Raw genomic sequence first — 57,671 nt, forward strand, 5'->3', positions numbered from 1 at the left:
CACCACCGTCAACCCGATCCTGACCGGACTCGGCATCGACCAGCGCTATGCACGCAACGACACGGGCGGCAGGACGTACTTCCTGACCGACCAGCTGGGCAGCACGCGCTTGCTGACCAATGCAGCGGGTAGCGCGGTGCAGCGATATGACTATGATCCGTATGGCACGACCACTCAGAGCACCACGGCTTACACAAACCCTTATCAGTACACTGGGCGGGAAAAGGACTCAAGCGGCCTGTATTATTACCGGGCGAGATACTATCGGCCGCAATGGGGGCGGTTTATTAGTGAGGATCCAATAAGGCTTGCTGGTGGAATAAATTCATATGGGTATGTTGATGGTAATCCTGTCAATAGTATTGACCCGCTCGGATTGATGGGAAGTAAAGGCGTTAAGCCAGGGCGAAGGCTCACTCCCTGCGAGATCGATACACTGTCACAGTATCTACCAAAAGACGCTCTTGTCGACGCTCGTGTTCACGAAGGTCTTCCTTGGTTTGTGGTTGATGGTTTTAATGGAATTACGATTGGGTCTAATATTTATCTTCAGAATGATCGTCCCAACACGGCTAGTGGTATTGCAACACTTGGACATGAGGTGACGCATTCGGTTCAGCAAGGGGTATATGGAACCACTTTTATCTCTGTTTACGTCTTGCAGAGTCTTAGTGGGTTAATCCAAACCGGTAATCGTGGAGATGCTCATGACTCAATTGGTTTCGAGAAGCAGGGGATTAATGCAGAGCAGGAGATATTGGCTGATATTGCTGGACAAGGAGGGCCTTCATGCGGCTGCCCATGATAACTTTTAGGTTGTTATTCTCTTTAATTATGTTATCAAGTATTTCTTGCGTTGAAAATAATGGAGATAGGGCTATATATAGAAGTGTTTCGAACTTGCCCACTAATGAAATAATGAAAAGAATTTGTTCGTATCCTTCTGTGAAACGTGTGGATCTCTATTTGTATGGAGTTGAGAACTTCAGGCCCAGCGATTATGCATTGCTGCCCACTGAGTGTTTCGATGATCAAGTGGGGCGAGAACTAGAGGAGCGCCTGAGTAATTCTTCAAGCGGCACTAGGACGTTTGCGATTATTTACGCCCTCTATGAGGGGAGGAGGAGAGGTTTTTCCATTGATCGTAAGACAAGCTACGTCAAGGAATGTTTAAAATTTTTTCAAGAAAAATCGCCATGTGATCGCTTGGCAGATCAAATAGATAAAAATACGGTTGAGTCACATGGGAATCTCTGAGTTGCACATAAGGATAATTATCAAGACTTTATCTGCCACTGGGCGGCGTAAGTATTTGTAATTGTTAATTCGGTTATGGTCTGTATGAATATTGGGATAACTCCGATTGATTGAAAGGCATCACCCAGTTGATGAGCTAGCGTTCGCCTATGACAATGCCACACAGCTCACCATGCAAACCCCGCCTAACCAAATGCAAACGTCTACATCTACAACAACGCCGACGAGGTCACCGGCATGGCCTGGGCAAGGCCGGGCAAGCGGCATTGGGAAGCCTGGGCTATGGCTACAAGACGGTGGGCCAATTGGTCACCCAGACCGGCACCCATGCACCACAGACGCTTCCGGCTGCCAGCAGCGGCAACACCTTCGACGATAACAATCGGCAGACTGCCGCCAATAACGTAGCGCTGAGCTATGACGAGAGCGTCAACCTACTGTCGGACGGTAGCCGCAGCTACGTGTGGGATGATCGTGACAGTCTTAGCCAGATCCAACAAGGCGGTACGACGATTGCCAGCTTCAGCTACGACGCGTTGGGCCGGCGTATTGCAAAAACTGAAGCCGGCACAAGCACCCAATACCTGTACGACGGTCTGGACACTGTGCAGGAGACACAAGGCACCACCGTAAACCCTATCCTGACGGGGCTTGGCATCGACCAGCGCTATGCACGCAACGACACGGGTGGCAGGACGTACTTCCTGACCGACCAGCTGGGCAGCACGCGCTTGCTGACGAATGCGGCGGGTAGTGCAGTACAGCGGTATGATTATGATCCGTATGGCACGACCACGCAGAGCAGCACGGCGTATACGAATCCGTATCAGTACACAGGGCGGGAGAAAGACCTAAACGGGCTTTACTACTACCGAGCCAGGTACTACCGGCCGCAGTGGGGGCGGTTTGTTAGTGAAGATCCGATTGGGTTGGCTGGCGGAATTAACTATTATGCTTATGTAGGTGGAGTTCCGTTGCAATATGTAGATCCCGATGGACTTCAGCGCTCATCACCCTCAAGATTCAATATTCCTGGAGGCGGTAATTCGCAGCAGCGTAGACAATGGAATCGCCAGCAATACAATAATGTAAATAACAACAGCTTCAGTAATCCAATAAACGACAGGGGCATTGCTCCTGAGGAGATCGCCAGTAAGGAAAATGTGGCTTCACTTTTATCGGGGAATGATTATACGCAGTATTGCGCTGAGGCGATCTGCAGGAAGGATAATAGTCAGTGCACTGCTGGCGATATTAATAACAATTGGATTCCATCTCATCCCACAGTTGCTCAAGTGCAAGCCATGGGTTGTAGCTGTTCGGCTCCTTATTATTCTGGGGCTCCTCCTCTGCAGGATCCATCCGCTGGCTATGGGGATGTTCTTCAGCTGATAACCGACTTTCTTAAAAGGCGGTAATTTGTTTGTTAAGATATTTGGATCTTTAGTTGGATTTTTTTCTCAACTTATGGGGTTCTGGTAATGCTGGGCTGGCTGATCGGAATTGGTCCTTGCCGAATTAGTTGTTCTTTCGACAGGTCAATTCTGATGCTTTTTGGTCAGGAGTATTACAATGCAATATATGGGTTTCTATGGCTTTTTTCAGGCTGCATTTTGATATTGTTTGTCTTTTTGAAAGACAAATGGATTGGTGGGAAATCCAAAGGCGGAAAAGATCGTCGTAACAAGCGCCATGCTCGTTGAGATTTTTGTATTAATGCGCTAAGGTGAATTGAGCTTAAAAGTGGACGGGTGGTCTGGTACGTTATCTTGCTAGCTTCTCGAAATAAATTTGATAAATTGATGCAGGCTGCGCTAAATGGCCTAGGCTATGGCTATAAAAAATTTGTGATAATTGGTCTGACAGTCACGTTCCCTAACTTAAGCCTAGCTCGCGCTTGTGCGTTGCATACGTCGTTGTCCATTAGCTCTCGTATTTTCAACGGGTCACCAGCTCACACGCCCAACGACTGCCCGCCATCGACCGCCAGCACCTGCCCGGTGATCCAGCGCGCCTGCGGCGAGGCAAGAAACAACGCGGCATCGGCAATGTCTTGCACCTGCCCGAAGCCACCGAACGGAATGCTGTCGCGGATGCGTGCATACAACGCCGGTTCCTCGCGACGGCGCTTGTCCCACAAGCCATCCGGAAATTCGATCGAGCCCGGTGCGATGGCATTGACGCGGATGCGCTCGCGGGCGAGTTCTGCGGCCAGCGTGGTGGTGTAGTAATTGAGCGCGGCCTTGGCGGTGGAATAGGCGATGGCACGTGGGGTGGGGCGTTGTGCGTTGATCGAGCTGATGTTGAGGATCACTGCTGCATCGCTGCTGCGCAAAAACGGCAACGCGGCGCGATTGCAGCGCACCGCGGCCATCAGGTCGACATCCAGTCCGGCCTGCCAACTCGCATCGTCGTTGCCATGCCCGTAGCCGGAGGCGTTGTTGATCACCACGTCCAGGCCGCCCAGTGCCTGCGCGGCGGCCTGCACATAGGCATCGATCTGGGTGGCGTCGGCCAGGTCGCAGGGCAGTGTGTGCACCGGCGCGCCATGCGCCGCCAGTGCGCTCGCAGCCTGTGCAAGGCCGGCGGCATTGCGTGCGCAGATCGAGACCTGCGCGCCGTGACGCACGAACGCCTCGGCGATCGCCAGGCCGATGCCACGGCTGCCGCCAGCGATCAGCACACGTTGCGGGCGAACAGCGGGAGTGGACATGACGGGCGCTCGGATCGGAAAGCTGCATTATCAGACAGCCGGGCGACACGGTCGCCTTATGCACGGTCAGCCAGCCACGCCCAACGACGCCCGTCCGTCCTTGAACTGCACCAGCAAGTTCGCCACAACAGACGCGGCTGACGTTGCGCAGCGCCGCAGCAAACAGCCGCATGCAGCCGCTGCCGACACCACCGCGAGCAGTGGCGGCCGCTGTCATATCGCTGCCATGTGCGACAGCCGTTGCCTGCACCACAAGCCTCATCACCGCTGGCGATGTGCTCATGCCGTTTCGGCCGCGCGCCGCTAACCAAACGTTTACACACCGGCGCCGCGCTGCGGGCACAACGTGCGGGTCATTCAGTGGGAGTTGCACATGGAAACCCATATCACCGTCATCGGGGCCGGCTTCTGCGGCACCGCGCTGGTCCGTGCACTGGCGCAGACGGCCGATGCGCAGGTACGCATCACCCTGGTGGGCGTGGCCGAGACCTTCGGCAGCGGCATCGCCTATGGCGCGGCGCGGCCGGAGCACCTGCTCAACGTGCGCGCCAAGGATCTGGGCATCGATGCACAGGCGCCCGGCGCCTTTGCCGACACCTTGCATCTGGGCGAGAGCGGGCGGCTGGAGTTCCTGCCGCGCCTTGCCTACGGCGACTACCTGCGCAGCGAGCTGGATGCGGCGGTGAGCGGCGCGCAGGCCTCGGTCATGCGGCTGTCGCACGAGGCGGTGGCGGTGGAGCGCGTGCGCAAGGGCTTTCGCGTCTTCCTTGCCAACGGCGATGCCTTCCACAGCGACCGCGTGGTGCTGGCGGTGGGCGCGTTGCAGCCGCAGGCGCTGGCGGGTATCGGCCCGCGCCTGAGCGTGCACCCGCGCTACATCGGCTGGCCGTGGCAGGGCGATGCATTGTCGCGGCTGGCGCCCGACGACGACGTGCTGATCGTGGGTACCGGGCTGACCATGGTGGATGTGGCCCTGACCCTGCATACGCGCGGACACCGCGGGCGCATGTTGGCGATTTCGCGGCGTGGGCTGGCACCGCAGGCGCATCTGCGCCAGCCCGGCGCAGCGCTGGAGTTGCCGCCGCATCTGCAACGTGCGCTCAAGGATGCCGACCTGCGTGGCCTGCTGCGCGGGGTGCGCCAGCTGAGTGCGGTGGTCGACGACTGGCGTCGCGTGGTGGATGCCTTGCGCCCGCATCTGCAACCGCTGTGGCAGCGGCTGGACCTTGCCCAGCGTGCGCGCTTCCTGCGGCATCTGCGCCCGTATTGGGAAGTGGCGCGGCATCGGGTGGCGCCGGGCGCGGCCGAACAGTTGGCGCAGCTGCAGGCATCCGGACAGCTGCAGGTGGTGGCAGCGCGGCTGCTGCGCGCACGTTGGGTGCCGGACGGGGTGGAAGCGGTGATCCGCCCGCGCGGCGCTGCCGATGCACAGACGGGCCATTACGACGCGGTGATTCGCGCCACGGGTCTGGATACCGATATCGACCGCACCAGCGACCCGTTGATCGCCGGCATGCGCGAAGCGGGCCTGTTGCGTGCCGATCCGTTGGGTCTTGGGGTGGACACCGATGCGCAGCTGCGGGTGCGCGATGGCGCCGGGCAGATCGTGCCGGGGCTGTATTGCGTGGGGCCGCTGCTGCGTGGGCGTTACTGGGAAATCACCGCCGTCCCCGAATTGCGTGTGGCCACGCGCGCGCTCGCCGAGCGCTTGTTGCTGGGGGCAACACCGGCGTTACAGCCGGAACCGGAACAGGTGCCGCGCGAGGTCAATGCGCGGTTGTAAGGGCGTGCCGGGCCTTCTTCCCTCGGGTCGGCAGCCATGACAAACCATGGTGAGTACGCGTCGGGTGGTGCGGACGGCGCGCCGACGCCCGGCAGCGCTGCGCCTGGCAGCAGCGCTCCCGCAGGCTTTGCGTGGGGTGTATCCGCGGCCCGTGTCGATCCGGGGATGCAGCAGTGATCACCCGCGTGTCCGGCATGTTCTTGCCGATCCGCCGGGGCACAACGCCGTCAGTGACGCCGCGCCGCGGCATGCTCGCGTGGGGAGAAGTCAGAACAGCCTCTGCGCAGGAAGGCATAACCAAACTGTGCGCCGTGCCCGCGCGTTGTCGCGCAGCGCAAACATGCCGCGCAATGCGTAGCGCGGCGGGCGGCGGCGGGCGCGCCTGGCGCATGGTGTCCGCCCTGGGCTGACCAACGTCCAGGGCGCTTGATTCCCTCCTCTGCCTGGAGTTCGCTATGTCCCGCCTTATCCCCGCTGTGGTTGCCGCTGTACTGTGCGCCAGTGCATTACCTGCATTGGCCAGCGAATCGCTGAAGACGCAAGCCGACGTCATTGCCGCATTGGAATCCGGTTACGACGTCAGCCTGACCACCGATCTCGGTCGCTGCATACCCGAGCAAGGCACGCCGATCAGCAAGACCCGCGGTGGCCGCCATATCGATGCCTATCGCATCACCGACGATGGCACCGCGGCATTTTCGGGGTCGCATTTCACCGTGGCCAACGACGGCAAGCCGATCCAGCAGTTCATGCGCTATCAACTGCGCCCGGATGGCAGCGTGCGCTTCACCACCTATATGTACGACTTGCCGGCGCTGCAGCAGCGCGGACCGATGCTGGCGTATCAATGCGCGATCAATGAGGGCATTCGGTTTCATGCCGATTGATTGCGGTCAACGCGTAACGCGCTACGTGCGTTGGATGCTCGGAGTTGTGCATCGCAGTTGCACGCGTCGATGTTGTACGTTCGGACTTGCGATGTTGTAGCGAGACTTGGCATGGCGACGCTCGTGGGGTAATGAAAAGGTGCGCAAGCAATCCAGGCTTCGCACGTACCCTCATCCGCCCCTGCGGGGCACCTTCTCCTCCATGAAGGAGGACAATGTCCCGGCGGGAGAAGGGATGTCTTTTCACTGCGCCGCGCAGTGCGCGCAGCCGGAGCCCCTCTCCTGCGGGAGAGGGGTTGGGGTGAGGGTGCGGGGCGAAGCCGCACGCGCTCTGCCGCTATTGCTACTGCCGCTGCACCGCAACCGCCTCATTGCCTCCGGTCTGCCAGCCACCACCCAATGCCCTGAACGTCGCCACCGCACTGCGCGCAGCTTCGGTGCGTGCCTGCACCTGCGCATCGGACGCGCGCAGCAGGCTGTCGTCGGCGTTGAGCACTTCGATCAGGCTGACGGTGCCTTTTTCGTAGGCCAGCGCCGAGGCGCCACGCGCCTTGCCCAACGCCTCCACGCCCTGCGTCAGCACGCTGGCCTGCTGCTCGCGTTTGACCAGCGCGGTGAAGGCGTTTTCCACATCTTCGGTGGCGCGCAGGACAGCCAGGCGGTACGCAGCCAGCTGCTCGGCTTCCTGGCCCTTGGCCTGCGCGATCTGCGCGTTGATGCGGCCGAAATCGAACAGCCGCCAACGCAGCCCCAGCACGCCGGACGACTGTGCGGCGTCGCCGGTGAACAGATTGCCGCCGGAGATGGCGGTGGCACTGCCAAGCAGGCCGCTCAGCGAGAACTTGGGGTAGTACTCGGCCATCGCCACGCCGATGCGCGCATTGGCCGCGGCCAGCCGGCGCTCGGCCACGATCAGGTCGGGACGGCGGCGCAGCAGGTCGGCCGGCGTGCCGCTGTCGGCGATCTGCGGCGCAGCCGGGATGGGTTTGCTGGCCGCCAGCTCCGCGCGGTGGGTGCCGGGCGCCACGCCCAGCATCACATCCAGCGCGTTCATGGCCGCCACCAGCCCGGCCTCCAGCCCGGGCACCGTGGCCTGCGCCTGGGCCAGTGCGCCCTGGGCCTGCTGCAGTTGCAGTTCGGCCGCCAGGCCCTTGCCGTGCAGCAGCGTCACCATCGACACCAGGCCCTGCTGGGTGGCGACCTGGCGTTGGGCCACGTCCAGCCGCGCCTGCAGGCCGCGGATGCTGATGTAGATGTCGGCGGTCTGCGCGGCGACCGCCAGGCGCGTGGCTGCCGCGCCGGCGTCGGTGGCCTGGTAGTCGGCCAGCGCGGCCTGGCGCCCGCGGCGCAGGCCGCCAAACAGATCCAGCTCCCAGCTGGCGCCCAGATTGGCCTCGTAGATACTCGCGTAGCGATCGAAGTTGGGAAGGCTGTTCAGCACCTGGCCCTGCGGCGTCTCCAGCGACTGGTAGGCGCGCGTCGCGCTGCCGTTGATGTTGCCGGAAGGCAGCAGCGCGGCGGTGGCGGCGGTCAGCCCGGCACGGGCCTGGGTCACCCGCGCGGTGGCCTGCGCCAGGTCCAGGTTCTGCGCCAGTGCGGCGGTGACGTAGCGGCTCAGGTCCGGGTCGTTGAAGCCGACCCACCAGCTGTCCAGATCGGCCTGTGCGCTGGCCTGGCGTTCAGCCACGGCGGCCTGACCGAGATAGTGCTCGGGCAGGGGAGCATCCGGACGAGCATAGTTGGGGCCCACCGCACAGCCTGCGGCGAGGCTGGCGGCGATAAGCGCTGCAAGGGTGCGGAGTGACGGCATGACGAGACCAGAGTGACGGGACGGTGAGTGACTGTAATACGAAATGGTCACTTTTGTAAGTCGGGGACGACGGCGCTAAGCTGTCGAAATGAACAAAGCATCCAGTTACCCAGTTTCCGGCCGGGGCCCGGTCGATCACGACGTGCGCGACCAGATCGTCGTCGCCGCCACCGACCACTTCAGCCGCTATGGCTATGAAAAGACCTCTGTCTCGGACCTGGCCAAGGCGATCGGGTTCTCCAAGGCCTACATCTACAAATTCTTCGAGTCCAAGCAGGCCATCGGCGAGTCGATCTGCTCCAATTGTCTGCGTGAGATCGAGTCTGAAGTCTGCGCAGCGATACACGGTACCGAACAGCCAGCCGAACAAATTCGTCGTCTTTTCAAGGTAATTACCGCAGCGAGTCTTAGGCTATGCAGCGATGACCGTAAGCTCTATGAAATTGCTGCATCGGCGGCAACCGAGCGCTGGAAATCGGTGATTGCTTACGAAGTTCGTATACAAAATTTGGTACGTGAAGTCTTGGAGCGGGGCCGGCAAAGCGGCGATTTTGAGAGGAAGACTCCTTTGGACGAAGCTACCCGAGCCATTTACGCGGTGCTGCGCCCTTACATGAACCCTGCTCTCCTGCAATACAGGATGGGAGAGGTCGAAGAGATGCCGATGCTGCTGTCGGGTCTGGTGCTACGCAGCCTGTCACCATAAATTGCGTTGTGACTATTGACTGATTTGGTCACAAGTCCCAGGATGCGAGCCTTCATCAGATCGCTTCGGGATTCCCATGCTTCGGCGCCGCCTCGTCACCTCCACCGTCCTGTGTGTCCTGCCGCTGGCACTGAGTGCCTGCGGCGGAAAGGCACAGCCTGATCCACGCACTGCCACCCCGCTGGTCCGGGTAGCCACGGTGGGCGATGCCAGCAGTGCAGCGCGCAGCTTTTCCGGCACCGTCGCGGCGCGGGTCCAGAGCGACCTGGGCTTCCGGGTGGCCGGCAAGGTGTCCGAACGGCTGGTCGATGCCGGCCAGAGCGTCAGGCGCGGGCAGCCGTTGATGCGCATCGACCCGGTGGATCTGCAGCTGGCTGCCCGTGCGCAGCAGGACGCGGTCGCCGCCGCGCGTGCCCGCGCCCAGCAGGCCATCGACGACGAGGCCCGCTACCGCGACCTGCGCGGCACCGGTGCAATCTCGGCCTCGGCCTACGACCAGATCAAGGCCGCCGCCGATGCGGCCAAGGCGCAGCTGAGCGCCGCCCAGGCCCAGGCCGACGTGGCGCGCAACGCCAACCGTTACTCCGACCTGCTGGCCGATGCCGATGGCGTGGTGATGGAGACCCTGGTCGAGCCGGGCCAGGTGGTCGCGGCCGGGCAGCCGGTGGTGCGGCTGGCGCATGCCGGCCCGCGCGAGGCGGTGATCCAGCTGCCGGAAACCCTGCGCCCGCAGGTCGGCTCGGTGGCCCAGGCCACGTTGTTCGGCAACGCCGCCGTCAGCGTGCCGGCCACCTTGCGCCAGCTGTCCGAGAGTGCCGACCGGCTCACGCGTACCTTCGAGGCACGCTACGTGCTCGACGGCGCGCTGGCGCAGGCGCCGCTCGGCACCACGGTCAGCGTGCGCGTTCCCGGCACCACCACGGCCGGCACCCAGTCTGGCCTGCAGGTGCCGCTGGCCGCGCTGTTCGATGCCGGCAAGGGGCCGGGCGTGTGGGTAATTGCCGGCAACCCGACCAAGGTGAGCTGGCGGCCGGTGACGGTGCTGGGGCTGGACGATGACCATGCCAATGTCGCCGGCACGCTGGCGCGCGGCGAGCGCATCGTGGCGTTGGGTGCACACCTGCTGCGCGACGGTGCGCAGGTACGCATCGCCGGTGCCGGTGCTGCCGGCAGCACTGCCGCCACCGCTGGCAACACCGCCAAGGCGGCAGGAGCGCAGCCGTGAGCGAGGGCCGGTTCAATCTCTCGGCGCTCGCCGTGCGCGAGCGCTCCATCACGCTGTTTCTGATCTTCCTAATTTCGCTGGCCGGCCTGGTGGCGTTTCTCAAGCTCGGGCGTGCCGAAGACCCGGCATTCACCATCAAGGTGATGACGATCGTGACCGCCTGGCCGGGCGCCACGCCGCAGGAAATGCAGGACCAGGTGGCCGAAAAACTCGAAAAGCGCATGCAGGAATTGCGCTGGTACGACCGTACCGAAACCTACACGCGCCCCGGTCTTGCGTTCACGACGCTGACCTTGATGGACAGCACCCCGCCCGGTGAGGTGCAGGAGCAGTTCTACCAGGCGCGCAAGAAAGCCGGCGATGAAGTGGCAAACCTGCCGGCCGGGGTGATCGGGCCGCTGATCAACGATGAATATGCCGACGTCACCTTTGCGCTGTTCGCGCTGAAGGCCAAGGGCGAGCCGCAGCGGTTGCTGGCACGCGATGCCGAGACCCTGCGCCAGCGCATCCTGCACGTGCCTGGCGTCAAGAAGGTCAACATCATCGGCGAGCAGCCCGAGCGCATCTTTGTCGAGTTCTCGCATGAGCGTCTGGCCACGCTGGGCGTCAGTCCGCAGGACGTGTTTGCCGCACTCAACGCACAGAACGCCTTGAATGCTGCCGGGTCGGTGGAAACGCGCGGGCCGCAGGTGTTCATTCGCCTGGATGGCGCGCTCGACAGCCTGCAGAAGATCCGCGACACCCCGTTGGTGGTGCAGGGCCGCACGCTGAAATTGTCCGATATCGCCACCGTCAAACGCGGCTACGAAGATCCGTCCACCTTCATGATCCGCAGTGGCGGCGAACCGGCGTTGCTGCTGGGCATCATCATGCGCGATGGCTGGAACGGCCTGGATCTGGGCAAATCGCTGGACAGCGAGGTCAGCGCAATCAATGCCGAGCTGCCGCTGGGCATGAGCCTGAGCAAGGTCACCGACCAGGCGGTCAACATCGACGCGTCGGTCGGCGAGTTCATGACCAAGTTCTTCGTCGCGCTGCTGGTGGTGATGCTGGTGTGCTTCGTCAGCATGGGCTGGCGCGTGGGCATCGTGGTGGCGGCAGCCGTGCCGCTGACGCTGGCAGCGGTGTTCGTGGTGATGCTGGCCACCGGCAAGAATTTCGACCGCATCACGCTGGGCTCGCTGATCCTGGCGCTGGGCTTGTTGGTGGACGACGCCATCATCGCGATCGAGATGATGGTGGTGAAGATGGAAGAAGGCTATGGCCGCGTCGCCGCATCGGCGTACGCATGGAGCCACACCGCTGCACCGATGTTGTCCGGCACCCTGGTCACGGCAGTCGGCTTCATGCCGAACGGGTTTGCTGCCTCCACGGCCGGCGAATACACCAGCAACATGTTCTGGATCGTGGGTATCGCGTTGATCGTGTCGTGGGTGGTAGCTGTAGTGTTCACGCCCTATCTGGGCGTGAAGATGCTGCCCGACCTGAAGAAGGTCGAAGGCGGCCACGCGGCGATGTACGACACGCCGCGCTACAACCGCTTTCGCGATGCGCTGGGCCGTGTGATTGGGCGCAAGTGGCTGGTGGCCGGTTCGGTGGTGGGACTGTTCGTGCTGGCGATCGTCGGCATGGGCATCGTCAAGAAGCAGTTCTTCCCGATCTCCGACCGCCCCGAAGTGCTGGTGGAAGTGCAGCTGCCGTACGGCACCTCGATCACCCAGACCAGTGCGGCGGCCGCCAAGGTGGAAGCCTGGCTGGCCAGGCAGAAGGAAGCGAAGATCGTGACCGCGTACATCGGTCAGGGTGCGCCGCGCTTCTTCCTGGCGATGGGCCCGGAACTGCCGGACCCCTCGTTCGCCAAGATCGTGGTGCGTACCGACGACCAGCACGAGCGCGATGCGCTGAAGCTGCGCTTGCGTGAGGCGATCGCGCAAGGCCTGGCACCGGAAGCGCGCGTGCGCGTGACGCAACTGACCTTCGGCCCGTACTCGCAGTTTCCGGTGGCCTACCGGGTGAGCGGTCCCGACCCGCAGGTGCTGCGTGGCATCGCTGCGCAGGTCAAGCAGGTCATGCAGGACAGCCCGATGCTGCGCACCGTCAATACCGACTGGGGCGTGCGCACACCGACGCTGCATTTCAGCCTGGACCAGGACCGCCTGCAGGCAGTGGGCTTGACCTCGACCGCGGTTGCCCAGCAGTTGCAGTTCCTGCTGACCGGCGTGCCGATCACGCTGGTGCGCGAGGATATCCGCAGCGTGCAGGTAGTGGCGCGGTCGGCCGGCGACACGCGCTTCGATCCGGCACGCATCGCCGACTTCACCCTGGCCGGTGGCAATGGCCAACGCGTGCCGCTGTCGCAGGTGGGCAAGGTGGATGTGCGCATGGAAGAGCCGGTCATGCGTCGCCGTGATCGGGTACCGACGATCACCGTGGGTGGCGATGTCGACGACCAGCTGCAGCCGCCGGATGTCTCGGCGGCGATCACAAAGCAGCTGCAGCCGATCATCGACAAGCTACCCGGTGGATATCAGATCAAGGAGGCTGGCTCCATCGAGGAATCCGGCAAGGCAACCACCGCCATGCTGCCGTTGTTCCCGATCATGCTGGCGGCCACCTTGCTCATCATCATCCTGCAGGTGCGCTCGATCTCGGCGATGGTGATGGTGTTCCTGACCAGCCCGCTCGGCCTGATCGGGGTGGTGCCGACCTTGATCCTGTTCCAGCAGCCGTTCGGCATCAATGCGCTGGTGGGGTTGATTGCGCTGTCGGGCATCCTGATGCGCAACACGCTGATCCTGATCGGGCAGATCCATCACAACGAAGCCGAAGGACTGGACCCGTTCCATGCCTTGGTGGAAGCCACCGTGCAGCGTGCGCGGCCGGTGATCCTGACCGCGCTGGCCGCGATCCTGGCATTCATCCCGCTCACCCATTCGGTGTTCTGGGGCACGCTGGCCTACACGCTGATCGGCGGCACCCTGGCCGGCACCATCCTGACCCTGGTGTTCCTGCCGGCGATGTATTCGATCTGGTTCAAGATCCGGCCCGACACCACCGGCAGTAAGCCTGCGGTGGCACGGCACGCGTAAGGCGCCGGGGCGGCGGCAGCGGTGCTGCCGTCGCCCAGGTGTGTGGTCCTTGCATCTCTTTCGAACCGCGGCGCCCGCGTCGGCCTTGCTGCGCGAGCGCACGCTGTTCTCCTTTCATTCGAGGAACCTGCAATGCAACAACAGACTGTGGTGCTGATCACCGGCGTCTCGTCCGGGATCGGGCGCGTGGCCGCCGCGCGTTTTGCCGCGCGTGGCTGCATCGTCTACGGCACGGTGCGCAACCGCGCTGGCGCAACACCGCTGCCGAACGTGGAGCTGGTCGAGATGGATATCCGCGATGCAGCGTCCATCAAACGGGTCGTCGATGGCATCGTCGGGCACAGCGGCCGCATCGATGTGCTGGTCAACAATGCCGGCGCCAACCTGGTCGGCGCGGTGTAGGAAACCAGTGTCGAAGAGGCCGCCGCACTGCTGGACACCAATGTGCTGGGCATCCTGCGCACCCTCCAGGCGGTGCTGCCGCACATGCGTGCACAACGCGCGGGACGCATCGTCAATGTTAGCTCGGTGCTGGGGTTTCTGCCGGCGCCGTACATGGGCGTGTACGCCGCCTCCAAGCACGCGGTGGAAGGGCTGTCCGAATCGCTGGACCATGAGCTGCGCCAGTTCGGTATCCGGGTGACATTGGTGGAGCCGGCGTATACCAAGACCAGCCTGGGCAGCAATTCGCCAGTGGCGCAGACCCCGATTGCCGAGTACGACCGCGAACGTGGCGTGGTCAGCCGTGCGGTCACCGGCCATATCGACAACGCACCGGAACCGCAGGACGTGGCCAGCACCGTGGTGGACGCCGCGCTGGGTGCATGGCGCATGCGTCGCACGCCCCCCGGGCAGGCATCGCTGCTGCGCAAGCTGCGCCGCTTCATGCCCGCCGGTGCGGTGGATGGCAGCCTGCGCAAGCAGCTGGGTCTGCGCTGACGCGTGGCGGCCGCGTTGTGCCAGCCACTGCGTGTATCGTGACCCCGGCCGGGCGCAGCACCGGGCGTGGAGGCGGTCTACAACCAACCGCTGGATCTGGCCGCGGCACGCCGCTACTGGCGCACGCTGTCCGAGGCGCTGCGTCGCCAGTCGCGTGCGCCGGACGAGGTGACCGTGTTCTCCTCCGTGGTCACATCGCTGGCGTCCAGCGAGCGTGAGGCGCTCGACCGTCGCGCCGCACTGGACGCGTTGGGCAACCCGCAGGCACGCCTGCGCCAGCTCGCGGCGATGCTCGGGGTGGAGGCCGGGCAGCTCGACCCCGACCGGCCGATCCCCGTGCAGAGGCTGCCGCAGCCGGTTCCCGCCAGCGCCGATCCGCGTGCGCAACGCGCCTACGCGCTGGCCCTGCAGGGGTGGTCGCTGCACGACATCCTTGCGCATGGCGTACTCGGCCATCACCCCGTCGCCATCGGCACGCCCGAGCAGGTTGCCGACTTCCTGGAAGCCTGGTTTCGCGCCGACATCGGCGGCGGGTTCACCATTCTCCCCGACGCGGGCCTGGGTGCCCTGACCGATTTCGTGGAGCAGGTGGTGCCGATCCTGCAGGCGCGTGGCCTGTTTCGTCAGCGCTATACCGGGCAGACCTTGCGTGACCATCTCGGCCTGCCGTACCGCAATGGCCCGGTGCCGGGCTGAGCCCCGTGCCGGCAATCACAGGGTGCCGGCCAGGTTGGCGGTGGTGAGGGCGCGCCGGCACCGCCGCGCCACGATTCACCCAGACCGGCCACGTGGCCTCACAATAGGCGGCCAGTTCCCAACCGATGTCGCCATGCGCAAGACCTACCAGCTCAACCTTGAAGGCAAGAACCGCGATCGTCTGCTGGAGTCCAGCAAGCACGATATCCGCAAGTACATCCGTCGCGAGCGCCGCAAGGAGTTGCCGGAAGGTGCGGACTACTGGGACTTCGACATGCGCTTTGGCGTGGACGAAGCCAGTGCGCAGCCGCTGCCGCCGGCAGAGCTGATCCGCGCGATCAACACGCTCACCAGCGAAGGTGGCGACCAGTTCTTCGTGGAAATCCTGCGCAAGCCCGCCAAGCGCACCCCGCGCACCGACGGCGATGCGCTGGCCGGCGGCGAGCTGGATTTCGAGCAGGACTGAGCGCCGCTCATGACGACTGCGCCGCCACCATGACGGCGCGGCCGGTGCACTGGACCGGCATCTGGCACGCGTGCGCCGCAGTGCCCTTGCACCGTCCACACCTACGCTGTCGGCTGCTGTCGTGCGCTTGAAGCGCGGCTTTCATCGCGGTTGCGCAGCAGCCGGGCAGGCGATGCTGCAGGCCGGGAAACGGCTGCACCCTGCAGGCGCTGGGGTTGCGCTGCGGCGTCCGTAGCAGACGGATGCGGCTCGCCAGGTTGTACGCCAGCTGCGTCGCGCTCCGCACAAGGCGGCATTTGTCGCCATGTGGTTTAGCGGCGAACCGGACCTGTGCGGCTGTACTGCGGCAACGGGGGCCTGCCACCGCGCGCCGCCCGCGGATCGAGGTGCCTGCGCAACGCGATGTACCGCGCTACTGGCGCGTCAGTCCGGTTTGCCCGCAGCCTGCGCAGCCGCGCGCAGCTTGTCCTTCTTGCTGGGCCGCTTGCCCTTGATGCCGCCGTTGTCGTCGGCTGCGCGGATGGGCGCGCCCGCAGCGGGCGCGTCGCCGGGCGTCGGTTCGAAGCCGGGGACGATCTCGGGGGCGACACGCAGCGCCTGGCGTTTTTCGATCAGCCGCCATTGCTGGGCGTTGTCGGCGGTGACGAAGCTGATTGCCACGCCGCTGGCGCCGGCGCGTGCGGTGCGCCCGATGCGGTGGGTGTAGTCGATGGTGGAGCGAGGCAGGTCGTAATTGAGAACCGCCGGCAGCGCGTCGATGTCGATGCCGCGCCCGGCCAGATCGGTGGCCACCAGCACTTGCACCTCGCGCTGCTTGAACGCGCGTAGCGTGCGTTCGCGGCGGCCCTGGCTCAGGTCGCCATGCAGTGGCTGGGCCGTGATGCCGGCCTTGCCCAGTTTTTCGGCGACCTTCTCGGCGGTGTGGCGGCTGGCGACGAACACCAGCAGCTGCGGCCATGCGTGTTCCTGCAGCAGTTGCCGCAGCAGCTGCGTGCGTTGGCCGGCATCCACCGCGATCGCGCGCTGTGCGATTGCCGGTGCCTGCTCCGGCGTGGCCTCGATGGTGATGCGCAGCGGGTCGCGCAGGCGGCGTTTTGCCAGCGCGGCGATGGCCGGCGGATAGGTGGCCGAAAACAGCACGCTCTGCCGCTGCGCCGGCAGCAACGCCAGGATGCGATCGAGCTCGGCGCCGAACCCCAGCTCCAGCAGGCGGTCGGCTTCGTCCAGCACCAGCGTGGCCACCTCGCTCAGGTGCAGCGCGTTGTGATCGACCAGATCCAGCAGCCGGCCGGGCGTGGCCACCACGATGTCGGCGCCACCGCGCAACGCCAGCAACTGCGGATTGATCGAACTGCCGCCGGTGGCGAGAACGGTCTTCAGGCGCCGCGGCAGATGCGCCGCCAGCTGACCCAGCGTCTCGTCCACCTGCGCGGCGAGCTCGCGTGTGGGCACCAGCACCAGCGCGCCGAGCACGCGTGGCGCGCTCTCCGGTGCCAGCACGCGTTGCTGCAGCAGCGGCAACGCATAGGCCAGGGTCTTGCCCGAACCGGTCTGCGCCATCGCAATCAGATCGCGTCCGGCCAGCATCGGTCCGATGGCCTGTTGCTGGATCGGTGTGGGCGTGCGCACGCCGGCCTTGGCCAGCGCGGTGTCGAAGAACGGCTGCAGCTGCGGCGACAGCGAGAGATTGGAAAATGACATCCGCCGATTATCCAGGCATTGCACTGCAATCGCTCGGTCGCCCCTCAATCGGAGTTTCCGGCGAACACTGCGTCGGTCGGCAGCGGCCCTGCCGCCAGGCCGCAGATCAGCCGCTCCACAACTCAGCCGCGCGACAATCCAGGCGCGCAACCGCCGAAGCGTTGGCGTGCGGAGGGCAGCCGCCAGGCCAGCCGCGCCCATCCAGCGATGGGCGCGGCCAGTTGCCCGCTGCGCCTCAGCTGGCCAGCGCCAGATCGTCCAGCATCGCGCGCAGGAAGCGCGCCGCTTCGCCGCCGGTGGCGGCGCGGTGATCGAAGGTCAGCGACAGCGGCATGACCTTGTGGGTTTCCACCCCGCCCATGACCGGGGTGAGCTGATAGCGCGCACGGCCGGCAGCCACGATCGCCACGCACGGCGGCACCACCACCGGTGTGGCGTAGCGGCCGGCGAACATGCCGAAGTTGGACAGCGAGATGGTGTAACCGCTCAGTTCAGAGGCGGCGATGCTGCGACTTTCCACCTGCTGGCGCAGGCGGTTGACGCCCTCGCGGATGCCGTGCGCATCCAGCATGTCGGCATTGCGCAGCGCGGGCACGAACAGGCCTTCTTCGGTGTCCACTGCGATGCCGACATCGACCTGATGGTGCAGGGTGCGGCTGAGAGCATCGCCATCGAACCAGGCGTTGAGCGCGGGCACTGCCTGGCACGCACGCACGATAGCGCGCACCAGGCGCACGGTGACGTCGTTACCGGGCTGCCAGGTATGCAGGTCGGCGTCGTCGTTGAGCGTGGTCGGCACCACCTTGCTGTGCGCATCGGCCATCACGCGTGCCATGTTGCGGCGCACGCCCTTGAGCTGTTCGGGCTGGCCCTTGGCGCTGATGCCGGGCGATTGGGTGCGCATCGGCTTGCCGCTGGCTGAGAGCGGCGAGCGGGTAGAGCTGCCCTCATCCGCCCTGCGGGCACCTTCTCCCGCAGGCGGGAGAAGGGTCGCCGTTCTGCCGTCGGCAGCGATCGAACCGCCTCTGCCACCGTCAGCAATCGAGCCGCCTCTGCCACCGTCACCGATCTGACCACCCCTCCCACCGTCACCGATTGCACCACCTCTCCCGCTTGCGGGAGAGGTCGGCGCGCCATGCGCGCCGGGTGAGGGCTGCGCGGTGCCGGCGGCGGCTGCCTGTTTCACATCTGCCAGCGTGACCGTGCCGTCCGGTCCGGTGGCGCGCACCTGCGCCAGATCCACGCGCAGTTTGCGCGCCAGCGCCCGCACCACCGGCATCGCGCGCACGCCGCCGACGGCGATGGCCTGCTCGCTCTGCACGGTGTCGGAGCTTTGCATCGCGCCCACCACGGTACCGGCGTCGTCGCGCTGCCCGGTGCCGGCATCGGCATCGGCAATTTCGCCGCCGTCATCGGAGGCCACCACACGCTCGGAGGAGCCGGCCGCGCTCTGGCCGGTGCTCGGTGTCGTGGCCTGGGCGGCGCCGTGACCATGCCCGTGGCCGGTGTCCTGGCCATCGGCGCGCTGCGGCTGCGACGCATCCAGCGCAAACTGCGCCAGCATGGAACCGGTCACGATCACATCGCCGGCGGCGCCGGCCAGCTTGACCACGGTGCCGGAGAACGGCGAGGGCACGTCGACCACCGCCTTGGCGGTTTCCATCGACACCAGTGGCTCGTCTAGGCGCACGCTGTCGCCTTCCTTGACGAACCACTCGACGATGGTGGCATCCGGCAGGCCTTCGCCCAGGTCCGGCAGATGAAACGTCTTGCTTTCGCTCATGGCAGATTCTCTTGCGCCGCAGGCACGTGCGGCGTGGTGTCGTCGAGGAGTTCCAGGTCGGCCGCCGGCAGCCAGCCCTGCGCGCCATCGGCACGCTCGGACCACCACCAGCCACCATGTTCGTGGTGCAGCAACACGTCCTCGCCGGTGTCGGCAGTGAGTTCGCGTGCGTCGTAATCGCGCAGCGCTTCGGCCATGCCGTCGCCCAACGGGCGCAGCCAGGCCAGCGGCGCCCAGCCGGCACGGCCGTCGCCGGTGGTGACCCACGCGAACGCCGGCCATTCTTCGTCGCGTACACCCACGCTGACCCGCTGGCCGGCCTGGAAGCGGACCGGGGTGGCGTAGGCGGCGCGGTGCGTGCAGAGCAGACGGGCGCGCATGTCAGCCGGCAGCCACGGCGCGCCGTGCGGCAGTGACGATGCGCTCCACGCTGGGCAGGTACTTCATTTCCAGCCGGAACAGCGGGATATGCGTGTCGTAGCCGGTGACGCGTTCGACCGGAGCGCGCAGGTCGTACATGGATTTTTCGGCCAGCTGCGCGGCGATTTCCGCACCGAAGCCGGCGGTGCGCGGGGCTTCCTGCACGATCACGCAGCGGCCGGTCTTTGCCACCGATTCGGCGATGGTGTCGAAGTCCAGCGGGCGCAGCGTGGCCACGTCGATCACTTCGGCACTGATGCCTTCGCCGGCGAGTGCGTCGGCCGCTTCCAGCGCTTCCTTGACCTGCGCGCCCCAGGTGACCAGGGTGACATCGGTGCCGTCGCGCAGCACGAAGCACACATCCAGCGGCAACGCCTCGCCGTCGTTGGCCACCACTTCCTTGTACTGGCGGTAGATGCGCTTGGGCTCCATGTAGATCACCGGGTCCGGGTCGCGGATGGCGGCCAGCAACAGGCCGTAGGCACGCTGCGGCGAGGACGGCAACACCACGCGCAAACCGGGCACGTTGGTGAAGATGGCCTCGTTGGCTTCGCTGTGGTGCTCCGGTGCGCGGATGCCGCCGCCCCACGGCACGCGCAACACCATCGGGCAATGCAGACGGCCACGGGTGCGGTTGCGCAGGCGCGCGGCGTGGCAGATCAGGTGATCGACCATGGGATACACGAAGCCATCGAACTGCGCTTCCGCCACCGGCTTCATGCCCTGCGCGGCCAGGCCCACGCTCAGGCCGGCGATGGTGGTTTCGTCCAGCGGCGTGTCCAGTACGCGTTCGCTGCCGAAGCGCTGCTGCAGGCCGGCAGTGGCGCGGAACACGCCGCCATTGACGCCGACATCCTCGCCCAGCACCAGCACCGCGGGGTCGTGTTCCAGCTCCCAGGCCAGCGCCTGGGTGATGGCTTCGATCAAGGTGATGGGCGAACTCATGGCAATTTCTCCGCGCGTTGCAGCGGCGTTGTAAGGGGCACTGGCGTGCTGCGACGTATCGGCGGGCACATGCTTGAGCTCATCCATGACGCGTCTCCAGGGCCATCACCTCGGCGCGCTGTGCCAGCAATGCGGCCGGCGGGTCGCCGTAGAGGTAATCGAACATCGCCTCCACCGGTTGCACCGGCGTGTTCAGGTACGCATTGACCTCTTCGTCGATGCGCGCGCCGCATTCGGCTTTCCATGCGTCTTCCTGTGCCTGGTCCCACAGGCCCTGCGCGGTGAGATAGCGGCGCAGGCGCAGCAGCGGCTCGCGGGTCCAGGCCTGTTTGACTTCATCTTCGCCACGATAGCGGCGCGCGTCATCGGCCGTGGTGTGATCGGTGAGGCGGTAGGTCATGAACTCGATCACCGTGCCGCCGTCGCCGGCCAGCGCACGCACGCGCGCCTGGCGCATGGCTTCGAGCACCGCAATCAGGTCGTTGCCGTCCACCTGCAGGCAATGCAGGCCGCCAGCCAGGCCTTTTTGCGCCAGGGTCTGCGCGCCGGTCTGCGCCGAACGCGGCACCGAGATCGCCCAGCCGTTGTTGATCACGCACAGGATCAGCGGCAGCTTGTAGGCACCGGCCGAATTCAGTGCGGCATAGAAGTCGGTCTTGGAGCTGCCGCCGTCGCCGCAGCAAGCGACCGCCACCTGCGGTTTGTTCTGCAGCTTGAACGACAGCGCCGAGCCGGCGGCATGCAGGCACTGGGTGGAGATGGGCACGCAGATCGGGAAGTCGATGGCCGCATCGGCATCGCGCGGATAGTCGCTGCCGCGCTCGTCGCCACCCCAGTACAGCAGCACGTCGCGCGGGCGCACACCGCGCTCGAACATGGTGCCGTATTCGCGATAGCTGGGCGCGAACACATCGCCGCTACGCATCGATGCACCGATGCCCACGTGGGTGGCTTCGTGGCCAAGGCTGGCAGCGTAGGTGCCGAGCTTGCCGGTGCGCTGCAGGGCCACCGACTTGGTGTCGAAGGTGCGCACGAACAGCATGCGCTTGAACAGGGCGAGCAGGGTCTGCGGATTGGCGGCGTCGGCCGGCAGGTCGTCGCGGACGAGGTTGCCGTCCGCATCCATGTATTGCAGATAGTCGATCTGGAACTGCGCGGCTACGCTCATTGCGGCGACACCTTCATCAAGAAGTTTCAAATGATATGAGTTGCCATGTTAAGGACGGCGGAGCAAAACGCTGTCCTGCACCGCAGCACACAATGATGCTGGGATGCACAAAAAAAGGGCGCGGACCAGGCCGCGCCCTTTGTCGCAGTAACGCACTGCGACGTGTTGCAGTGCGATCAGCGGCGGCTGTTGCCCCCGCCGATCGGGGTGACGATCAGCGCCGTGTTGTCGGCCGGATTGGCATCGGGCGAGCTGGAGCTGGCCGTGGCCTGCACCCGCACCGCGCCTTCGGCCGGAAGTGGCTTGGTTGCTATGGTGAGCTGGAAGGCTGCCTGGGCGCCGGGCTGAACAGCTGTGGTACTTGTGCAGACAAAGACTGCGGTGCGCAGCGACTGCGTTTGCTTGTCGCACTGCCAGCCGCGCGGCGGCACCAGGAGCGACAGCGCGGTGATCGTGTTGCCTTCGATCCGTACGCTGGCTTTGGTTGCCGGTGCATTGCCGACGTTGCTCAGCAGCACCCGGTAGGTGGCACTGAATGCGGTCGTGGGCAGGTTGGTGGGGCCTTCCAAGCGAATCGCCAGATCGCTGCGCGGCAACGCCTGTACGACAACGCTGGCCGCGTCGGTGTTGTTGCCGACTTGCGGGTCGGGCGTCTGCGAAGCAACTGACGCTGCCAGCAGCAACGCGCGTCCTGCCAGTGAAGCACCGGTCTCCACCTGCACCGCAAAACTCTGCATGTTGCCCGCGGGCAACGAGGCGATGGTGCAGGTGACCACGGTCTGCGTGTCGGTCTGCGGGGGCGCACATGCCCAGCCAGGTGCAGCAGTCACCCGCGGGCTCACTGCAGCATCGAACGCCAGGGCGACCGCCGCAAACGCTGCGCTGCCGGGCCCACGGTTTTCCACATCTACCGTGTAGTCGATGCGCTCGCCTTCCGTGACCTGCGCACGTGCGGCCGTGACTGCCACGCCCAGGTCCGCATTGACCTGCTTTGTCATGCGCAACAGCACCACGGTGGGATCGTGATCGGACAGGCGCGTTGGCGTATTGGCATCGTTGCGCGCAGTGCCGGGGAAATCGGCATTGATGCGGGCGTGGCCGACCGAGAGCGAGGCGATCTGCGGCGTGCGCATCAGTGCGTCGTTGGCCAGGATGTGATCCAGCGACTGCACGTTGCCGTCGAAGGCGTACGAGTAGCTCTGGTCGGGCGTGTTGAACCAGGTCAGGTCGGTGTAATCCGGGTTGACCAGATCGGCGCCATCGCCGCCCACCACGGTCTGCGCATCCGGCGCCGGTTTACCGGTGACGGTGCCCATCGCATCCACATAGCCGTCGTTGAATTCGAAGGCGTTGAAGTCGCCCATCACCAGCACTTTCTCGTCAGGGTTCAGCTGCTGACGCGTCTGCAGCAGGCGCGCCAGATACTCGGCCTGGGCCTGGCGTTTGGCGCGGATGCGGGTGCCGGCCGCGTCGTCGGTGTCGGCGCCGTTGAGCGAGCGCTGATGCACCACGATGGCGGTCAGCGGCAGCGTGCGGCCATCGGCCTGATGCACGTTGGCGCTGAGCACCAGCGGCGGGCGGTCGTTGAGCAGGCTCACGCCGCCGGCCGGTTCGGTCCAGGTGGCGGTCTTGCCTTCCTGCGCGATGGAGAGCACTTCCACCCGCGGCACGCCGCCGGCGACCCAGGCGGTCTTGACCAGGAAGCCGACGTCGATGCCGCCGACGTCGTTACCTTCCTGCAGGTAGGCCACGTATTGCGGATTGGACTGCCCGCCGGCCACTGCGTCGGCATTGATGCGCGCCGCCAACGCCTGCAAGACGCTCAGGCTTTCCACTTCCACCGTGCCCAGGATATCGGGCAGATGCAGATAACGGCGGATCGCCAGCGAGGCCTTGTTGAGGCGGGCCTGGAACGCGACCGGCGTGAGCACCGGCTCGCCGATTGCCGGGTCGTTCTGGTCGTCGAAGAAGCGCTCCATGTTGTAGGTCGCCACGGCCACGTCGTCGGCCTGCGGCAGCGGTGCCGGACGCGGTTTATCCGCATCGTTGCAGCTCACCTGCGGGGTACGTTCCGGGTATAGCGTGTAGCGGCGGAAGCTGTAATCCAGCGGGCCGACCACATTGAACACCATGCAGCCGGAGGCCAGATCCAGCCGCTCGCCACCCACGCCGGCACTGCCGACCGCGATCACTTCCGGGTTGGTGTTCCAGCGCGGCACCCCGGCTGGCGAACCGGCCGGCAGCGGGTCGGGCAACTGCACGCCCGGCTCGCGGAAGGCGCGCGGCACGCCGGTGACCACCGCATGGAACACGCCATTGCTGGTGGCCGTGGCATTGGTCTCGTTGACGCTGCCGCCGGTGGGCGCATTGACGGTGAGGCTGGCGGCGGCCACGCGCATGCCTTCCAGCGCTTCGAGCTGGTCATAGGCGCCGTTGGGGTTGGGGAAGTCGGGGCGCAGGATTATCGGCGACGGCAACGGGTTGCCGGTGGAATCGGCCAGCACGGTGACGCTGCCGCCGATTTCGGTCAGCGGTGGCTGGGTCGGGTCGGCGGTGGGCACGTATTCGATCACCGTGCCCTGCACGCGCACCCGGTTGCCGATGGCGGCCGCTTCCGGCGGGGCGCTGCCGGTGTAGACGTAGACGCCTTCGGAGGTGGCCGGGTCGCCATCGGCTTCGGTATCCGGTGCCTGCAGGAAGAACCCGGCGCTGCGGCGTGCGGTGACGATGCCCGAGGTGGCGACGACCTGGCCGTCCAGCGGCGAGCGGGCGCCCTTGCCCTGGATGGCGTGGATCGGCAGCAGGCTGAAATCGTCGTTGACGATGGTGCCGGTGGCGCTCAGCGTGGCCGGCAGCGCGCCGGTGACCCCGCTGATCTGCAGGCGGAAGCTTTCATCCGGCTCGGCGATGGTGTCGCCTACTACGTCCACCGCAATGCTGGCCGTGCGTTCGCCAGCGGCGATGCGCAGTGCAGTGGCGGGCAGGGCGACATAGTCGCTGCCGGCGGTGGCGGTGCCATCGACGGTGGCGGCGGTGAAGCTCACCCCGCCCGCGCCGGCCGGCTGGCTCAGGCTCAGCGTGAACACGACGCTGCGGGTGCCGGTATTGCCCTCGGCCTGGCTGACATCGGCCAGCGTGGCGATCGGTTGGCCGCCGCCGCTGCACAGGCGCGCGGGGCTGGCGGAATTGCGCGGGGCTGGCGCGCCGGTGGCGAAGTCGGCCGCGTTGTTGTCGGTGTCGGTGCACCCTTCATTGCCGCGCAGTACCGCCAGCGTGTTGCTGGGGGCCGGCGTGGGCGCGTTGCCTTCGGCGCAGCTGGCCGTACTGCCGTAGCCGACCAGATCGGCATTGCCGGTGGGGCAGGTGCCGCTCAGCGCGGAGGCGCTATTGCTCAGCGCCACCTTGCCGGCGGTGCCGCTCATGGCCAGCGTGCCGGTGGCATCGGGCGTGGGCAGCGCCACGCTACCGCCGCTGCCATCGGCCTGCTTGACCAGGTAATACCCGCCGGCCGGCACCGTGCCTGCCAACGGGGTGACCTGCCAGCTGCTGCCGGCGGCCGAGGCGTACTGCACCGACCAGCCGTCCAGGCTGACCGTGCTGCTGCCGATGTTGTGCAGCTCGATGAAATCGCTGCGGAGGGTGGCGCCGCTATTGCCGCCACCGCCGTAAACCTGGCTGATGACAACCTGGGCATTGGCATGGCCGGCTAGCGCCAGCCCACACAAAAGTAAGGCTGCACGACACTGCAACACTGGCATGAGATGAGAGTCCCCTGGATCCTTGAGACGTGAAACGCTCCCCTGGTCCGGCCACGTCCCTGGCCGGCAGCGCCGTTCGATTCTGCATGAATTTGCAGACCTAGGTTGACGATAGGGTGACAGCGGCGCAGTGGCTGCGACTGCGCCGGACCCGTGCTGAGTGTTTCAGAGGTGAAAGAAGCGGGCTCGACGCTGAGGGCCTGGGCGTACGAATCGTGCGTATGGGCTTTCTGCGAGGAACCTGCGCTGGCCCCGACTCCCTCGGGGAATCCCGCCGGGGCTGCAAGCAGCCAGCCAAGGCCGGCATGGCCGTGGCCGAATACTTCTCGCCATCCGCCATCCGCCATCCGCCATTCCCGAATCCCGAATCCCGAATCCCGAATCCCGAATCCCGAATCCCCGCCGCTGCGCTACCCTGCGTGGCCCGATCTTCAGCGCTGCGCCATGCCCGTCGACAAGAACCTGCGTGACCTGGAACCCGGCATCCACACCGATCTGGAGGGGCGGCTGACCTATGGCGGCTATCTGCGGCTGGACCAGCTGTTGTCCGCGCAGCAGCCGCTGTCCGAGCCGGCCCATCACGACGAAATGCTGTTCATCATCCAGCACCAGACCTCCGAGCTGTGGCTGAAGCTGCTGGCGCACGAACTGCGCGCGGCCATCGGGCACTTGCAGCGCGACGAGGTCTGGCAATGCCGCAAGGTGCTGGCGCGCAGCAAGCAGGTGCTGCGCCAGCTCACCGAACAGTGGTCGGTGCTGGAGACGCTCACGCCCAGCGAGTACATGGGCTTCCGCGATGTGCTCGGCCCCTCGTCGGGCTTTCAATCGCTGCAATACCGCTACATCGAGTTCCTGCTCGGCAACAAGAACCCGCAGATGCTGCAGGTGTTCGCCTACGACCCGCAGGGCCAGACGCGGCTGCGCGAAGTGCTGGAAGCGCCGAGTCTGTACGAGGAATTCCTGCGCTATCTGGCGCGCTTCGGGCACGCGATTCCGCAGCAGTATCAGGCCCGCGACTGGACCGCCGCGCACGTGGCCGACGACAGCCTGCGCCCGGTGTTCGAGCGCATCTACGAAAACACTGACCGCTACTGGCGCGAGTATTCGCTGTGCGAAGACCTGGTGGATGTGGAGACGCAGTTCCAGCTATGGCGCTTCCGCCACATGCGCACGGTGATGCGGGTGATCGGCTTCAAGCGCGGCACCGGCGGCTCCAGCGGTGTGGGATTTTTGCAGCAGGCGCTGGCACTGACATTTTTCCCGGAACTGTTCGACGTGCGCACGTCGGTGGGCGTGGACAGCCGCCCACCGCAGGGCAGTGCGGTACGTTAGAGCGCGCGGAAGCCCCTCTCCCGGCGGGAGAAGGGTTGGGGTGAGGGTACGGGCTTCACCCTATGGATCAGCCAGAGCCAAGGCGAGTCCCGCAATCGGCAGCATCCAGCGGCACCGCACCCTCATCCGCCCTACGGGCACCTTCTCCCGGCGGGAGAAGGGAATGCGGGCATGGCCGCCATGTTCTGAGCCCCTCTCCCAGCGGGGCGATAAGGCATTGCTTGCGCGCACGGGCGCGCTTGCCTTGGAGCGCCCGCGCCGCGAGCGCGGGCCGGGGCGCGGAGCGGGGGTTGGGGTGAGGGTACGGGCTTCATCCCTATGCATCAGCCAGAGCCAAGGCGAATCCCGCAACCGGCACCATCCAGCGGCACCGCACCCTCTTCCGCCCTACGGGCACCTTCTCCCAATGGGAGAAGGGACGGCGTGGCGACGGTAGGGGATAAGGGGGGGTACTGCCGAAGCAGACGCCGCGGCACCTGCCTGGGCCCAGGCATGGTCTCGCACACGCAGGTGGGATACCCATCACACCTGCCAGATAGCGCCCAATCCAACCACTGTCATCGAGCCGCCGACTCCGGCGAATTTGACGCGTACATGACGTCTAAGTGATCCTCGCGCGTCGCCCAGGGTTCGGCCCTGGTGCACCCAGCCATTACTGAATACGCAAGGGACTCCACATGAGCGTTGACGCAACTGCGCCGACATCCGCTTCCACTCCGCCGCAGCCGCCTGCGCCTCCCGAGTTCCCCACGTTGCTCGGCCACCCCCGGCCGCTGTGGATGCTGTTCATGACCGAATTCTGGGAACGCTTTGCGTTCTACGGCATTCGCTGGGCGCTGGTGCTGTACATCGTGGCGCAGTTCTTTGGCGGCGATGCCACCGGCCAGGCGCCGGCAGGGCGCACCTACGGCGCGTATCTGGCGCTGGTGTATGCGGCGGCGATCTTCGGCGGCTACGTGGCCGACCGCGTGCTCGGCTACCAACGCTCGATCCTGGTGGGCGCGGCGGTGATGGCCACCGGCCTGTTCCTGATCGCCATTCCCGACCACACCATGTTCGAGATCGGCCTGGCCACCGTGGTGGTGGGCAACGGCCTGTTCAAGCCGAACATCTCCACCATGGTCGGCAAGCTGTATTCGGTGGCCGATCCGCGCCGCGACAGCGGCTTCACCATCTTCTACATGGGTATCAACCTGGGCGCGATGATCTCGCCGGTGCTGACCCAGCTGCTGGCCGAAAAGGTGTTCGGCACCGAGGCGATGCCGGCGTACAAGATGGTGTTCATGGCCTCCGGCGTGGGCATGCTGGTGAGCCTGGTGTGGTTCTGGATCGGCCGCGCCCAGCTCAAGGGCATCGGCGCGCCGGCACCGCACGCGCAGGGCCTCGGCCGCGTGCTGATGGTGCTGGTGGGCTGCCTGCTGGCAATCCCGGGTGTGTACTTCCTGCTCGCCGTGGGTGCGGACGTATTGCAGATCGTGCTGACGGCGCTGTTCATCGGGCTGTCGGTGATGCTGCTGGTCGAAGGCATTCGCGAGGGCAAGGTGCAGCGCGACAAGGTGATTGCGATGCTGATCATCTTCGCCTTCAACGTGCTGTTCTGGATGTTCTTCGAGCAGGCCGGCAGCTCGTTCACCTTCCTGGCCGACAACATCGTCAACCGCAACTTCGGCAGCTGGACCTTCCCGACCGCGTGGTTCCAGTCGGTCAACTCCATCGCCATCATCGCGCTGGCACCGGTCATTGCCTGGATCTGGGTCAAGTCCGGCCGCTTCAATCCGTCGATTCCGCGCAAGTTCGGCCTGGGTCTGATCTTCAACGGCCTGGCCTTCCTGCTGCTGATGTTCGCGCTGTCCAGCCTGGTGAGCGATGCCGGCAAGATCCCGTTCTGGACCTTGTTCATGGTGTACGTCATCCAGTCGGTGGGCGAGCTGTGCCTGTCGCCGATCGGCCTGTCGATGGTGACCAAGCTGGCGCCGGTGCGCCTGGTCGGTTTCGGCATGGGTGGCTGGTTTTTGTCCACCGGCATCGGCAACAACCTGTCGGGTATCTTTGCCGGGCATGTCAGTGGAAGCGAAGGCATGAGCGTGGCGTCGGCGCTGGGCGGATATACCTTCGGTTTCTGGGCGCTGGTGGGCGCCGGCGCGCTGCTGTTCCTGATCGCGCCGCTGATCAACAAACTGATGCATGGTGTGAAGTGAGGAGAAAAGCGATGCCGATCAAACCCCTGGTCTGTGGCCTGCTGCTGACGGGCCTGTTGAGCGCCTGCGGGCAGCCCACCGAGCAACAGGAGGCGCCACGGCCGCTGGATACGTCGATGCAGAAACCCCCCAGCGCCGACCCCAGCCAGCCGGTGTCCTCGGGCAACACGCCGACCGCGGCCGATATCGCCGCAGCGGCCGCACTCAACGCGCAGTACGACCCCTCGCGCGATCCGGCGGCGGATCTGGAAACTGCCAAGGTCGAGGCCAAGCGCGGCGGCAAGCGCATCGTGCTCAATGTCGGCAACGCCGCCTGCGAGCCGTGCAAGGCGTTGGACGAGCTGATGGGCGGCGACGCCGAGCTGCGCAGCTTCCGCGATGCGCACTTCGTGGTGGTCAAGGTCAATCGCGATGCGGCCAATGAAAACGCCGCGTTCCTGTCGCAGTTCGCCCAGCTCAACGACTACCCGTCGCTGTTGGTGCTGGACAACGACGGCAAGCTGCTGACCACCCAGGCCGGCCCGGAGCTGCGCAAGGGCGAGGGTTTCGATCGCAAGAAGTTGTTCGATTTCCTCAAGCAGTGGGCACCGCCAGAAGCCTGAGCGCGCTTCACGGTGCGGCCTGCATGCGTGCAAGCGTGTGGCCGGGCAGTGTCTGCGAGGATTCGCCGAGGAGCGGCCCTCATCCGGCGCGTTGCGCCACCTTCTCCCGCAAGCGGGAGAAGGGAGTGTGGTTGGTTGCACGGTGGCCGGAGCGCCACCTTCTCCTGCGAGCGGGAGAAGGAAGTTTGGTCAGTTGTGCGTTGGCCGGAGCGCACCTTCTCCCGCAAGCGGGAAAAAGGAGCGTGGTTGGACGCGCATTGGCCGGAGCGCTTCCTTCTCCCGCTTGCGGGGGAAGGTGCCCGCAGGGCGGATGGGGGGCGAGCGAAGCGCGTGCCGTCAGTCCTTGCCTGCCATGGGTGGCAGCCGGTCCCTGGTCAGCCGAACAATCAGGTGCTTCAGCAACGGCTGCCCCCGTCGGTGCTGAAGATCGACATCAGCCACTGGTCCATCTCGCTGACCAACGCAGCGACGGTCTCGTAAACCTGGCGCCTTCTCCCGCGCGCTGGAAAAGGGAGTGTGGTTGGTTGCGCGTTGGCCGGAGCGCACCTTCTCCCGCAAGCGGGAAAAAGGAGCGTGGCTGGATGCGCATTGGTCGGAGTGCTTCCTTCTCCCGCTTGCGGGGGAAGGTGCCCGCAGGGCGGATGGGGGGCGAGCGAAGCGCGTGCCGTCAGTCCTTGCCGGCCATGCGTGGCAGCCGGTCCCTGGTCAGCCGAACAATCAGGAGCGCTTCCTTCTCCCGCTTGCGGGGGAAGGTGCCCGCAGGGCGGATGGGGGTGAGCGAAGCCTGCCCTCAGTCCTTGCCGGCCATGCGTGGTAGCCCGTCCTTGGCCAGCCGGTCGATCAGCCGTTCCAGCAGCTGCTGTTCCTCGTCGCTGAACACCGACATCAGCCGTTGTTCCATCTCGTTGACCAGCGGCGCGACGGTCTCATAGACCTGGCGCCCGGCCGGCGACAGTGCCAGCATCGATCGGCGGCGGTCGTCGCCATGGGTTTCGCGGCGGATGAAGCCGCGCTCCAGCAGCCGGGCCACTGCGCGGCTCACTGCCACCTTGTCCATCGCCGTGCGGTCGGAGACCTCGCTGGCCGAAGAGCCCGGATACAGCGCCAGGATGGTGATCACCCGCCACTCCGGAATGGCCATGCCGTAACGATCGCCGTATACCTTGGCGATATTGCTGCTGATGCGGTTGGACAGCACGCTCAGCCGATACGGCAGGAACTGCTCCAGGTTGAGCAGCACGGGGTGTTGCGGCGGATGGGGGGCGTCGTGATCGCTCATGTTGCACTGTGTCTTGATTTTGGTTTCATTTGCAACTACAAACGGAGGGTGGCCTGCGCATTCTCGCGGGTCTTCTGCTAGTCCGCATAGCCCTGCGACGCCCCAGCGTGGAGAAACGACGATGAGCGCACAACCGAACACCACTGTAGCCCGCCCGGATCCGGGGATGCAGGTCACCACCTTCGACAATCCGATGGGCATCGACGGGTTCGAATTCGTCGAGTTCGCCGCACCGGCCGGTCAGGCGGCGCAGCTGCACGACTATTTCCGCGCGATGGGCTTCAGCGCCGTGCTGCGTCACCGCAGCCGCCCCATTACCGTCTATCGCCAGGGCGGGGTCAACTTCCTGCTCAACGAAGACCCCGATTCGTTTGCGGCCGATTTCGCCGCCGCGCACGGTCCCTGCGCCTGCGGCTTTGCCATCCGCTTCCGCACGCCGGCCGACACGGTGCTGCAGACGGTGCTGGGCAACGGCGGCGAAGCGGTGCAGAACAAGCCCGACACCCGCGCGGTGCCGGCACCGGTGGTCAAGGGCATCGGCGACTGCATGCTGTACCTGGTGGACCGCTACGGCGAGGCGGGCAGCATCTACGATGCCGACTTCGAACCGATCGAAGGCGCCGACCAGCACCCGGCCGGCTTCGGGCTGACCTTCATCGACCACCTCACCCACAACCTGTATTTTGGCAACATGCAGCGCTGGTCGGATTATTACGAGCGCTTGTTCAACTTCCGCGAGATCCGCTACTTCGACATCAAGGGCGCCAAAACCGGCCTGGTGTCCAAGGCGATGACCGCCCCGGACGGCATCGTGCGCATCCCGCTCAACGAATCGTCCGACCCCAAGAGCCAGATCAACGAGTATCTGGACGCCTACCAAGGCGAAGGCATCCAGCACATCGCCTGCTTCACCGACGACATCTATACCAGCGTGGAGAAGATGCGCGCCGCCGGCGTGAGCTTCCTGGATACGCCGGACACCTATTTCGACGTGGTGGACCTGCGCATTCCCGAACATGGCGAAGATGTCGAACGCCTGCGCCGCAACAAGATCCTGATCGACGCCGATCCGGATACCAAGCAACGCAAGCTGCTGCAGATCTTCACCACCAACTGCATCGGCCCGATCTTCTTCGAGATCATCCAGCGCAAGGGCAATGAAGGCTTCGGCGAAGGCAATTTCCAGGCGCTGTTCGAAAGCATCGAGCGCGACCAGATCAAGCGTGGGGTGCTTTGAGGGCGGGGATTGGATATTGGTGATTCGGGATTCGGGTCAGCTGCACATTGGCACGTAGTGGAGCCCCCGCACTCCGTAACGCGGTTGCCTGACAACATAGGCCAATGAAACCGCACGTGCTTAAAGCCCCTCTCCCCACGGGAGAGGGGTTGGGGTGAGGGTACGGTGGAGCGATGCGAATCAAACCGGCATTACCCACCGTTGGACTCACCAATGCGCGCGCGTTACGAACAGCAATGACCGACGCAGAACGCGCGCTCTGGCGCTGTCTGCGTGCGAATCAGCCCCGAGGCTTCAAGTTCCGACGGCAGCATCCGATTCCGCCGTACATCGCAGATTTCTGTTGTGTCGACGCAATGTTGATTGTTGAGTTGGACGGATCGCAACATCAGGAAGTCAGCGATCAAGCAAGAACGCAATGGCTGCAATCGAAGGGTTGGACAGTGCTGCGCTTTTGGAACAACGATGTACTGCTTTCGCTGGACGCGGTGGTTGAAGCGATCTTCAAAACAGTCGCTATACCGTACCCTCACCCCCACCCCTCTCCCGACGGGAGAGGGGCTTGATCCACCCCAAGCCCAGCCTTCTGCGGTGGTTGAGGCGATCTTCATAATAGTCGCTACCCCGTACCCTCACCCCAACCCCTCTCCCGGTGGGAGAGGGGCTTAAATCCCAGCCTCCTTGGGGCTCATTCGGACGCATGCCATGCACAACCCACAGCGCTACATGACTGGCTTCGGCAACGAGTTCGCCACCGAAGCCGTTGCCGGTGCTCTACCGGTCGGGCAGAACTCGCCGCAGCGCGTGGCGCATGGGCTGTATGCCGAGCAGTTGTCCGGCACCGCGTTCACCGCGCCGCGCGGCGAGAACCGGCGCAGCTGGCTGTATCGCATTCGTCCGGCCGCCGTGCATGGCAGTTTCTCGTTGATCGAGCAGCCGCACGTGCACAACGCCTTCGGCAGCGGCCCGGTGCCGCCGGATCAGCTGCGCTGGAGCCCGTTGCCGCTGCCATCCGTGCCCACCGATTTTGTCGATGGCCTGTACACCATGGCAGGCAATGGCGGCCCGGAAGCGATGACGGGCGTGGCCGTGCATCTGTATGCCGCCAATGCCTCCATGCACGAGCGGTTCTTCTATAACGCCGATGGCGAGTTGTTGCTGGTGCCGCAACTGGGCCGGCTGCGCGTATGCACCGAGCTGGGTGTGCTCGAACTGGAGCCGCAGCAGATCGGCGTGATTCCACGCGGCGTGCGGTTTCGCGTTGAATTGCTGGATGGCACCGCACGCGGCTATGTGTGCGAAAACTTCGGTGGCCTGTTGCGCTTGCCCGATCTGGGGCCGATCGGCTCCAACGGGCTGGCCAACCCGCGCGATTTCGAAACGCCGCATGCGGCCTTCGAACAACGCGAAGGCGCGTTCGAACTGGTCGCCAAATTCCAGGGTCATCTGTGGCGTGCCCACATTGGCCACTCGCCGCTGGATGTGGTTGCCTGGCACGGCAATTACGCGCCGTATCGCTACGACCTGCGTCGCTTCAACACCATCGGTTCGATCAGTTTCGATCACCCCGATCCCAGCATCTTTACCGTGCTGACCTCGCCCAGCGACACGCACGGCACCGCAAACATGGACTTTGCGATCTTCCCGCCGCGCTGGCTGGTGGCGCAGCACACCTTCCGCCCGCCATGGTTCCACCGCAACGTGGCCAGCGAATTCATGGGCCTGGTGCAGGGCGTCTACGACGCCAAGGCCGAGGGGTTCGCACCCGGAGGTGCATCGCTGCACAACTGCATGAGCGGGCACGGCCCGGATGCGGCGACGTTCGAGAAGGCTTCGCAGGCGGACCTCACGCGTCCGGACGTCATTGCAGACACCATGGCGTTCATGTTCGAAACCCGTGCGGTGCTGCGCCCCACTCAACAGGCGCTGCAGGCCAGTCATCGGCAGGGCGACTATCAGCAGTGCTGGTCCGGCCTGCGTGCTGCATTCACCAATCCGCCCACGGACTGAGCCGCGTCGCAGAGAATGCAGGTCGCGCCAACTGGCGCAGAGGCGTAGAGGTGATCAAGCACGTGATCGCCAGTGACCCTGTCCTTGCGTCAACCGCCACGCATCGACAAGCGGGCTGCAATCAGGCGGCCTGCAACGCCTCCGGAAGCAGTTCGCCGATACGCGCCCGCACGCGTTCGGCGTACGAGGCCGAGGTGAACTGCGGCAGCTCCTGCAATGCCACGCCGATGGCGATGCCGATCTCGTCGTCCGCACGCGCCGCCTGCAGCTGGCGATGCAGCACTGCGGCGGCCGGGTTGCGTTGCAATTGCAGGATGTCCAGCAGATACAGCCGGGCGTTGGTGGCCGCGCGCCGGCGCTGGCGGTGCAGGTCGTCGGCGGTGGGCATCGCTTGCAGGGTCTGGACCACCGTGGGCGCCGTCGCAATCAAGGAAGCTGCGGTACGTGCAGCGGTCTCGGGCACGGCTGCCTTCGCGCTGTCGTCGGCAGGCGTCAGATAGCCCATTGCACACAGCGTCTGCACCAGCGCGGTGCCGTTGTCGCCGAGCAACTGCGCAAGTGCGGTCAAGTCACGTTGGCCATCGGCCAGGATCAACGCACGGCGCTGCAGCAGGGTCAGCGGGCTGCGATGCGACTGCAGCGCAGTCAGGGCGAGTGCGGTCTTGCGTGGGGTCATGGCGGCGATCCTGCGAAGCCGGCAGGGTGAGCGTTGCCAATGAAACGCCGATGACATTGGCGCGACACCTTGCACCATACGTGCCGGTGTCAGCATCGGTGGCAATGACCTCCACCTCCACATTGCCACCCTGCGCGCTGTGTACGCTTGGCCAACGCACAGGAGCATATCGATGACATCCAGATTGCCTGGCTTGCTGGGAATGGTGCTGGCCGTGGCCGGCTGCCATCGCGCGGACGACACGCCGGCCGCAGCAGCGCCGGCCGAGGCGGCCCACACGCCGGTGGCGTCCGCCAACGACCAGCCTGCGGACGCGGTACCGCCGGCCACGGCGCCGGTAGGCACGTTTCCACCGCAGGTGCGGCCGCAGCCCACCACGCTTGCGCGGATGGATGGCTACGGCGACCTGCGCCTGGGCATGGATGCCACGCAGGCGCGCACGGCATGGGGTGGCGAGCTGCGCGGCAGTGCAGCCAGCGATGGCGGCTGCTACCTGCTGCGTCCGCAATGGGCCCAGGATGCGCGGGAATTTGGTTTCATGTTCGAAGGCGATCGCCTGGTCCGTTACCAGACCACTGAGCCCAAGGAAGTTGCGCCAGGGGGCGGCAAGGTCGGCATGACGCTGGCGCAGCTGCGCGCGTTGTATCCGCAGGGGCTTGAAGCGCAGCCGCACAAATACCTGCCGGGCGCGGAGACGCTGCGGCATGCCGATGCCGCCACCTCGTCGGCGCTGGTATTCGAGACCGATGCCGAGGGCAGGGTGAGCAGCTGGCGAGTCGGGCAGCCGCCCCAGGTGGACTACGTCGAGGGCTGCGGTTAGCCGCCTGCGTGCGAGCAGGGGCGACGCCATCGGTCAGACGCGTGGCACGCGACCTGCGGGCATTGCCTCAATTACAACACCGCGTGCCAGACACGCAACGTGGCGGCGACGGCCTGCAACGATGCGGGTGCGGGTGCGATCCGACTCAGTCGCCGTGCGCGCTCCGGCATGCCACGCGCAGCAAGAACACTGCGCCCTAGCCCTAGCCCTCGCGCAGCCGCTGCCGCACGCTCAGCGCGGCTCGGACGACGGCCGCTCGTGCTGCCTGGCGGTTTGCTCGTTCTCGCCGATATCGCCGTCGCTGGCCGGCGTGGGCAGGCCTTCGTTTTCCATCTCGCCGTGATTGGGCACTTCCGGGCGATCTTCCATCATCAGCGACAGCGCGGCCTTGGCCATCATGTGGGCGCTGATCGGTGCGGTGATGAACAGGAAGACGGTGATCAGCAACTCGCGCGGCTGCGGGTCCACGCCCAGGAACAGGTGATAGCCCACCGAGCCCAGCAGCACGCAGCCCACGCCTAGGGTGCTGGCCTTGGTCGGCGCATGCAGGCGCTTGAAAAAGTCCGACAGCTTCACCAGCCCGAAGGCGCCGATCAGGATGAAGAAGGTGCCGACCAGCAGCAGCGCGCTCAGCAGATATTCGGTGAGCGCGATCATTCGACGATGTCCCGGCGCAGCACGTACTTGCTCAATACCACGGTACTGCCGAAGCCCAGCATCGCAATCACCAGCGCGGCCTCGAAGTAGATCGGCGAATCCAGGTACATGCCCAGCAGCATCAACTCGGCGATGGCGGTGATGGACAGTGTGTCCAGCGCCAGGATGCGGTCGGGTACCGTCGGCCCGCGCAGCAGTCGCCACAGTGCCATGAGGATGGCCAGGCCCACCGCATGCATGCAGATGACGATGGTCGATTCGATGAACATGTGACCGGTCATGGAAAGATCTCCATCAGGGGCTTTTCGTAGCGGGCCTTGATCTCGGCGATCAATGCGTCCGGATCGTCCAGATGCAGCACATGCACTAGCAGGTACTTGCGGTCGTCCGACAGCGCAGCTGACACCGTGCCGGGCGTGAGCGTGATCATGCTGGTCAGCGCGGCAATGCCATGGATGTTGGCGATATCCAACGGCACCCAGATGAAACCGGGATGGATACGCGACTCCGGCCCGAGCACCTGCACCGCGACCTTGATATTGGAGCGCACGATGTCGCCTGCGGCCACCAGCAGCATGCGCGGCACCGAGCGTAGCGAGCCGATGCGGGCGAATTCGCGGTCCAGCCGTGCGGCGAAGATCGGCACCACCACGCCCAGCAGCGCGCCCAGCACCCACTGCTGCGGGCCGAAGCTGTCGCTGAGCAGCAGCCAGAACACGAAGACCATCACGCTCAACGGCGCGGATGGAAAAAGCCGGCGTCGCCACGGCACGCGTGCGTTCATGGCTGCCTCCGTTGCGGGGTGGTCGCGCGCACCTGTTCCACATAGCGGCCGGGGTCGCGCAGCTGCGCTGCGGCATCGTCGGTGTAGCGCATCAGCGGCCCGGCGCAGACCGTCATTGCCACTAGCCCGCTCAGCAGCAGCAGCGTGGCGGCCGTTTCCACCGGGCGCATGCGGCCACGGCGCTGCGGTTGCAGCTCGGGCGTGTCTTCCACCGCCGCCGGCACGCGCCAGAACAGGCGCACGCCGGCGCGGGTCAGGCCGATCACCACCAGCAGGCTGCCGCCAAGGACCGCGCCCCAGACCGGCGCCACCAGGCCTGCGGGCACGTGCTGCAGCAGCGCGGCCTTGGCCAGGAAGCCGGACAACGGCGGCAGCCCGGCGACGGCGACGGCAGCGACCATGAACATGGTGCCCGGAATGGCGCGGCCCGGTAGCGGTGCCACCACTTCCTTGCGGTCGCTGGCGCTGCCACGCCGCCGCCGGATCAGGTCCGAGACCATGAACAGCGCCGCGGCCACGAAGCTGCTGTGCGGCAGGTAATACAGGCCCGCGCCGAGCGCGCCTGCGTCGTCGAGCGAAAAGGCGATGAACAGGGTCGCCGCGGAAAACACCACCAGATACGACACCATCACCCGCAGCCGCGAGGCGGCCATCACCCCGAATGCGGCCATCAGCAGCGTGCCGATGCCCAGCCACAGCAACGCGTGCCGGCCGAAGCCGTGCAAGGCCCCGGCACCGGCGCCAAACCACAGGCTCGACACGCGCAAGACCGCGTACAGGCCTACCTTGGTCATGATCGCAAACAGCGCCGCCACCGCCGCCGGTGCACGCGAGTAGGTCTCCGGCAGCCACAGGTACAGCGGCAACAAGGCGGCCTTGCTGCAGAACACCAGCAGCAACAGTCCGAGCGTGGCCTTGGCCATCGGCACATCCTGCGCCGGCAGCTCGGCGATGCGCTGCGACAGCTCGGCCATGTTGAGCGTGCCGAACACGCCGAACAGCAGCCCCAGCCCGATCAGGAACAAGGTCGAGGCGCACACATTGAACACCACGTAATGCAGGCCCACACGCATCTGCAGGCCACGTCCGCCGCTGAGCAACAACCCATAGGAGGCGATCAGCATCACTTCGAAGAACACGAACAGATTGAAGATGTCGCCGGTCAGGAACGCACCGTTCAAGCCCATCAGCTGGAACTGGAACAGCGCATGGAAGTGCGGCGCGCGGCGGTCCCAGCCGGCGCAGGCATGCAGCAGGCAGGCCGTGCCCAGGACCAGCGTGGTCAACAGCATCCACGCAGACAGCCGGTCGCCCATCAGCACGATGCCCAACCGCGCCGGCCAATCGCCCAGCAGGTACACCAGCACGTTGCCCTCGGCAGCGCGGGCAAACAGCGCCAGCACCGCAGCGGCCAGCAAGGCCATGCTCACCCAGGCCACGCTGCGCTGCACGCGCGGCCCGTAGCGGCGGTGCTCGACAAACAGCGACGCCGACGCACCCAGTATCGGGATCAGGATCGGCAGGATCAGCAGATGGTTCATCGCCGCGCCTGCCGCGTATCGACACCGGTGGCGGCATCTTCATGCGCATCCACGTGGTCGCTGCCATTGTCGCTGCGGCTGCGGATCGCCAGCACCAGGCTCACCGCGGTCATCGCAAAGGCGATCACGATCGCGGTCAGCACCAGCGCTTGCGGCAGCGGGTCGGTGTAGTGCTCCAGATCCACCGGCACGCCGTCGCGCAAGACCGGCGGCTGACCGGCGCGCAGCCGTCCGCCGGCGAAGATCAGCAGGTTGGTCGCATACGACAGGAAGGTCATCCCCAGGATCACATCGAAGCTGCGCGCACGCAGCAGCAGATAGATCGCCAGGGCGGTGAGGACACCGATCGCGCTTGCCAATGCCAATTCCATCAATGCTGCTCCGCGGTGCGTGTCGAACGTTGGGTGGGATCGATTTCGCCGCGTTGCGAACTGCGCGTGCGCGACGGTTTGATCGTGCCCATCATCGACAGCATCAGCATCGCCGCACCGAACACCGCCAGGTACACCCCTACGTCGAAGCCCAAGGCGCTGGCCAGCTCCAGCTCGCCCAGCAGCGGCAGCGGCAGATCGACATGGCCGCTGCTCAGGAACGGCAGCCCGAACAGCAGCGAACCGGCACCGCTCAGCAATGCGCACAACAGGCCAATACCGATCAAGCGGATGTAGTCGAAGCCGAAGCGCGACTCCACCGACGCGGTGCCCTGGATCACGTACTGCATCAACAACGGCACCGCCAGCACCAGGCCGGCAATGAAGCCCCCGCCAGGCGCGTTGTGGCCGCGCAAGAACAGGAACAGCGACACGGTAAGCGTCAGCGGGAACATGATCTGCGCCAGGTCCGCCGGTACCGGCAGCCGGATCGCCGGCCCCGGCATGGTGCGCTCCGGTGCCATCCGCGAGCGTCGCAGCAGCGCATGCACCACCAGCCCGGCAATCGCGAACACGGTGATCTCGCCGAAGGTATCGAAGCCGCGGAAATCCACCAGGATCACGTTGACCACGTTGCGCCCATACGCCTCGGGCAATGCGCGTTGCAGCAACTCGCCGGCCACGGTGTGGGTGGGTTGCGTCATCAGGGTATACGCCAGCGCGGCCAGGCCGGTGCCGCCAATGATCGCGATGGCGACATCGCGACACTTGCGCAGCCGCGCGCGCTCCGGCAACGAGCGCTCCGGCAGGTAGTTCATCGCCAGCAGCATCAGCACCAGCGTGACCATCTCCACCAGCAGCTGGGTCAATGCAAGATCCGGTGCGGACAGGAACACGAAGGTCAGGCTGACCGCCAGGCCTGTGCCACCAAGCACCAGCACCGCCAGCAGGCGCTGCTTGTACAGGAACAGGCTGCCCAACGCGCACGCGATCAACAGCAGCCACACCGTCCAGCCCAGCAGCGGCATGGGCGTGGGCGCAGGCCACTCCGGCAGCGCGCCCCCTTGCAGGAACGGCACCAGTGCCACCACCACCGCGCTCAGTACCAGCAGCATCAGCATGCGTTGCAGGTTGCCGTTGGTCACCGCATCGGTCATGCGGGCGGTGGCGCTGAACAAGGTGCGCAGGTTCCAGTGGAACAGGGCCTTGCCGGGCGAGCGGTTCTGCACCGCGTACAGATCCAGCATGCGACGGATCGCAACGTACAGCAGCGCCCCGCCGATCATGCCGGCGATGCTCATCGCCAGCGGCCAGTTGACGCCATGCCACAGCGCCAGGCTGTACTCGGGCAGTGCATCGCCGAGAATGGCGCCGGCACCGGCGCGCAGCACCGGTGCCACGGTCCAGGCCGGCACGATGCCCACCGCCAGGCAAATCAGCACCAGCACATCCACCGGGATGCGCATCCAGCGCGGTGGCTCGTGCGGCGTGGTGTCCAGATCGAGCGGGCCATCGCCAAAGAACGTGTCGTGCACGAAGCGTAGGCTGTAGGCCACGCCAAGCACGCCGGCCAGCAAGGCGGCGATGCTTGCCAGGATGCGCATCAGCTGCGGCGCTTCGGTTTCCAGCGCCACCGCGAAGAACATTTCCTTCGACAAAAATCCGTTGAGTAACGGAATGCCGGCCATGGCCAGCGACGCGATGATCGCCAGCGCACTGGTGACGGGCATCAAACGGCGCAGATTGCCCAGCTTGCGCATGTCGCGCGTGCCGGTTTCATGGTCGATGATGCCTGCAGCCATGAACAACGAGGCCTTGAACACCGCGTGGTTGAGGATGTGGAACACGCCAGCCACCACTGCCATCGGCGTGGACAGGCCGAACAACATCGTGATCAGGCCAAGGTGTGAAATGGTCGAGTACGCCAGCACGCCCTTGAGATCGTGCTGGAAGATCGCGTACCACGCTCCCACCAACAACGTGATCGCTCCGATGCTGGTAACCGTATAGAAGAACAGGTCGCTGCCGGCCAGCGCAGGGTGCAGCCGCGCCAGCAAGAACACGCCGGCCTTGACCATCGTGGCCGAGTGCAGATACGCCGACACCGGCGTGGGCGCCGCCATCGCGTGCGGCAACCAGAAATGGAATGGAAACTGCGCGCTCTTGGTGAAAATGCCCAGCAGCACCAAGCCCAATGCATATGGATACAGCGCGCTGGCGCGGATCACATCGCCGGCGGCCAGCACCGCGTCCAGCTGAAAACTGCCGACGATGCGGCCGATCATCAAGACCCCGCCCAGCAGGGCAAGCCCGCCACCGGCGGTCAACACGAACGCCATGCGTGCGCCTTCGCGCGCATCCTTGCGATGCGACCAGAACCCGATCAGCAGGAAGGAGCTGATGCTGGTGAGTTCCCAGAACACCATCAGCAGCAGCAGATTGCCCGACAGCACCATGCCGAGCATCGCGCCCATGAACAGCAGCAGATACGCAAAAAAGCGCGGTGCGCTGTCGCGTGCACTCAAGTAGTAGTGCGCATACAGCACCACCAGGGCGCCGATGCCGAGCACCAGCAGCGCAAACATCCAGGCCAGGCCATCCAGCCGCAGCGAAAACAGCAAGCCGATCTGCGGCAACCATGCATGCTCGCTGGCAATCACCTCACCGCGCAGCACTGCCGGCGTGAGTGTGGCAAGCACCAGCAACCCCGCCAACGGCGCGGCCGCAGCCAACCACGCGGTGATCGAACGCGGCGCGCGCCGGAACAGCGCAGCGGCGGCCGCCATCAGGAATGGCAGCGCAAGCAGAATTTCCAACGAAAAAGGCATGCAGGGAACACAAGATTCGCGAGCAGGCCAGAGAGCTTAACAAACCGTTGACTGACGTCCGTGTCAACGCCGGTGCTGCATCACGCGCGGATGGGCCGCCAGATGGCTACGCAACTGCGCGGTGTACTGGGTATGCTGCCGTCATGCCCGCCTGCGCCGTTGCCCCGTGACCGCTACCCATCCCGCTCCGACCACTGCCGTTTCTGCGCCGCGCGCCCTGGTGTTCGGCGGCAGCGGGCAGATTGGCGAGCGCCTGCTGACCCGTCTGCTGAGTCGCGGCTGGCAGGTCACCGCCTGGTCGCGTCAGCCGCGCGCCGCGCGCGCTGGATTGATCTGGAGACAAGGGGATCTGGCGATGCCGGCCGCCGCGGGCGAGGCGTTCGAGGTGATCTTCAGCTGCGGGCCGTTGGACCATTTCGCCCGCTGGTATGCAGAAAACCCCGTGGTTGCACCGCGCATCGTGGCGTTTGGCTCCACCAGTGTGGAGGTCAAGGAACATTCCATCGATGCCGCCGAGCGCGACGTCGCGCAGCGACTGGCCCATGCCGAACAGGCGCTGTTCTCCGCAGCGCAGGCGCGCGGCGCCACCGCCACCGTGCTGCGTCCGACCCTGGTGTACGGTGCCGGACGCGACAAGACGCTGACGCAGATCGCCGGGCTGGCGCAGCGCACCGGTGCCTTCGTCCTGCCTGCCAACGCCACCGGCTTGCGCCAACCGGTGCACGTGGATGACCTGGCCAGCGCTGCGCTGGCGGTGATCGGCCAACCTGCCACCCAGCAACGCAGCTATGCCGTGGGCGGCGGTGAAGTGCTGGCCTACACGCAGATGGTGGAGCGCGTGCTGGCGGCATTGCCGCGACCGGCGCGGCTGTATCAGGTGCCACCGGGCCTGTTCGGCTTCGCGCTGACCACAGCGCAACGCCTGGGGCGGCTGCGTGGCATGAATGCGGCCGCGTTGCAGCGCATGCGCGACGATCTGGTCTTCGACCTGGAGCCGGCACGTCGCGACTTCGGCTACGCACCGCGCGCGTTCCGGCCATTGCCGGAAGAGCTCGGCATCGGCGAATAACGCGCAGACCTGGCCGGCAATGCCCGGATCAGACGCGCTTGCAGGCCATGAGGCGCCAGTCGCCGCGTCGCGCGCTGCGCAACGAGGCGATGGCCCGCAGGCAACGCTGCGCATGGCGCCGGCTGACAGCGCGCAAGCCTTGCGCCACCGCTCCTCTCAGTAACGCCACCCCAGCTGCCGGTACACCTTGGCCAACACCCAGATCGGCCCGATCAGCAGATAGGTCAGGTCGGTGAGAAAGCTCGGCTTGCGGCCTTCGATCCGGTGCCCCACGAATTGGGCGATCCACGCCAGCACGAAGACCGACAGCGCGCTGGAGAACACGCCGCCCAGACCGATCCGGCCTTCGATGAGCCGGCACAGGCAGCCGAAGAAAAAGAAGATCCCCAGCATGCCCAGCCCGAGCGGGCGCGACAGCCGGTTGTAGTACGACCACGCCGCAAACATCGCCAGCGCCGCCCAGACCCCGCTACTGAACCAGGTGCCGCCCACCGGGATGCACCACAGCAGCCCCACCACCGACCACAGGATCGCCGGCACCGCCACCACGTGGATCAGCTGATTGGTGTCGTTGCGGTGGTCGTCGGAATAGCTGGCGAAATAGCGGTCGATCGGTCGCGCGGTCGTGGTGCGTTCGGTCATGTTCCCTCCCAGGAATGACCCAAGCATACGCGTGCGAACGGCCGTGGTGGCACTGCGCAGAAGACCGGTCCCTGCGACGTCGCAATCGCGTGGCAGGGACCGGTGCAGGTCAGTTGACCGACACCGCACTCCAGGCGGCAGCCACTGCCCGGTACTGCGTGGACGTGCCGCCATACAGATCGGTGGCCGCGCTCAGCGTAGCCCGACGCGCGGCTGCGTAGTTGGTGGAGGAGGTCATGTAGACGGTGAGCGCGCGGTACCAGATGCGGCTGGCAGCGGCGCGGCCGATGGCCGTCAGCGTGGTATTGCCGTTGCAGACCAGCCCGGCCGGGGTCAGGTTGTAACTGGTGCCCGCGCCGAAACCGCTCGGCACCACCGCCCCTTCGGCCAGCAGATAGTAGAAATGATTCGCCACGCCGGAGCTGTAGTGCACATCGATGGAGCCCAGATTGCTGCGATAGCAATCGGGCGAATCGCCGTCCAGGCTCGGCTTGAACATGTAGCGCAAGGCCAGCGTGCCGCTGCTGTTGCCGGCGATGAGTTTCTCGCCGATCAGATAATTGCCCGGCTGCGCGCTGTTGTTGGCGGAGAATTCCACCATTGCGCCCATGATGTCGGAGGTGGCCTCGTTCAGGCCGCCGGACTCACCCGAGTACACCAACCTTGCCGAGCGACTGGTCACCCCGTGCGTCATCTCGTGCCCGGCCACGTCCACCGACACCAGCGGTGTAAACGTGCTGCCGTCGCCATCGCCGAAGGTCATGCAGAAACAGCTGTCCGACCAGAAGGCATTGTTGTAACGGCTGCCGTAATGCACGCGGCTACGCGCACCCTTGCCATCGTTGGCGATGCCGCTGCGCGCGTGGGTGGTCTTGAAGTAATCCCAGGTCAGCGACACCCCGTAGTGCGCATCCACCGCCACCGTGGTGGTGTCGCTGCTGGCGCCGCTGCCCCAGGCATTATCGGCATCGGTCAGCAGCGTGCCGTTGCCCGAGGTGCTGTTGCGCATGTTGTAGGTGGCGCCGCCACCGCGGCCCAGATCGGTCATCTCAAAGCCGCTGCTGCACCGCGTGGTCGCCAGGCCCACGCTGCCCGCGTACAACGAACGCCCGGTGCCGGCGGCACTGGTGCCACCCGCGCAGGCGGTATGTACCGTGTCCCAGGAGTCGAGGATGCGTTGGTCCACCGCATCGACGATGTAATGCATTTCGGTCGGCGTCTGATCCGGCTTGATGCCGCTGTAGATCACCTCGTACGCCAGCCGTGGTGTCCCCTGGCGCGCGTACAGTGCCAGGCTTGCACGTGGCGCGGCATCCTGCGGCACATCGAACTGCGCGCCGGCCACACGCAGCGCGGTGGTGGCGTCGATGCCGGGCGCAAGGTCCGGACGCACCGGCGTGTCCAGAGTCTGGCTCAACTGGCGCATCACCCCACGCCGCGAGTGCACCACCACGTCGCCGCCGATCACCGGCAGCCCCCGATAAGTGCGATCGAAGCGCACGTGCTCGCTGCCATCGGCATCGACGATGCTGTCGCGAGCGACAAAGACATCGGCCGGCGCACGATTTGCCATGGCCGACGCGGTATTCCCCAGCAGCGTCTGCGCACGCGTGACCGCCGCATTTGCAGAAAGATCGGCCGCACCAGCGGCAGCAGAAAACGATAGCGCGCAGCAGATGGCTGCGCCCAGTACATGGAATTGCATGACGACTCTCTCCCAGAACGTGCAATGCAAAAACCGGCGAGATGACGCACGGCCGGTCGCGATCGGCAGCAGGTGCCGGCAGACAACCTTGCACAGTCCCGGACATTGCAGTAGTAAAAATTACCGGCGTAGTGCGTTCTGTGCGTCGGGCCACATTGCGTTGGGCAACGTATCGCACTGCGATGGATGGCCGGTCGCCTTACCGATCTGTCCTGCTTGAACGTCGCTTGGCAACACGTGCGCTACGACCGATGACTGGGAATGCGTCGAGCGTTGCAGATCGCTCACTGCTCACAGTCCATGCGGCGCGCCATGGTCGCGGTGATCACAACGCGCACCGTGTCGGCCGCTGCCAGTCAGAATTCAATCGCGCCGACGCGTGCAGCGGGGCATGAAAAAGCCGGCCATCCACTGGCCGGCTTTTTGGTTGCACCCGTCACACCTCAGCGCGCACCCATTGCCACCTTCTGCTGCTCCTCGCGGACCTGGTGCTGCTGCGCCTGGCCGGCCAGCAGCTGCGCGCTGGTCTGCTCCAGCGGCGGCGCAGGCTGGTTCAGATCCACCGCCGCACGGAAACCCGGCGTGGTGCCCATGACGAACGCCTTGCCATCCTGCACCGTCACGCTCTGCAGCTTGTCTGCACTGTCGATGCCGTTCTGCTTGGCCTGCAGCGTGACATGGGCGGCCGCATCGTTGGAGATCATGCTCGGCAGCCTGCTGCGGATGGCGTTGTGCAATGCATGGTCTGGATGCGACGCATCGGTGAGCGAGGGCCCGGTCGGCGCTGCAACCGGGGCCTCACGTGTAGGCGCCTGCGTGTGTGCCGGCACAGCCGACAACGCCGCCTGCGTGTTGCGGCCAACGATCCCGTCCTGTTGCAGTCCATGCTGCTTCTGGAACGCCATCACCGCTTCGCGCGTGTTGTCGCCAAAGCGCCCATCCTCGGCAAGCCGATTGCCCTGCGCATCGCGCACGCCAAGGCGGTTGAGGTCCTGCTGCAGCTTGCCGACCTCGCTGCCTTGCTCGCCATGACGCAGCGTGCCGTTGCCGGCCGCTGTCGCAGGCTGGGCGTGGCGTGCGCCCGACTCCTGCTGGTGGCCCTGATTCCAGAACGTCTCCGGACTGGTCAGCTTGCCGTTGGCATCGCGCAGCTGGTAATGCACATGCTGTGCGTACTGGCTGTTACCGTTCGGCCCGCGGCCACCCATCGTGCCGATGGCATCGCCCGCTGCCAGCGTCTGGCCTTCCTTCACCTCGAGTCCGTCCAGGTGCAGGATCTCGTGCGAATTACCCTGTGCATCGCGAATCTTGACGGTCCCGTAATTGCCACCCGCGAACGTGACCGTGCCTGCCACGGGCGAATGCACTGTCGGATGCTGCAGGTTACGGCCGGTCTGGCCGCCTTGGTAATTGAAGTCGGTTCCGCCGTGATCGCGTGCGCTACGGTGCTCGCCGTAGTGACCGGTGATATGCGGCGCAACGCCGTTCTGCGGAGGCAGCATGCGCTCCATGGTGGTCTGGAACGATCCCGACCCTGCCGCTTGCACCGGTGCATGCGCCGCATGCTGCGCGGGCGCCACCGTTTGGCCGAGCTGGCCGTGTTCGAGCTTGCCCATCAGCTCCGGCGTGATGTCGCGCTGCCAGCGCGCAAAGCGGTTTTCGCGATCGGCCAGTCCGTTCGGCGGGTCGCCGCCATTGATCGCCACTCCGGCAGCATGTGCGTCCTGCCTGGCGGCCTGGGGAACGTTGTTCTGCCAGTACCAGGTAGCGATTCGCGAGGCATTTTCTGGCTGCGCGGCCAGTTCGGGATGTGCCACCAGATCCAGATCCAGGGCTTCGCCTGCGGCGCGATACTGGTCCTTGCCGGTGAGCTGGATGTAGCCCCGGCCACGGTAGAGGTAACCATCGCCGGGTTCGGTATTGCCCATGCGTCCGCCGTACATCAGCTCGGCCAGTTTTTCCGGCTGGCCACGCAGCGCTTCCAGACGTGCTTCTTCCAACGCCTCCGGCCCTTCGCGCAGTGCTGACCGCACTTTCGAGCTGACTTGCGACGGCCCGCGCGTGTAGCGGAACCCTTCTTCAAGCCGATTGAGGCCCATCGATTCATGGCCGACCTGGGCCATGAAGTTTGCCAGCTCTTTGGGCTGGGTAATGCCTGCTGCATAGGCCGACTGCAGCAGCCCTGTTTCGCGATCGGTTGCCATGGTGTAACTCCTCATTTCTCAGCAACATGAAATAACGGACTCCTTCCTTGTCCGCGCCAACCATTACGTCCCTTTAATTCGTTTTCTCGTCCGCGGCCTCGTCCAGGGCCGCTGCCTTCTTCAGCGTGGCGGGATCAAACTCCTGGAACGCCACCATGCCGAAATCGTTCGTGGTGAGTTCCAGTGTGTTGTGTTGCTCGGTCTCGGTATCGGACAGATCACGTACCACCTTGTCCAGCAGCCAGGTGCGCTTGTCTGCCGAATACTTGAACGTGAAGTCATCGGCCCAACGCTCGCGCGAACCGCCGGAGATGGAGATGGTGAATTGACCGGGTTGAATGCGTGAAAACGCATACGGGTCGCCCGCCAGGCCGCCGCAACGGGCACATGGCACGATCTTGCTGTTTTCCGCCGCTTTCTGGAACGCGCCATCGGCTTGTTGGGTCAGCAACATCACCGTGCGCGGCGTTCCCTCGCCGAGTTTCTCGGTACCGGTGGATGGCGGTGATACCACCAGCAACGCATCGGAGCGTCCCGCGCCGGTCAGATCGCCGCGGATGGTTTCCAGAGCCTTCGATCCAGCAGGAACGAAGGAGTCGATCGTGCCCATGGGTACAGTCCCTTGTGTCGATGTGGCGGAAGGTGGTGAAGCGGGGGTGGACGGCTGCGACGTCGCAGCGGCTGCAGTGGCCGCCGGCGTCTCGGGCGCACCTGCCGCAGCCTGCGGACCGTTGCAGGCGGCCAGCGCAACGGCCAGCGCAGTGGCCAGCACCGGGCACGTCAGTCGAAATGGATGCAAGGTGGTCTCCTGAAACGTAGGTGGTTGCGGTGGCGGCAAGCGCGCCGGTTACAGGGCCTGATCGTCCACCTTGATCAATGTCCAGCAGGGGCGCTGGGCGAAGTGGTAGACCTGCTGGTCGCCGGTATCGGGGGTGCGGACCAGTACCTGCTGACCGTCGCCTTGCTGGGAGACGACCACTTCGCGCCCGCTGCTGCGCACCGCTGCCAGGTCAGGAATGACGGGCCATTTGACTTGCGCCAATGGCACCTCGCGCGTCACGGGTGCCGGCTCGGGCTGCGCCTCGGGGTCGATCTGGATCATGGTCAACGGGTCGGCCGTTGCCTTTTCCTGGACTGCGATCTCTGCGCTGAAGCGCTTCAAGAAGGCAGGGAAGTCGGCATCGGGACAGCCGGCAGAGGTTGCGGACGCTGGGGCCGTGCTTGCGGCTGCGGCAGGTGCGGTCGCCGAGGCAGTGGCCGGCGATTCCGGGGCGGCGGAGGCTGCCGGCGGCGCCTGTGCAGAGCAGGCTGCAAGCGCAAGGCTCAATGCCAGAGCAGGCAGGGACGTACGGAAACTAGCCAATGGATCCTCCTGATCGTATCGGGGCGGCATGTGCGCGGGCGAAAGTCTATCGGCGGTCCGGTTGCGTCATGTGAATGCGCCGGCCCCCACCGCCGGCCCGCATTGATGAAGGGCTACTGACCCCGCAGGCCGTGGGCTGCCCCATCAGGCGTGGGTGGGGCGGGCACGCCGTGCGGATGTTCATCGGTCCAATGTGGTCTTGCAGGCATCGGGTGGATCGCGCATCGCATTCGCCATGCAAGGCAGAACGGCATGGTCCGACGTGCCCGTCGCACTCACATGCCGTTTGAAAAGACGTCCAGCGCCTGTGCATCGATCCATCCCTGTGCGCAGTCGCCAACGTGCCGGCCCTGGGCAGCGGCACGACACAGCGTGCCATCAGCCGGCTTCAGACGCCTGATCGCCCTGTCGCCATAGGTTTCACAAAGTGCACTGTCTGCGCATGCCGCGACACGGCTGGCCGGAATGGTGACCACGTAGTAATAGCGCGGGTTCTGCCCGCCACGGGCGATGGCCTGGATGCAGACGAGTTGCCCCTGCGCCAGGTGGGCAGTGGCGGTTGCAGCGCTGCCGGTGGCCGGCACCGCATCGAGTGCCTCGGCTCCAGATGCGCGCGAGACGCCTGCGAAGAATCCATCGTCACCGCACTCGGGTAACACGTCCACATCGTAGAAATCGCCTGCATCGAGGTTACCCGCCGTGCAGCCGGTGGCGGATGTCGCATCGGTACATGTCACGCCACTTGCCCTGATCACCGGGGCAAACCGGTGATTGCCTGCAGCGGGGGGCGGTGCAACGGCGCTTGGCAGCGGGCGGGATGCCGGCTGCGCAGTCACGGCCGCGGCCGGCTCGCCGGCAGTGCATGCCACGGCTGTGAACAGCAACGCAGCAATCGAGGCACGCTGCAGCAGTGCACGAGCGCTGGATAAAGGAAACGACATCGTCAAGCTCTACCTGCAGTGTGTGGTCCGGTTGCGCCGGCCAGTCGGTGGGCGACGAAGAAGCTCGCGCCGCATCCGATGGCACGGCATTGCCGTGTGATCGGCTACGCGTCCGCTGTCATCCGCTGCGCTCGGATGTGCCCGTGCACATCTCCCCCCTCGACCGCTCGACCAAAGCCCCGTCCCCGGGGCTTACAGCATCAATCGACCGAAATCCCCGCCAGTCGCTGCAGTGCTTCGGCGTATTTCGCACGGGTGCGATCGATGACGTCAGCCGGCAGGCTGGGGCCGGGTGCGGTCTTGCCCCAGTCCAGGGTTTCCAGATAGTCGCGCACGAACTGTTTGTCGTAACTCGGCGGGCTGGCGCCCACTTCGTACTGGTCGGCCGGCCAGTAGCGCGACGAGTCCGGGGTCAGCATCTCGTCCATGATGTACAGGCGGCCATCGGCATCGGTGCCGAACTCGAACTTGGTGTCGGCCAGCAGGATGCCGCGTTCGGCCGCAAAATCAGCGGCGAAGCGGTAGATGCGCAAGGTGGCATCGCGTACGCGTTCGGCCAGTTCGGCGCCCACCGTTTTGACCATCGCATCGAAGTCGATGTTCTCGTCATGGTCGCCGACCGCTGCCTTGGTCGATGGGGTGAAGATCGGTTCGGGCAGTTTTTCGGCCTGGCGCAGGCCGTCGGGCAATTCGATGCCGCTGATCTTGCCGGTGCGCTGGTAGTCCTTCCAGCCGCTGCCGATGAGATAGCCGCGCGCGATCGCTTCCACCGGCACCGGCTTGAGCTTGCGCGTCACCACGGCACGCTTGGCGTACAGGGCCGGGTCCACACCGTCGGGCAGCACCTGCTCGACGCCGATGTCCACCAGGTGGTTGGGCATCAGGTGGTCGGTCTTGTGGAACCAGAAGTTGGACACCTGGCACAGCATCTCGCCCTTGCCCGGAATCGGATCCGGCAGCACCACATCGAAGGCGGACAGGCGGTCGGTGGCCACCATCAACAGGTAGTCGCCCGGGGGGGCGTCGGCGGGCAGGCGGTCGCGCGGAATATCGAAGACATCGCGGACCTTGCCACGGTGACGCAACGGCAGGCCGGGCAGATCGGATTGCAACAGCGTGGTCGACACAGGCACTCCTAAGGACGTCGCTATGACGCTGTCCCCGGGACCCGGCGGGCCCGCGGGTGGGCAGCGGGCCGCGTAGTGTACGGCGCTTCGTGGCGCCCTGCTGGGATTTGTCGGGCGGCTCTGCGTACCAGCTGTAGAGGGCCCGTCAGCCAGGCCGGACGGGCGTTCGGGTAAGATCGCCAACCCGCCTTCCCCACGCCCGATCGCCCATGTCCTGGTACGGAAAACTGCTCGGCGCACTGGCCGGCGCCTTGCTGTTCCGGGGCGCGCCGTTCGTGGGGCTGATGATCGGCCTGGCCATCGGCCACGCGGTGGATGCCGGCTGGTTCAAGCGGCGTGCGGAAAACCCGTATGAGGCCCTCGGACTGGAGCCGGACGCGACCACGGCCGAGATCGACCTGGCCTATCGGCGGCTGATGTCGCGTTATCACCCGGACAAGGTGGCCAACGCCGAGCCGGAAGCGCGCCGCCAGGCGGAGAAAAAGGCCAGCCAGATCAATGCCGCCTACGATCGTATCCAGCGGATGCGCAAGCGCTGATCGCATGGCGCGTGGTTGTGTGTGGGTACCGCCAGAACGGTGTGAAACGTGAGTGGGGAAGTCGAGTCGCCGATGGGTCGGCCCTACCTTCATCCCAGCCCCCGCTGCGTGCCACGGCCCGCGCTTGCGGCGCCGGCGCTCCAAGGCACACGCGCCAGTGGCGCGTGTGCCTCCTCACCCCCGGCGGAAGAGGGGCCTGGCGCGATACGCAGAAGTAATGCGTGATTCGCAGGTCTGGCCAGGACATCAAGCCGTGTTGCACGGCGCAGCTAGCGCTGGCCGGAAAACAGCACTGCGAGTCAGCAATCAGAACTTGTACGTCGCCGTCAGCCGCACCGCGTTGGTGGAAAAGTCCGTATCGGTGCGACGCAGATCGGTGCCGGCCGGATTGACACGCAGGAACGGGTTGGTCGCCGGCGCGGTGCCCGGCCCAACGCGCACCCGGGTGTCTTCGTCCTGCAGGCGCGTAAACAGGTATTCCACGCCTACCGACACGTTGTCGCTCAAGCGACGCTGCAGGCCAACACCGGCCTGGTAGCCATTGGCGCTGTCGCCGCCGCTGCCGGTGAAGCTGTTGGCGGTGTTGCTGCTGACGAAACGGTGATCGAACTCGCCACGGGCCGCGCCGGCGGTGAAGTAGGCCAGGTAGTCGCCCTGCTCGCCGAACGCATAGCCGATCCGGCCGCGCAGCGCGGCGGTGCGGTTGAGCTGGCGGGTGAAGGTGTACAGCGCAGGCGTCGTGCTGAAGGCGCTGACGCTGTCGCGGATGTCGTTGCGGGTGTACTCGGCCACCACGCCGTAGACCCAGTTGCCGACCTGCCAGTCGTAGCCCAGCCGCGCACCGTACTCGGCACCGCCCTTGTCCTTGCTGCAGCCGCTGGCCGGCGTGCGGCCGGCGGCCGCCCCGCCGCAGAAGCCCGGAGAAAACGCATCGGCACCGGTGGCGGTGCTGACCTGATCGCCGTCACGGCCATCCAGATTGGTATCGAAGCCAAAACGGCCGCCGGAGACGCCGGCCGGATCGGCACCGCCGACATTGGCGCCGATGGAAAAGCCGGACCAGTCGGCCGGGCCGGATTGCGCCCAGGCCGATGGCGCAAGGGCCAGCAGGACGATGGCAGCGGAGGCGAGCGGGGTGGTTTTCATGAAGTCTCCTCAAGTCGGGCGCGGCGCGCCGGTCAAGGGCATACGCAGCAGAGCCCGCCACGGATGCACGCCTTTCCTCGCCGGGGCCGGGTTGCGACAATGCGGTTTCCGTCTTCCTACGAGCTGCCCATGCAATCGACGGCGATCGCCCCGTCCATCCTGTCCGCTGATTTCGCCCGCCTTGGCGAGGAGGTGAACAACGTCCTGAAGGCCGGCGCCGACTGGGTGCACTTCGATGTGATGGACAACCACTACGTGCCCAATCTCACCATCGGCCCGATGGTCTGCCAGGCGCTGCGCAAGCACGGCATTACCGCCCCGATCGACGTGCACCTGATGGTCGAGCCGGTGGACCGCATCGTGCCGGACTTCGCCGAGGCCGGTGCCACCACCATCAGCTTCCACCCCGAAGCCAGCCGCCACGTGCACCGCACCATCCAGCTGATCAAGTCGCACGGCTGCCAGGCCGGACTGGTGCTCAACCCGGCCACGCCGGTGGATATCCTGGACTGGGTGCTGCCGGAGCTGGATCTGGTGCTGGTGATGTCGGTCAACCCGGGCTTCGGCGGGCAGGCCTTCATCCCGTCGGCGCTGGACAAGCTGCGTGCCATCCGGAGCAAGATCGACGCCACCGGCAAGCCGATCCGGCTCGAAATCGACGGCGGGGTCAAGGCCGACAACATCGGCGCGATTGCCGCGGCCGGTGCCGACACCTTCGTGGCCGGCTCGGCGATCTTCAACGCGCCCGACTATGCGCAGGTGATCGCACAGATGCGCGCGGCCGTGGACGCGGCGCGATGAGCCAGCCCGCGCCGCAGATTCGCCGTGCCACGCCCGCGGATGTGTCCCTGTTGCACGAGTTGATCACCGCACTGGCGGTCTACGAACGCGAGCCGGATGCGGTGACGGCCACTCAGGACGATCTGCACGCCAGCCTGTTCAGCGACGGCGCCACCGCGCACGCACTGATCTGCGAGCAGGACGGCCAGGCGCTGGGTTTTGCGGTGTATTTCTTCAATTACTCGACCTGGCTGGGTCGCAACGGCCTGTATCTGGAAGACCTGTTCGTGCGCCCGCAGGCGCGCGGTCGGGGTGCCGGGCTTGCGCTGTTGCGGCATCTGGCGCAACTGGCCGTGCAGCGCGGCTGCGGGCGTTTCGAGTGGTCGGTGCTCGACTGGAACCAGCCGGCCATCGACTTCTACCAGGCGGCCGGCGCCCGCCCGATGGACGGTTGGACCGTGTACCGGCTCGATGGCGAACGCCTGGCCGCGTTTGCCGCCGGCACCTGAGCGCAGCGGTCGCGTCGCCGCGGGACGTCGGGCCATTACGCCGACGCGCAGATCTGGCTTCAGCCGCAAAGTGGGGCGCGCCAGTGGCTGAACGACCTGGGCGGCGCGGCAGGTGTCGGCGCAATCGAGCGCCGACATTGCCATTGTCGCGAGCGCTGGACGTCACAGCCGGCCTGAACCTGTGACTTTCGGCCGGTTGACCTCGCATGGGGTGGCCTTTCAGCATCGGAGTCCCCATGCGCGCCACCGATGCCAGATGAACGCCTTCTACACCCGTTGTGTCGCCACCGTGTTGGGTGGCGTCGGCCTGCTCGCTGGGCCGGGCCTGCTGCAGGCCGCGCCGGCCGCGGTCTCCACGGACGCTGCGGTCGCCGCACCCTTGCAGTGGACCAGGCTCACCATTCGTCAGTCCTCTGGCGTGCGCGCATTCGTCCCGGCCCGCCTGAACGGACAGCCGTTTTCGTTGATGCTGCATTCGCTGGCGTCGTTCTACATGCAGACCACGCACGCCAATGCGGCCCGGGCGGGGATCGCGCTGGAGGGTGAAAAGCGCACGTTCGGCATCGAATCCGAAGGCAAGGTCAGCGCGCTCGGCCGCCAATACGGGCACGCCAACGAGATCTCGGTTGGCAACGACGTGGCCCGGAACAAGCGTGTCGAAATCTTCGAAGTGCTGCAGAACGCTGCGGACGGCAAACTCAAGGACGGCATGCTTGGCAGCCTGTGGTTGCACGACCGCGGCGCCATCATCGATTACGGGCGCCGGCAACTGGCCGTCCCCGCAAGCGCCGCGGCCGCTCAGGCGTTCGATGCCGGCCTGGTCAAGGCCGGCTACAGCCAGCACGCCATGCACTGGGATGACCAAGGCAAGCTCTATTACGTGCGTGCGTCCATCAACGGAGTGCCGGCGAAAATGCTGGTCAGTACGGTGGCAGGTGATGCCGTGGACGCAACGTTGAAGGACAGGTACCGGCTTACCCTCAAGGTCCGGCCCGATCAGCAGGCCGGGCCGGCGGGCGCGGTTGTCCCGGTCTTTGACGTTGTCGGCCCGACAACGCTGACCGTCGACGGCACGCATTTGCGCCCGGCTCCCCTGCAGGCGTGGGATCGCAATGCCTACGATTCATCCCAAGCCGAATCCCGCTACGACGGTGTGCTCGCGTCGGGCCTGATGTTCAAGAATGACGCCGTCATCGACTTCAAGACCGGCCATATCTTCTTGAAGTAGGCCTGTTGGCCGGCCCGGTGGCCACAAAAGGAAGGCCGCCCCATCGGAGCGGCCTTCAAGAAAATTGGAGGCTGATCCTGCCTCCGCCCGTCATCCCTGCTATGGCCTTCTATCCTCCGGGTCAGCCATGACATGGCAATGACAGCCGGGCGACATCACGTATTCACGATCCCCAGTGTGGCGCGCTGCTAGCCTGCGCCAATCACCCTTACAGCATCGGCAGCGCGCATGGCCCCGTCCCACTGGCGTCTGATCCTCAACGGCAAGTCCACCGACAATCTGGACCTGCGTGAGGCGGTGGGAACGCTGCGCAAGCGCGGTCTGCAGCTCGAGGTCCGGGTCACCTGGGAAGACGGTGATGCCGAGCGCTATGTCGCCGAGGCCGTGGCCGACGGCGTGCAGACGGTGATCGCCGCCGGTGGCGATGGCACGCTCAGCGAAGTGGCTGCCGCCCTGGCGCATCACGACGCCGACGCGGCCACCCTGCCATCGCTGGGCCTGGTGCCCCTGGGCACCGCCAACGACTTCGCCACGGCGGCCATGATTCCCATCGAACCCTTCGAGGCGCTCAGCCTGATCGCCGAGCGCCCGGCACAGGCGATCGACCTGCTGCGCCTGGACACCGCGCACGGCCCGCACTGGTGCGCCAACGTCGCCAGCGGCGGCTTCGGCACCCAGGTCACCGTGGAAACCGACGAAGGCCTGAAGAAGATGCTCGGCGGGCTGGCCTATCTGATCACCGGCATGTCGCGACTGGGCCGGATCGACCCGATCAGCGCCCGCTTCAGCGGCCCGGACTTTGAGTGGGACGGCGAATTCATCGCGCTGGGCCTGGGCAACGGGCGCCAGGCCGGCGGCGGCCAGGCGCTGTGCCCGGAGGCCTTGATCGACGACGGCCTGCTGGATGTCACCATCGTCCCAGCCCTCAACGGCGAAGTGGCCGCCACCCTCGGCACCCTGGTCACCGGCGGCAAGCAGGCGGCCCTGGAACGCGTGGCCGTGCGCGCCCGCGTGCCGTGGCTGGAGATCGCGTCCCACCAACCGCTGACCCTGAACCTGGACGGCGAACCGGAAACCTCGCTGCATTTCCGCATCGCCTGCGTCCCGGCGCGGTTGCGGATGCATTTGCCTGCCGACTGTCCATTGGTCGGGGGTTGAGCGCGGGGAATCGGGAATCGGGAATCGGAAGAGCGTGATCGGCCTGCGCTGATGTGCGGTCGCCCGGTCGATGCATGCGCGCGAACGGGTAGCGCCATGCAATCCCGACGATCAAGGCCAGCTGTCTTTGGGCAGTCGCATTCAAATCAATCACCTCCGGTAGAAGCGAATCGCTGCGTTACAAGCTGAGCAACGACGGCATACGCGGAGTGGCTGCATCACAAGCGCAGCAACCAGCACGCGGCCCTAAGCCCCTCTCCCGCCGGGAGAGGGGTTGGGGTGAGGGTCCCTGCGCCGACATTGGTGCCGCCACCACGACCCATGCTCCAAAGCAAAACCGCTCCTACAGCGCACCACGCCCACATCCCGACGCGCGCTGCCCGTGTCCGACATCAGCCAATGCGCAAGCCCACACAACCCCAGCCCGCCTTCGCAATTCCCACCGCTTTGGCCCCGGCCTGCTGCCCTGGGCCGACACTTGCGCTACAGTACCCGCGTGTCCCGCCTGACGACCCCACGCTCCTTCTCTTCCGCTCGCCGCTGGTGGCGATGGTGGCCCGTTGCCGTCGTCCGCCCCGCCACAGAGTCCCGGAAGGAAAGTCGTCTTGATCACTGCAGAGCAGTTCCAGCGCCAGGCCGCTGAAGGTCACACCCGTATCCCCGTTGTCCGCGAAGTGCTGTCCGACCTGGACACACCGCTCTCGGTCTATCTCAAACTCGCCGACGGCGCCTACACCTACCTGTTCGAATCGGTCGAAGGCGGTGAGCGCTTCGGGCGCTACTCCATCATCGGCCTGCCGGCGCGGCGCGTGTACAGCTTCCGCGGCCACACGCTGGAAGTCAGCGAGCACGGCGAAGTCATCGAGACCCGTGAGGTCGCCGACCCGCTGGCCGAAGTCGATGCCTTGCGCGCCGAGCATTCGGTGCCGCAACTCGATGGCCTGCCCGGTTTCACCGGCGGGCTGGTGGGCTGGTTCGGCTTCGAGTGCATCCAGTACATCGAGCCGCGGCTGGGTAGTGGCGACAAACCCGACGAACTCGGCACGCCCGACATGCTGCTGATGCTCTCCGAAGAGCTGGCGGTGTTCGACAACCTCAAGGGCCGGCTGTACCTGATCGTGCACGCCGACCCGCGCCAGCCGCAGGCCTATGTGCGCGCCAACCGGCGTCTGGACGAACTGGCGCACCGCCTGCGTCAGGGCGGCGCCGGCTATCCGCAGGCGCAGATTTCCGATGCCATCGACGAATCGGATTTCCATTCCTCGTTCACCCGCGAGGAGTACCACGCGGTGGTGCGCAAGGCACAGGAATACGTGCGTGCCGGCGACATCTTCCAGGTGGTGCCGTCGCAGCGGCTGCGCGTGCCGTTCCGCGCGCGCCCGGTGGATGTGTATCGCGCGCTGCGTGCGTTGAATCCTTCGCCGTACATGTATTTTCTCGACGTCGGCGGCACCCAGGTGGTCGGCTCCTCGCCGGAAATCCTGGCGCGCCTGCGCGATGGCGTGGTGACCGTGCGCCCGATCGCCGGCACTCGCCCGCGCGGTGCTACGCCGGAGCTGGATAAGGCACTGGAAGCCGA

General features: G+C 65.6%; 48 protein-coding genes and 1 pseudogene (2 of these 49 cut by a window edge). 25 read left to right on the forward strand and 24 right to left on the reverse strand.

Annotated features, from left to right (window positions below; translation table 11 throughout):
- From RZV17_RS02195 to RZV17_RS02205, 3 genes are all read left to right on the forward strand, one after another.
- Nucleotides 1–805: the 3' end of an RHS repeat-associated core domain-containing protein gene (locus RZV17_RS02195; protein WP_355606872.1), read on the forward strand. The gene continues 4,508 nt to the left of window position 1, outside the view; the window shows 805 of its 5,313 coding nt (coding positions 4,509–5,313); the start codon falls outside the window, past its left edge; the stop codon is at nt 803–805.
- Between the two features lie 757 nt (nt 806–1,562).
- Entirely contained in the window at nt 1,563–2,675 is a 1,113-nt protein-coding gene (locus RZV17_RS02200; RefSeq protein WP_355606875.1) for an RHS repeat-associated core domain-containing protein, read from the forward strand.
- 63 nt (nt 2,676–2,738) lie between these two features.
- Nucleotides 2,739–2,960, forward strand: coding sequence for a hypothetical protein (locus RZV17_RS02205; RefSeq protein WP_355606877.1), 222 nt, complete (start codon nt 2,739–2,741; stop codon nt 2,958–2,960).
- Between the two features lie 251 nt (nt 2,961–3,211).
- Here the strand turns inward: RZV17_RS02205 and RZV17_RS02210 are convergent, their stop codons facing one another.
- Entirely contained in the window at nt 3,212–3,970 is a 759-nt protein-coding gene (locus RZV17_RS02210; protein WP_355606880.1) for an SDR family NAD(P)-dependent oxidoreductase, read from the reverse strand.
- 373 nt (nt 3,971–4,343) lie between these two features.
- On the opposite strand from RZV17_RS02210, the gene RZV17_RS02215 reads away from it, so the two are divergent.
- Nucleotides 4,344–5,753 carry an FAD/NAD(P)-binding protein gene (locus RZV17_RS02215; protein WP_166751749.1) on the forward strand — a complete coding sequence of 470 codons (1,410 nt, stop codon included), beginning with the start codon at nt 4,344–4,346 and terminating at the stop codon, nt 5,751–5,753.
- A gap of 455 nt (nt 5,754–6,208) precedes the next feature.
- On the forward strand, nt 6,209–6,640 hold the full coding sequence (locus RZV17_RS02220; RefSeq protein ID WP_179453500.1) for a VirK family protein: 432 nt from the start codon (nt 6,209–6,211) through the stop codon (nt 6,638–6,640).
- Nucleotides 6,641–6,983: 343 nt separating this feature from the next.
- Here the strand turns inward: RZV17_RS02220 and RZV17_RS02225 are convergent, their stop codons facing one another.
- A complete protein-coding gene (locus RZV17_RS02225; protein ID WP_355606884.1) occupies nt 6,984–8,450 on the reverse strand; it encodes an efflux transporter outer membrane subunit in 1,467 nt (488 codons plus the stop codon).
- Between the two features lie 88 nt (nt 8,451–8,538).
- Between RZV17_RS02225 and RZV17_RS02230 the strand changes: the two genes are divergently transcribed.
- The 6 genes and pseudogenes from RZV17_RS02230 to RZV17_RS02255 all read left to right on the forward strand — a co-directional run bounded on the left by RZV17_RS02230 (nt 8,539) and on the right by RZV17_RS02255 (nt 15,571).
- Complete coding sequence (locus tag RZV17_RS02230; protein ID WP_355606887.1) at nt 8,539–9,156, forward strand: TetR/AcrR family transcriptional regulator; 618 nt, start codon at nt 8,539–8,541, stop codon at nt 9,154–9,156.
- A gap of 76 nt (nt 9,157–9,232) precedes the next feature.
- Entirely contained in the window at nt 9,233–10,381 is a 1,149-nt protein-coding gene (locus tag RZV17_RS02235; protein ID WP_355606890.1) for an efflux RND transporter periplasmic adaptor subunit, read from the forward strand.
- A complete protein-coding gene (locus RZV17_RS02240; protein ID WP_355606893.1) occupies nt 10,378–13,470 on the forward strand; it encodes an efflux RND transporter permease subunit in 3,093 nt (1,030 codons plus the stop codon). Before RZV17_RS02235 ends, RZV17_RS02240 begins: the two co-directional genes overlap by 4 nt.
- 132 nt (nt 13,471–13,602) lie before the next feature.
- Nucleotides 13,603–14,409, forward strand: a pseudogene (locus RZV17_RS02245) (oxidoreductase).
- A 66-nt stretch (nt 14,410–14,475) separates the two neighbouring features.
- Nucleotides 14,476–15,105 (forward strand): hypothetical protein, encoded by a 630-nt coding sequence (locus RZV17_RS02250; RefSeq protein WP_355606896.1) that lies wholly within the window; start codon nt 14,476–14,478, stop codon nt 15,103–15,105.
- A 133-nt stretch (nt 15,106–15,238) separates the two neighbouring features.
- Entirely contained in the window at nt 15,239–15,571 is a 333-nt protein-coding gene (locus tag RZV17_RS02255; protein WP_039407940.1) for a DUF6172 family protein, read from the forward strand.
- A 423-nt stretch (nt 15,572–15,994) separates the two neighbouring features.
- Here the strand turns inward: RZV17_RS02255 and RZV17_RS02260 are convergent, their stop codons facing one another.
- The 6 genes from RZV17_RS02260 to RZV17_RS02285 all read right to left on the reverse strand — a co-directional run bounded on the left by RZV17_RS02260 (nt 15,995) and on the right by RZV17_RS02285 (nt 25,346).
- Nucleotides 15,995–17,272 carry a DEAD/DEAH box helicase gene (locus RZV17_RS02260; RefSeq protein WP_355606899.1) on the reverse strand — a complete coding sequence of 426 codons (1,278 nt, stop codon included), beginning with the start codon at nt 17,270–17,272 and terminating at the stop codon, nt 15,995–15,997.
- Between the two features lie 235 nt (nt 17,273–17,507).
- A complete protein-coding gene (locus RZV17_RS02265) occupies nt 17,508–19,055 on the reverse strand; it encodes a dihydrolipoamide acetyltransferase family protein (RefSeq protein ID WP_355606902.1) in 1,548 nt (515 codons plus the stop codon).
- Nucleotides 19,052–19,435 (reverse strand): SH3 domain-containing protein, encoded by a 384-nt coding sequence (locus RZV17_RS02270; RefSeq protein ID WP_355606905.1) that lies wholly within the window; start codon nt 19,433–19,435, stop codon nt 19,052–19,054. Before RZV17_RS02270 ends, RZV17_RS02265 begins: the two co-directional genes overlap by 4 nt.
- Nucleotide 19,436: 1 nt before the next feature.
- On the reverse strand, nt 19,437–20,507 hold the full coding sequence (locus RZV17_RS02275) for an alpha-ketoacid dehydrogenase subunit beta (RefSeq protein ID WP_199859839.1): 1,071 nt from the start codon (nt 20,505–20,507) through the stop codon (nt 19,437–19,439).
- Nucleotides 20,500–21,588, reverse strand: a complete 1,089-nt coding sequence (gene pdhA / locus RZV17_RS02280) for a pyruvate dehydrogenase (acetyl-transferring) E1 component subunit alpha (RefSeq protein WP_039407955.1) — start codon at nt 21,586–21,588, stop codon at nt 20,500–20,502. Before pdhA ends, RZV17_RS02275 begins: the two co-directional genes overlap by 8 nt.
- Before the next feature lie 176 nt (nt 21,589–21,764).
- Nucleotides 21,765–25,346 carry a lamin tail domain-containing protein gene (locus RZV17_RS02285; RefSeq protein ID WP_355606908.1) on the reverse strand — a complete coding sequence of 1,194 codons (3,582 nt, stop codon included), beginning with the start codon at nt 25,344–25,346 and terminating at the stop codon, nt 21,765–21,767.
- Between the two features lie 444 nt (nt 25,347–25,790).
- Between RZV17_RS02285 and RZV17_RS02290 the strand changes: the two genes are divergently transcribed.
- From RZV17_RS02290 to RZV17_RS02300, 3 genes are all read left to right on the forward strand, one after another.
- Nucleotides 25,791–26,678, forward strand: a complete 888-nt coding sequence (locus RZV17_RS02290) for a tryptophan 2,3-dioxygenase (RefSeq protein ID WP_047693946.1) — start codon at nt 25,791–25,793, stop codon at nt 26,676–26,678.
- Nucleotides 26,679–27,355: 677 nt separating this feature from the next.
- Nucleotides 27,356–28,876, forward strand: a complete 1,521-nt coding sequence (locus RZV17_RS02295) for a peptide MFS transporter (protein WP_039412692.1) — start codon at nt 27,356–27,358, stop codon at nt 28,874–28,876.
- A gap of 11 nt (nt 28,877–28,887) precedes the next feature.
- On the forward strand, nt 28,888–29,478 hold the full coding sequence (locus RZV17_RS02300; RefSeq protein WP_039412695.1) for a thioredoxin family protein: 591 nt from the start codon (nt 28,888–28,890) through the stop codon (nt 29,476–29,478).
- 790 nt (nt 29,479–30,268) lie between these two features.
- Here RZV17_RS02300 and RZV17_RS02305 read toward each other — a convergent pair.
- Nucleotides 30,269–30,757, reverse strand: a complete 489-nt coding sequence (locus RZV17_RS02305; protein ID WP_039412698.1) for a MarR family winged helix-turn-helix transcriptional regulator — start codon at nt 30,755–30,757, stop codon at nt 30,269–30,271.
- Nucleotides 30,758–30,878: 121 nt separating this feature from the next.
- On the opposite strand from RZV17_RS02305, the gene hppD reads away from it, so the two are divergent.
- The 3 genes from hppD to hmgA all read left to right on the forward strand — a co-directional run bounded on the left by hppD (nt 30,879) and on the right by hmgA (nt 34,004).
- Nucleotides 30,879–31,994, forward strand: coding sequence for a 4-hydroxyphenylpyruvate dioxygenase (gene hppD, locus RZV17_RS02310; RefSeq protein ID WP_039412701.1), 1,116 nt, complete (start codon nt 30,879–30,881; stop codon nt 31,992–31,994).
- A gap of 173 nt (nt 31,995–32,167) precedes the next feature.
- Nucleotides 32,168–32,560: an endonuclease domain-containing protein gene (locus RZV17_RS02315; protein ID WP_355606913.1), complete on the forward strand. Its 393-nt coding sequence runs from the start codon at nt 32,168–32,170 to the stop codon at nt 32,558–32,560.
- 139 nt (nt 32,561–32,699) lie between these two features.
- On the forward strand, nt 32,700–34,004 hold the full coding sequence (gene hmgA, locus RZV17_RS02320; RefSeq protein WP_355606916.1) for a homogentisate 1,2-dioxygenase: 1,305 nt from the start codon (nt 32,700–32,702) through the stop codon (nt 34,002–34,004).
- Between the two features lie 121 nt (nt 34,005–34,125).
- On the opposite strand, the gene RZV17_RS02325 is transcribed toward hmgA, so the two are convergent.
- The gene (locus RZV17_RS02325) at nt 34,126–34,680 is read right to left on the reverse strand and encodes a hypothetical protein (RefSeq protein WP_184553293.1); all 555 of its coding nucleotides are present in this window, start codon (nt 34,678–34,680) and stop codon (nt 34,126–34,128) included.
- Between the two features lie 196 nt (nt 34,681–34,876).
- Between RZV17_RS02325 and RZV17_RS02330 the strand changes: the two genes are divergently transcribed.
- A complete protein-coding gene (locus tag RZV17_RS02330) occupies nt 34,877–35,500 on the forward strand; it encodes a lectin (RefSeq protein WP_355609114.1) in 624 nt (207 codons plus the stop codon).
- Between the two features lie 231 nt (nt 35,501–35,731).
- On the opposite strand, the gene RZV17_RS02335 is transcribed toward RZV17_RS02330, so the two are convergent.
- From RZV17_RS02335 to RZV17_RS02360, 6 genes are read right to left on the reverse strand one after another with little or no spacing between them, the layout of a single operon-like run.
- Nucleotides 35,732–36,157: a Na+/H+ antiporter subunit G gene (locus RZV17_RS02335; RefSeq protein ID WP_039412712.1), complete on the reverse strand. Its 426-nt coding sequence runs from the start codon at nt 36,155–36,157 to the stop codon at nt 35,732–35,734.
- Entirely contained in the window at nt 36,154–36,438 is a 285-nt protein-coding gene (locus RZV17_RS02340; protein WP_039412714.1) for a K+/H+ antiporter subunit F, read from the reverse strand. Before RZV17_RS02340 ends, RZV17_RS02335 begins: the two co-directional genes overlap by 4 nt.
- The gene (locus tag RZV17_RS02345) at nt 36,435–36,941 is read right to left on the reverse strand and encodes a Na+/H+ antiporter subunit E (protein ID WP_047693959.1); all 507 of its coding nucleotides are present in this window, start codon (nt 36,939–36,941) and stop codon (nt 36,435–36,437) included. The genes RZV17_RS02340 and RZV17_RS02345 overlap by 4 nt, the downstream gene beginning before the upstream one ends.
- Nucleotides 36,938–38,482, reverse strand: coding sequence for a monovalent cation/H+ antiporter subunit D (locus tag RZV17_RS02350; RefSeq protein ID WP_355606921.1), 1,545 nt, complete (start codon nt 38,480–38,482; stop codon nt 36,938–36,940). The genes RZV17_RS02345 and RZV17_RS02350 overlap by 4 nt, the downstream gene beginning before the upstream one ends.
- Nucleotides 38,479–38,853 (reverse strand): Na+/H+ antiporter subunit C, encoded by a 375-nt coding sequence (locus RZV17_RS02355; protein ID WP_039412723.1) that lies wholly within the window; start codon nt 38,851–38,853, stop codon nt 38,479–38,481. Before RZV17_RS02355 ends, RZV17_RS02350 begins: the two co-directional genes overlap by 4 nt.
- Nucleotides 38,853–41,681, reverse strand: a complete 2,829-nt coding sequence (locus RZV17_RS02360) for a monovalent cation/H+ antiporter subunit A (protein ID WP_355606923.1) — start codon at nt 41,679–41,681, stop codon at nt 38,853–38,855. The genes RZV17_RS02355 and RZV17_RS02360 overlap by 1 nt, the downstream gene beginning before the upstream one ends.
- A 166-nt stretch (nt 41,682–41,847) precedes the next feature.
- Here RZV17_RS02360 and RZV17_RS02365 point away from each other — a divergent pair, with 166 nt between their 5' ends.
- Nucleotides 41,848–42,750 carry an NAD(P)-dependent oxidoreductase gene (locus RZV17_RS02365; protein ID WP_166749704.1) on the forward strand — a complete coding sequence of 301 codons (903 nt, stop codon included), beginning with the start codon at nt 41,848–41,850 and terminating at the stop codon, nt 42,748–42,750.
- 156 nt (nt 42,751–42,906) lie between these two features.
- On the opposite strand, the gene RZV17_RS02370 is transcribed toward RZV17_RS02365, so the two are convergent.
- From RZV17_RS02370 to RZV17_RS02400, 7 genes are all read right to left on the reverse strand, one after another.
- The gene (locus RZV17_RS02370) at nt 42,907–43,392 is read right to left on the reverse strand and encodes an Mpo1-like protein (protein WP_355606927.1); all 486 of its coding nucleotides are present in this window, start codon (nt 43,390–43,392) and stop codon (nt 42,907–42,909) included.
- A 109-nt stretch (nt 43,393–43,501) separates the two neighbouring features.
- Nucleotides 43,502–45,097: a M4 family metallopeptidase gene (locus tag RZV17_RS02375; RefSeq protein WP_355606929.1), complete on the reverse strand. Its 1,596-nt coding sequence runs from the start codon at nt 45,095–45,097 to the stop codon at nt 43,502–43,504.
- Nucleotides 45,098–45,540: 443 nt separating this feature from the next.
- Complete coding sequence (locus tag RZV17_RS02380) at nt 45,541–47,301, reverse strand: peptidoglycan-binding protein (protein ID WP_355606932.1); 1,761 nt, start codon at nt 47,299–47,301, stop codon at nt 45,541–45,543.
- Nucleotides 47,302–47,374: 73 nt separating this feature from the next.
- On the reverse strand, nt 47,375–47,911 hold the full coding sequence (locus RZV17_RS02385) for a hypothetical protein (RefSeq protein ID WP_355609117.1): 537 nt from the start codon (nt 47,909–47,911) through the stop codon (nt 47,375–47,377).
- 237 nt (nt 47,912–48,148) lie between these two features.
- A complete protein-coding gene (locus RZV17_RS02390; RefSeq protein WP_355606935.1) occupies nt 48,149–48,463 on the reverse strand; it encodes a hypothetical protein in 315 nt (104 codons plus the stop codon).
- A gap of 476 nt (nt 48,464–48,939) precedes the next feature.
- Nucleotides 48,940–49,605: a hypothetical protein gene (locus RZV17_RS02395; protein ID WP_355609120.1), complete on the reverse strand. Its 666-nt coding sequence runs from the start codon at nt 49,603–49,605 to the stop codon at nt 48,940–48,942.
- 200 nt (nt 49,606–49,805) lie between these two features.
- The gene (locus tag RZV17_RS02400) at nt 49,806–50,732 is read right to left on the reverse strand and encodes a phosphoribosylaminoimidazolesuccinocarboxamide synthase (RefSeq protein WP_355606938.1); all 927 of its coding nucleotides are present in this window, start codon (nt 50,730–50,732) and stop codon (nt 49,806–49,808) included.
- Between the two features lie 209 nt (nt 50,733–50,941).
- On the opposite strand from RZV17_RS02400, the gene RZV17_RS02405 reads away from it, so the two are divergent.
- On the forward strand, nt 50,942–51,271 hold the full coding sequence (locus RZV17_RS02405; RefSeq protein ID WP_039412744.1) for a DnaJ family molecular chaperone: 330 nt from the start codon (nt 50,942–50,944) through the stop codon (nt 51,269–51,271).
- 306 nt (nt 51,272–51,577) lie between these two features.
- On the opposite strand, the gene RZV17_RS02410 is transcribed toward RZV17_RS02405, so the two are convergent.
- Nucleotides 51,578–52,417 carry an outer membrane beta-barrel protein gene (locus RZV17_RS02410; RefSeq protein ID WP_355606941.1) on the reverse strand — a complete coding sequence of 280 codons (840 nt, stop codon included), beginning with the start codon at nt 52,415–52,417 and terminating at the stop codon, nt 51,578–51,580.
- Between the two features lie 129 nt (nt 52,418–52,546).
- Between RZV17_RS02410 and rpe the strand changes: the two genes are divergently transcribed.
- The 5 genes from rpe to trpE form a co-directional block, all read left to right on the forward strand.
- A complete protein-coding gene (gene rpe / locus RZV17_RS02415; RefSeq protein WP_047693978.1) occupies nt 52,547–53,218 on the forward strand; it encodes a ribulose-phosphate 3-epimerase in 672 nt (223 codons plus the stop codon).
- The gene (locus RZV17_RS02420) at nt 53,215–53,706 is read left to right on the forward strand and encodes a GNAT family N-acetyltransferase (RefSeq protein WP_355606945.1); all 492 of its coding nucleotides are present in this window, start codon (nt 53,215–53,217) and stop codon (nt 53,704–53,706) included. The genes rpe and RZV17_RS02420 overlap by 4 nt, the downstream gene beginning before the upstream one ends.
- A 256-nt stretch (nt 53,707–53,962) precedes the next feature.
- A complete protein-coding gene (locus RZV17_RS02425) occupies nt 53,963–54,934 on the forward strand; it encodes a hypothetical protein (RefSeq protein ID WP_355606948.1) in 972 nt (323 codons plus the stop codon).
- A gap of 228 nt (nt 54,935–55,162) precedes the next feature.
- Nucleotides 55,163–56,092, forward strand: coding sequence for a lipid kinase YegS (gene yegS, locus RZV17_RS02430; protein WP_039412760.1), 930 nt, complete (start codon nt 55,163–55,165; stop codon nt 56,090–56,092).
- Between the two features lie 605 nt (nt 56,093–56,697).
- A protein-coding gene (trpE, locus tag RZV17_RS02435) for an anthranilate synthase component I (protein ID WP_184553271.1) crosses the window boundary here: on the forward strand, nt 56,698–57,671 show its 5' portion. 502 nt of this gene lie beyond the right edge of the window; 974 of the gene's 1,476 nt are visible here — the first part of the coding sequence; it begins with the start codon at nt 56,698–56,700; the stop codon falls past the right edge of the window.

Origin of the sequence: Xanthomonas cannabis (assembly GCF_040616535.1) — a bacterium.
Classification (GTDB): Bacteria; Pseudomonadota; Gammaproteobacteria; order Xanthomonadales; family Xanthomonadaceae; genus Xanthomonas; species Xanthomonas cannabis.

What these genes read in the sequence shown, in the direction of transcription:
- rpe (WP_047693978.1), top strand. Translation starts at nt 52,547, where the DNA reads ATGCAATCGACGGCGATCGCCCCGTCCATCCTGTCCGCTGATTTCGCC.
- RZV17_RS02255 (WP_039407940.1), top strand. Translation starts at nt 15,239, where the DNA reads ATGCGCAAGACCTACCAGCTCAACCTTGAAGGCAAGAACCGCGATCGT.
- RZV17_RS02405 (WP_039412744.1), top strand. Translation starts at nt 50,942, where the DNA reads ATGTCCTGGTACGGAAAACTGCTCGGCGCACTGGCCGGCGCCTTGCTG.
- RZV17_RS02205 (WP_355606877.1), top strand. Translation starts at nt 2,739, where the DNA reads ATGCTGGGCTGGCTGATCGGAATTGGTCCTTGCCGAATTAGTTGTTCT.
- RZV17_RS02410 (WP_355606941.1), bottom strand. Translation starts at nt 52,417, where the DNA reads ATGAAAACCACCCCGCTCGCCTCCGCTGCCATCGTCCTGCTGGCCCTT.
- RZV17_RS02315 (WP_355606913.1), top strand. Translation starts at nt 32,168, where the DNA reads ATGCGAATCAAACCGGCATTACCCACCGTTGGACTCACCAATGCGCGC.
- RZV17_RS02325 (WP_184553293.1), bottom strand. Translation starts at nt 34,680, where the DNA reads ATGACCCCACGCAAGACCGCACTCGCCCTGACTGCGCTGCAGTCGCAT.
- hmgA (WP_355606916.1), top strand. Translation starts at nt 32,700, where the DNA reads ATGCACAACCCACAGCGCTACATGACTGGCTTCGGCAACGAGTTCGCC.
- RZV17_RS02395 (WP_355609120.1), bottom strand. Translation starts at nt 49,605, where the DNA reads ATGTCGTTTCCTTTATCCAGCGCTCGTGCACTGCTGCAGCGTGCCTCG.
- RZV17_RS02220 (WP_179453500.1), top strand. Translation starts at nt 6,209, where the DNA reads ATGTCCCGCCTTATCCCCGCTGTGGTTGCCGCTGTACTGTGCGCCAGT.
- RZV17_RS02305 (WP_039412698.1), bottom strand. Translation starts at nt 30,757, where the DNA reads ATGAGCGATCACGACGCCCCCCATCCGCCGCAACACCCCGTGCTGCTC.
- RZV17_RS02385 (WP_355609117.1), bottom strand. Translation starts at nt 47,911, where the DNA reads ATGGGCACGATCGACTCCTTCGTTCCTGCTGGATCGAAGGCTCTGGAA.
- RZV17_RS02355 (WP_039412723.1), bottom strand. Translation starts at nt 38,853, where the DNA reads ATGGAATTGGCATTGGCAAGCGCGATCGGTGTCCTCACCGCCCTGGCG.
- pdhA (WP_039407955.1), bottom strand. Translation starts at nt 21,588, where the DNA reads ATGAGCGTAGCCGCGCAGTTCCAGATCGACTATCTGCAATACATGGAT.
- RZV17_RS02265 (WP_355606902.1), bottom strand. Translation starts at nt 19,055, where the DNA reads ATGAGCGAAAGCAAGACGTTTCATCTGCCGGACCTGGGCGAAGGCCTG.
- RZV17_RS02375 (WP_355606929.1), bottom strand. Translation starts at nt 45,097, where the DNA reads ATGCAATTCCATGTACTGGGCGCAGCCATCTGCTGCGCGCTATCGTTT.
- RZV17_RS02290 (WP_047693946.1), top strand. Translation starts at nt 25,791, where the DNA reads ATGCCCGTCGACAAGAACCTGCGTGACCTGGAACCCGGCATCCACACC.
- RZV17_RS02300 (WP_039412695.1), top strand. Translation starts at nt 28,888, where the DNA reads ATGCCGATCAAACCCCTGGTCTGTGGCCTGCTGCTGACGGGCCTGTTG.
- RZV17_RS02335 (WP_039412712.1), bottom strand. Translation starts at nt 36,157, where the DNA reads ATGATCGCGCTCACCGAATATCTGCTGAGCGCGCTGCTGCTGGTCGGC.
- RZV17_RS02260 (WP_355606899.1), bottom strand. Translation starts at nt 17,272, where the DNA reads ATGTCATTTTCCAATCTCTCGCTGTCGCCGCAGCTGCAGCCGTTCTTC.
- RZV17_RS02340 (WP_039412714.1), bottom strand. Translation starts at nt 36,438, where the DNA reads ATGACCGGTCACATGTTCATCGAATCGACCATCGTCATCTGCATGCAT.
- RZV17_RS02370 (WP_355606927.1), bottom strand. Translation starts at nt 43,392, where the DNA reads ATGACCGAACGCACCACGACCGCGCGACCGATCGACCGCTATTTCGCC.
- RZV17_RS02350 (WP_355606921.1), bottom strand. Translation starts at nt 38,482, where the DNA reads ATGAACCATCTGCTGATCCTGCCGATCCTGATCCCGATACTGGGTGCG.
- RZV17_RS02425 (WP_355606948.1), top strand. Translation starts at nt 53,963, where the DNA reads ATGAACGCCTTCTACACCCGTTGTGTCGCCACCGTGTTGGGTGGCGTC.
- RZV17_RS02235 (WP_355606890.1), top strand. Translation starts at nt 9,233, where the DNA reads ATGCTTCGGCGCCGCCTCGTCACCTCCACCGTCCTGTGTGTCCTGCCG.
- RZV17_RS02225 (WP_355606884.1), bottom strand. Translation starts at nt 8,450, where the DNA reads ATGCCGTCACTCCGCACCCTTGCAGCGCTTATCGCCGCCAGCCTCGCC.
- RZV17_RS02270 (WP_355606905.1), bottom strand. Translation starts at nt 19,435, where the DNA reads ATGCGCGCCCGTCTGCTCTGCACGCACCGCGCCGCCTACGCCACCCCG.
- RZV17_RS02420 (WP_355606945.1), top strand. Translation starts at nt 53,215, where the DNA reads ATGAGCCAGCCCGCGCCGCAGATTCGCCGTGCCACGCCCGCGGATGTG.
- RZV17_RS02345 (WP_047693959.1), bottom strand. Translation starts at nt 36,941, where the DNA reads ATGAACGCACGCGTGCCGTGGCGACGCCGGCTTTTTCCATCCGCGCCG.
- RZV17_RS02230 (WP_355606887.1), top strand. Translation starts at nt 8,539, where the DNA reads ATGAACAAAGCATCCAGTTACCCAGTTTCCGGCCGGGGCCCGGTCGAT.
- RZV17_RS02275 (WP_199859839.1), bottom strand. Translation starts at nt 20,507, where the DNA reads ATGGATGAGCTCAAGCATGTGCCCGCCGATACGTCGCAGCACGCCAGT.
- RZV17_RS02210 (WP_355606880.1), bottom strand. Translation starts at nt 3,970, where the DNA reads ATGTCCACTCCCGCTGTTCGCCCGCAACGTGTGCTGATCGCTGGCGGC.
- hppD (WP_039412701.1), top strand. Translation starts at nt 30,879, where the DNA reads ATGAGCGCACAACCGAACACCACTGTAGCCCGCCCGGATCCGGGGATG.
- RZV17_RS02360 (WP_355606923.1), bottom strand. Translation starts at nt 41,681, where the DNA reads ATGCCTTTTTCGTTGGAAATTCTGCTTGCGCTGCCATTCCTGATGGCG.
- RZV17_RS02380 (WP_355606932.1), bottom strand. Translation starts at nt 47,301, where the DNA reads ATGGCAACCGATCGCGAAACAGGGCTGCTGCAGTCGGCCTATGCAGCA.
- RZV17_RS02215 (WP_166751749.1), top strand. Translation starts at nt 4,344, where the DNA reads ATGGAAACCCATATCACCGTCATCGGGGCCGGCTTCTGCGGCACCGCG.
- yegS (WP_039412760.1), top strand. Translation starts at nt 55,163, where the DNA reads ATGGCCCCGTCCCACTGGCGTCTGATCCTCAACGGCAAGTCCACCGAC.
- RZV17_RS02295 (WP_039412692.1), top strand. Translation starts at nt 27,356, where the DNA reads ATGAGCGTTGACGCAACTGCGCCGACATCCGCTTCCACTCCGCCGCAG.
- RZV17_RS02285 (WP_355606908.1), bottom strand. Translation starts at nt 25,346, where the DNA reads ATGCCAGTGTTGCAGTGTCGTGCAGCCTTACTTTTGTGTGGGCTGGCG.